Source organism: Joostella atrarenae (assembly GCF_021764745.1).
Lineage (GTDB): Bacteria > Bacteroidota > Bacteroidia > Flavobacteriales > Flavobacteriaceae > Galbibacter > Galbibacter atrarenae.
Genome location: NZ_JAETXX010000009.1, coordinates 1 through 57,671 on the forward strand (window position 1 = coordinate 1; position 57,671 = coordinate 57,671).

Sequence of the window (57,671 nt, forward strand, 5' to 3'; positions counted from 1 at the left end):
AAAGAAAATGTCAGAAATTAACTTCTTCCTTTTAGGCGTTTTTCTATTTTCTGCTTTTTAAGCGTGAGTCTTTTCATGAGGTCCATCAATTCTTCATCCTTGGTCTCTTTATAGACTTCATTTATCCTTAAAATCAAATCTTTAGCTTTCCTAGAGGCTTCTACTCTATCGCTAGTTGACATATTAGCCATCTTTTCATTCTCAAAAGACTCTGCTTCCTTTATTAAATCCATACTAATTATCCTTTCCCTTTATACTTACTTATATTCCGAATACAGTGTTTATAATTCGTTAAACCCTTCAGGTTTCCTATTTTAAATAAACGAATTTAACTCCTAAGAAAAAAATCAGTAGCAATAAATACTACGCTTCACAACTGGTACATTCTTTTCGCTGCTTGAATTTTTGAGCTGCATTCATACTATGCTGGTAGTATAAAGATTTTAATCCAAGTTTCCATGCAGTTATATGAATATTATTAATTTCTTTTACAGGCATTTCTGGGTGTATAATAATATTTAATGACTGCCCCTGATCGATAAATGGTTGTCTTGCTGCTGCTTGGTATATAATATCCATCTGATCAATTTCAGAATAGGTCTTAAAAACCGACTTTTCATGATCTGTTAAAAAATCTAAATGCTGAACAGAACCGTCCATATCTCTTATACTTCTCCAAGTTTCCAGTGTATTTTGTCCCTTTTCTTCCAGCAACTCCTCTAGATATGGATTCTTTATAGTAGTCTTTATCTTGGCAATATCTTTCACATAAATATTAGACCAAATTGGCTCAATCCCCTGTGATACTTGTCCTAAAATAAATGCTGATGAAGTGGTTGGTGCTATAGCATTTAATGTAGCGTTTCTTCTACCATACCCTTTTAATACTTTAGGTTCTCCAAATAGTTTAGCTAATTCTGCTGAAGCTTTATAAGATCTATCTTGTATTGTTTGAAAAATCTCGTGATTTAGATTGAAAGCATCTTGACTTTCAAAAGATAATCTCTTAGACTGTAATAATGAATGCCATCCCAAAACTCCTAATCCTAAAGCACGATTTTCTTTTGCAAAATTATAAGCACGCTCCATAAATAAGAAAGTCTGACGGTCATCTCTATTTTCTGAATCTCGATATGTTTCTAATTTTTCTAAAAACTCCGTTATCACCGCATCAAGAAAATATATCATCGTTTCTACTGCATCAGTATCTTTCCATTTGTCATAATGCAAAACATTTAAACTTGAAAGTACACATACAAAAGACCAATCTTCATTAGAAGGCAGCATGATTTCAGTACATAAATTACTTGCTAGAATACGATGCGATTTATCTTTATAAACATCTACACTCCCATCGTTAGCATTGTCTGTAAAGAACACATATGGATACCCCATTTCCCCACGACTCTGAAGAACTTTTGCCCAAATAGTTCTTTTATCTACATCGCCTTCTATCATTTCTTCCATCCATTTACTCGTAACAGTAACCCCGTGTGTTAACTGCTGAATAGGATTTCCTTCAGAACCAATTTCCAAAAACTCTTTTATATCTGGGTGCTCTACAGGTAAATAAGGAGAGAACCTACCACGACGTACAGAACCCTGACTAACCACATCGACCATGGATTCGAATAATTGCATTATATGCACAGCTCCAGATGCTTCACCGTTATTCTTAACAGTAGCACCTCTATGACGAAGGTTCCCAAAATACCCCGAGGTACCACCCCCTAGTTTGGACATCATTCCAACCTCTGATTGTGTATATAAAATGTTCCCCATATCATCATCCAAATGAGATCCGAAGCAACTAATTGGCAATCCACGTTCTTTTCCAAAGTTTGACCATACTGGAGACGCCAAAGAAAAGAAACCTTGAGACATATACTTGTAAAACTTATCGCTATAACCAGGAATTTCTAAAATAGCTTCTGCTCTATCCGCAATTTCACGGATACGCCCCTTTGGAGTAACATCTTTAGTAAGATATCCAGATGCTAAGAACTGCTGACTGTATTCATTTAACCATTGGAAATCATCAACTTCTTTTCCAGCTGCATTAGCTTCAAGAAATTGTTTACGAGCATTTATTAATTGTTGCGTATTGGTATCTTTTTGCTGTACCTCTTGTTCTTTTAATTCTCTATTTTCCATGGTTTAAAATAAGTCGTCACTGGTTATACTTTGTGTTCTTTTACTATAATTGATAGAGCGCTTAACGAAGAAATCTCCATGCTTTGTGCCTATAATTTCATCATCAAACCATTCGGTTTCATTTAATAAAGCCTCATCAATCTCAAATATTTTTTTAATCCCTATACTTTCTAGCGATTTATTAAATCGGTTTTTTATAAATTCATTTACAACTGCCTTCGGTAAAAAGTCTAATTCTCCATCTTCAAAAATCCAATCTACCACTTGCTTTTCTGCTTCGTATGCCTCTTCACATAATTGCTGAATCATTAAATCATGATCTTCATCAAACCAAGAAGGACGCTCTTCTTTAATGATATTTATAAGCTCAACTCCGAAATCTCCATGTATTTGTTCCTCTTTTGAAGTTGCTTCTACAACATTAGAAATCCCTTTTAATTTATTTTGGTGCTTATTAAAAGCCATTATGATCAAAAACTGAGAAAATAAGGATACATGTTCTATAAACAACGAGAACAATAATATCGATTCTGTATACTCTTTTTCATGTTCACTTTTTGAATTTTTAAGAGCCGTTTCAAGGTAATTTACACGTCTCATAATAGCAGGCTTCTTTTTAAGTTCTTCGAACTCTTTATTTAGCCCCAATATTTCTAGCAAATGTGAATATGCATCGTGGTGTCTTACCTCACTTTCTGCAAAAGTTGCACCTACAGACCCTATTTCTGGCTTAGGAAGCTTCATATATATATCTCCCCAAAATGTTTTAACAGCCACTTCAATTTGAGAAATTGCTAACATGGTATTCTTTACCGCATTCTTCTCAACATCACTCAGATTGAATTTAAAGTCCTGTATATCGCTCGTAAAATTAAACTCTGTATGGATCCAATAAGAATGACGAATTGCAGGTACATATTCGTATAATTCTGGATATTCATAAGGTTTAAGATTAAGACGCTTTTCAAAAATATTTTTCTTTCTACTTTGCGCCTGTTTATTTCTATAAAGAATATATGCTTTCGCTACATCGTAAAATCCACCATCCATCAATCTTTCTTCAACAACATCCTGTACCTCTTCTACCGTAGGAATGTAATCAATATGTTGTTCTTTACGCTTTAGTAATGCATCGTAAACGCTATTAGCTATATTTTGCGCATCATGAGTCTCCCCATGATTTACAGCGTTCATAGCTTTTAATATTGCGCTACTTATCTTACTGAGTTCAAAGGGCTTCTGTATGGAATTTCTTTTAGTTAAATGAGTTATGGCCATGAAAAAAATGTAATAAATTAATTAGAACAGTTCTAAATAAATAGAGAATATAAATTTCCGAAATAATTTAAAACTATATCCTCTATCACGGTTTTTGTTCTTAACATCTTATCAACATTTCAAGTTACTTGAAGTGAAAAATGAATATGAAATCTAGCATTTATCACATAGAATCGTCCTTTAGAGACATCAACTTATAAAGTAAGGATAAGATGAATTTATTTAGTTGTATTATAGCTCGGCACGCCATCTTTATATCTTGATATTAGAACACAAAAAAAGTGCTCAATTTCTTGAGCACTTTTGTAAGAATTAAGATTTATTTCAATCTATCCTTTACATATTCAATTTCTGTTTTATTATGTGGAAGTGGATTCTATTTAATTGTAACTTCAACTGATTTAGCTCTATAATTTCCATAAAACACTCCTCCAGCAGAAGTAGATTCCATTTCTCTTAAAACATCTTTCCTCTCTATATATAATCTTCCTGGTTGAGGATCTATTTCTCCCAATATCGTTGGATTTAATACTACCGTTTCAGCATTCTCATCTGCCTCAATAAACACTTTGGATTGCCCTAAATTATTTGGAACAACAGTTACAACTACTGAAGAATCATTACTCCCTACAGGACTTCCTCCCCAATTAATATCATAGGATTTGCTTCTATCAATAGTCATTGGAACACTTTCAGTAAAAGATATTGGATTAATAGTAAAACTGTTACTAAAAGTATTTCCTTCTAAATCTTTATAAGTAAAGCTTCCAGAGTCAACTAGTCCAGACATTTCTAATTCGTAGTTCCCTAATAAACTATTAAAAGGAATTTTTGTATTGTTAAAGGTAATAGATGCTCCTTCTGAAAGTTGAAGCCTTGTTCCTTCGCCATTACCAAAAGTGAATAAAGCTTTCGCTATTGTTTTATCTTCATCTTGGATGTATAAAATTTCGTAACTGGTATAAATTCTGTCCTGAGTTACATCTTCCGAATTTTCTGTCTCACAACTAGAGAAAAGCGACATTAATAATGTACAAATAATAAATAATTTTTTCATGGTTAAATTCGATTTTAGGGTTTTATATTATTTTTTATCAGCTACAAATTTAATATTAAAATGAAAAATCTTCATCACTTTTAATTGCTAAAATCAATAAGAACAAATTATTCAATGCAAAACAAAAAAGCGCTCAATTTCTTGAGGGCTTTTGTAAGAATTTAGGTTTATTTCAACCTATCCTTTACATATTCAATTTCTGTTTTATTATGTGGAAGTGGATTACCATCTTTATCTAGATTCACCATTATAATTTTATCGATCGTAATAATAGTTTGCCTTGTCATTTTATTACGAACCTCACAACTTAATGTTAAGGATGTTTTACCAAACTTGATAACTTCTATTCCTATTTCTATAATATCTCCTTTTTTTGCTGAAGAGATAAAATTTATTTCGGACATGTATTTAGTTACAACAAAATTATTTTCTAGCTGAATAATACTGTATAAAGCTGCTTCTTCATCTATCCATGCTAATAATTTTCCTCCAAAAAGAGTTTCGTTCGCATTTAAATCTTCGGGTTTTACCCATTTTCTTGTATGAAATCTCATGTTTTAAAAAATTACATTCTTTTTTATTTTGAAACTACTGCAGAAAACATCCAAACTAATTTTTCTTGTTCAGTAATGTAATCACTCATTAAAGATACGGTTCCCTCATCATTTATTTCTGATGCTACTCCTAAAATTTCACGTTCGATGATAAGTAATTGTCTTAATCCGTTTAAAACTGTGTTTAAAGCTTCTCCACTATCAAAAACATTTTCTGCTTCTTCAATTTTAGAAATCTTAGTGTAGGCCTTATAAGAATGTAAAGGCGTTACCCCTAACGTTAAGATACGCTCTGCTATTTCATCAATATTCTCTAGAGAACTGTTATATAATTCTTCAAACTTTTCATGCAATACAAAAAAATCTTTCCCTTTAATATTCCAATGCAAGCCTCTTACATTCATATAAAATATTTGATAATTCGCTAAAAGCTCATTTAACTTTTCTGCTGTATTTTCAGAACCCTCTTGGGTTAATCCTATTTTATTTAACTCTTGTAAATTCATCTTTAATTATCTTTATTTTTTCTAGGTGCAAGATACTTATAGCCATAGTCATAATTAAATACTATCGACATCTAAAAACTATATAACGATAACCTATAACTATGCGCTGTATAAATGATGATTAAAGTTCTAGAAGTCTTTGAAATAGATACAAAACCAGTAAAGCTAATTGACAAAATATTTAAGAGATAAATTAAATTACGTTTGATCATAAAATAAAAAAACCTGAAGATATACTTCAGGCTTTCTAGCATTATAAGTTATTTTCAATAAACTCTTTCAAAGCAATATCTGGATAATAGCCAGAATGGTGTCCTCCCCAACATGCAGTTAAAGTAAAGGTACCATCTTCAATTTTTAAAGACTTATTAGCTTCTGCATCTTCATTTGGAATACAATTAACTTCAATAGTGTTTATACTTTCTTGGATTGACTCTTTTCCTAGATCGTCCTCACATACATTTTTTATAGCATCTGTTAAACGCTGTAAACAAACACTTGGCACGAATTTAATATACTCCAATTCAAAAGTATCCCAATTAATTTTAATTGGTAATTCCTTTCCTACTGTAGTATTAATTTCATTTTGGTAGTCGCTTAAATATTGCTCTTCTACCATTCTTATCGCTTTCTTTTCTTGTAATCCCATAATATTATGTGTTTTTAGTTTTATAATCTCTTTACAAAACTACTATACCGTGCTTCCTAAAATAAGACCTGATTTGGGTAAAAAAAACACTCACTGAATTCCGTGATATAAAAAAAGAAACACGAATGTAATTTAGTGATATGGAAATAGGACTTAAACAAATCACGATTGGAATCGGAATTTTTATATTAATTGGAGGTATTGTTATAAACGTTGCGAAGTCAAAATTTATGGTATCTAAGAAGGTAGCCGCTAAGAATCTGCATTCCTTTCTAGAAAGAAACTATAACAATAAGTTAGATTACAGTGATTTAGATCGTTTTTTTAATTCGGGGAATATGAACCCCAATTGTTTTATTGCTCGAGTTTTTGAAAAAGAGAATCCGAAAGTAGAACTCATAATTACTTTTGATGCCAAAAAAATTAATGATCTGAAAGATATCCCTTCCGATTCACCTGGTGGGTTGTCTTTTAATGAGCGGTATTTAGAAAGAGTTCTAGCCGTGAGAAAGCAAAATGAGATTTCAGAATTAATGGAACCTCTTGGGGTAACTTTAGAATGGGGTTACAATGAAATTATTTTCTCATTTAAAAAAGAATATACAGAGGCTGAAATTCTAGATAAAGAAGAGTATTTTTTAACCCTTTTCAATAAAGAGAAGTCAGAAATTCTAGGGTATTATCATGAGATCCCGTTGCTATTAAATATTCCTCCAAATACTAATATTTCTCTTGAACATAATTTAGAACAAGTAGACTCAATTTGGGAATTAAAAAACTACCGGTTGCATAAAAAAGGGGAAGCTTTTAATGACATAAAAGAGACTGTTGATACTGAAATAAATAAGTACTTAAAAAAATCACATCCTAAACAAAAAACTTATGATTATTATGATAGTTACATTAATCCAAACAATTTTAACAATGTACTTTGGATAACTGCTACAGAAACGATAAAAACCAAAAAAGAAATAGAAGAACGAGAAAAGGGTGTTTGGGTTTCTCCTATTACAGGCTATATTAAGGTGTACTATAACAACGAAACAAAAGAAGTTCATTCTATTGACTTCGTTCCTATTTCTACCCATTTATCAATGGATGAAATGATAGCAAAAGAGGAAGAAGCATTTTTATCTACAAAGTGGTAATCACTCTTAATTGTTAATAGAGTACTTCAGAAATAAACGCTTAAACGTAAAGTTAATTAAAAGTATCCCTGTATTCAGTGATAAAAACCTCTTTTTCACCCTCTACTTTTGTATAAACAATCTTAGTTATGGAAGACAATAAATTAAATGGAGCATTTTTAGATTCGTTAAAACGCAATAATGAAAAGATTAGAGACGATCGTGCAAGAGCCATTGTTGAAGATGCACAATTGCTTTATAAGCGGGAGGCTGAAGATTTAAGCTTATTACTAAAACGCTTAAAAAGAGAACAGGAAAACATGCTCGATATGAGTCCTACAGACGCTAATAGCCTTGTGTTGGCAACAGATTTCGATGCAAAAAACTATGTCTCTAAAGATTTAGAAATGACAGTTAAGATTAGAAATTTAGAAATTAAACTAGAACTCGCTATTAAAAGGTATACATATCTATTTGGCGAAAAATTAAATATCATATAAAATGGGAGGAGGAAAATTTAGCTATGAAGCCTATACGCGCTTAAGGTTCTCAAAAGGTTATAATAACAAATCTAGAGAGCAAATATTTACTTCTCGAGAAATTGATCCAGAGATGAACCCCAGTAATGTAATTGCTAGAGAATCTAGAGATTCGGAGGAGCATCCAGAGTCATTATCTATAATTGTAGCGCTTGATGTTACAGGAAGTATGGGGTTTGTACCCGAAGTTATAGTGAAGGAAACTTTGCCAGATCTAATAAGTTCTCTAATGGAAGCTGGAATTGAACACCCGCAAGTTCTATTTATGGGGATTGGAGATTTTGTTTATGATAATGCTCCTTTACAAGTTGGTCAATTTGAATCTTCGGCAGAGTTATTAGATCGTTGGCTTACAAAGGTATATTTAGAAAGTGGCGGCGGTGGAAATAACCAAGAAGGTTATAATTTGGCTCATTTATTTGCTGCAAGACATACCAATATCGATTGTTGGGAAAAGAGAAAACAAAAGGGCTTCTTATTCACTATTGGAGACGAACCTGTTTTTGATAAAATCCCTGCTGAAGTAATCAAAAAATATACTTCTGAAGAAGAAGCTAAAACTATTAGTACAAAAGCTATTATTGAAGAAGCTCAAGAGAAATATAACGTGTTTCATTTACATTTAGAGCATTCAGAATATTCTAAACATTCGCTACGAAAAGGAAACTGGAAAGAACTCTTAGGAGAACATTTTATTGAAATACCGGACTATATGAAGGTTGCCAAACGTATTGCCGAAATTGTAATACAACACCATAAACCAGCTTCTGGAAGTCAAACAAATAATACGCTAGGTAATCCAGAAATTGAAAATATGCTTTAAATGGCAAAATGTAGTATAGTTATAGATTTAGGGTTTGGTGATGCTGGAAAAGGTTTAACAACAAGTTTTTTGGCATCCCATAAACCTAAAGAAACGTTGGTAATACGATTTTCTGGAGGCCATCAGATTGGGCATACAGTAAAAAACGAGGAGCTTTCTCATACCTTTAGTAATTTCGGTTCTGGGACTTTACAAGGTATTCCAACCTATTATTCTGAGCACACTACCCTATTTCCTCCTGCAATTTTAGAAGAAGGAAATTACTTAAATAAATACCAACCAAAACTTTATTTTAATCCGCTCGCAATGGTAACCACCATTTATGATATAGCATACAATCGTGCTATTGAGAAGCAACAACGTCATGGTTCTTGTGGGTTAGGTTTTGGAACTACCATTGCTCGAAATAAGGAAGATGTCTATTTCTATGCTAACGATTTGCAATTTGCCTCTATCATAAAGCAACGTCTAAATAGTATTAGAGTTTACTATACAAAATTGATTCTTAATCAACCTAAAAGTGTCCAAGATTACTTTGAAAAGGAATTAAAAAACTATGACGAGGCTTATTATATAGAAACGTGTTTGGCTATTCAAAAGTTTTATAGATTAGAAGGTTTGTCCACATTAGCTTCTTCTTATAGTGATTTTATTTTTGAAGGCAGCCAAGGAATATTGCTGGATACACAACATGGTTTCTATCCGCATACTACGTGGAGTAATACGACTTCTAAAAATGCCATTCAGCTTATTAAAAAGCACTTGGGAAATCATGTAGAAATTGCGATCTATTATGTTACTCGTTGTTATCAAACTCGACATGGAAATGGCCCAATGGCAAACACCGAATCGGTTACCCTAGAGAATAATGAACATGAAACTAATGTTACAAATGAATTTCAGGGTGAATTCCGAGTAAAAGCATTGGATAGTGAGTTATTAAATTATGCTCTTAGCTGTGATGCAATTTATCATGAGGAACTTAAAACAACTAAAAATCTAATCATTACATGTTTAGATCAACTCTCTGAATTTTCATCTTCTGATCTGCTACAAAAAATCAAAACTAACTTCAATACTGTATATGGTAGTTATAGCCCTATGTCACAATTTATCAAGAAAATATCGGAGTGATTTCAGTCATAATATCACAATCAATCTAATGGTAAACGCCTTTAGGAGTATTCAAAATAATTAGTTTCAGTGATGAGAATTTAAATGTTCAAAGGTAATTTAACCCTATCATAGAGTTAAGAAAATGAGTAATAATATACTATATTCAGAAGATTTTAAAGCTTTGAAATGGGATGATTTCAATTTCAATAAAATTCAAATAAATACCTTTCCAGTTCTTGAAAATCCAGATCATCATAAAAACTGTTTTATATTTAGAGATGTTCTTATTAAATCCATTGAAAGAGTTACCAATAAAAAAGTATTTAAACTCTTATTTATTACACCCGATTATAAGTCTATTACCAAATTCTACGGGATTTCCTATTCAGAGGAAAAAATAGTTTTCACATTTGAGATTGAAAATACCTCCCCATTTAAAGAATGGTTTTTGGCTATAAATAATAAAAAAGAAAAGGCTACTTCAACCATTTATGAGTTTAGTCATATTAGTTTTATTTCTCAGCCAGAGTCAAATTTTAAAGACATTCATATTTATAATGATACAGGTGCTTTTATCGAAAAGTTTATTCCTTATAGATTTATTGCTGAAGAATTAGCCAAAGAAAAAGCAGATTACCTAGTGCCTTTTATTCAGCTAAATGTAGAAGAAGATTTTGATATAATTAAAAAAGAATTTGAAAATTTATTAGCATCCAAAAATCTTAAAGTCCACCCTCCCATTACAAATGACAAGATATATCTAGAATTTGAGAGAGAAGCAGGTTATGCGTTCCCTAAACTTTTAAAAGATTTTTTTAAACTCCATAATGGAGTTGAAGGTTTTTATTTTTTGAATGCACAGCAAGTCCTAGAAATATGGAAAGAATGGAATATCGAATTCGAAGATTGGCGATTAAAAGAACTGCTAATTCCTGCACCAAATAAAAATAAAATAACAACAAAGATACCCTTTGAAGGACCACACCATGTTTCGTATTTAAATTTATCTTTTACGGAAGAGAATGACGGAAAAAAACTCCCAATGTTTATGACACCTTATTGGATTCCATTTTTAAAATTAGAAGATGGAAATTATGCAGCGATAGACTTTGCCCCAAATATATTAGGGAAAGCAGGACAAGTAATCTGCTTTAGCAAGCAAAAGTTAACCGTACAACAAAAAGCGGACTCCCTGAGTGCCTTTCTAAAAAACCTTATAGATAAATGAGGTTGAATAATCTAACAACTAAATACCAAATGTTAAACTTCATTCTTCAATAACGAAGAAGTTCAATCTATTAAAAAATAATTTGACTAAGTACCGATATATGTTTTCAATTTTTAAAAATAAAGTAATTCCAAAATTAAATATCACGCTTTTAGAACCTTCTGAAGGAAAAGCATTACTAGATATTTTAGGACTAATGGATTGCGAAAAGAGCATTCTTTATAAGAATCTAGAAAATAGTATTACCAATAAAAATTGCAATTCTATTTTTTCTGAATCACTTGCAAAACAAATTTACTATCATCCAGAGATTTATGCGAATGAGAAAGAAGGTTTAGAGTTTATTGCTTCGTGGCTACCGCTATTAGAGAATGGTTTTTATCCAGATAAAAAGAGTAGTTATAAATTGACTGATTTCCTCTATTTCAGTCTTAGCTTTTTACAATCGGAAGACATTTCAGAAAATCTAAGAGATCAAATTTTTACTGTCATCAAAAAGCTAGTACATAGCGAATCTGAAGCCTCACTCCCAATTACTCGTTTTCTGATACATCGCGCATTCGATATTAGAGATTATTTGAGTTCAGATTTTATCATTCAGCAGTGTTTAAAACACACAATTTTAAATGAAACTTATGCTGTAGTTAACTCCTCTAAAGAAGCCACAAAACATTCCTTTAAGATTAATAATGACTTTATTAAGCATTTTTTTAATGATGATTGGCATGAATTTATTACAGCTTTACACCAAATATTACCTGTAGGAAAAACATATCTTTTAGGTGCTTATAACTTAATCCAACCATGGCTTTCGGAAAATTTAGCTACTTTTTATAATGATAATTTAGAATATGCTTTCGCAGCGCACAAAGCCCTTCAAGAACGCTTAGTTTTTGTAGAAGAAGAAAGTATCGATTTACTAAATATAAAAACTGCAAATGGTATTTATCCATTAATCACTTCTTTAGGACTTAAAGAGTGGAATGCTGGAGATGTTTTACTTTTTAATAACCGAAATAAAGATATTCCGACCATACAATTAGAAAAGTGCTATCTAAAATTTTTAGATTGGTTAAATGCAGATGGCGGGAGTAATTTTTTCACGGAAGCTTTCCAGGATAATGGTAAACATATTTTAGAAGACATTAATACTTCTATAATCCCAATTGATTTCTTACCATTTTGGTTCGAGAAATGTAATCAAAAATCAGGGAACCCAGAACAAGTTAAACTTTACAACACTATATTTTCAGGATATTTAAAAGGTTTTCAAACTGGAAGTTTACCTATAGTTTTTCATGAAGGAAAAGAATTCCAAGTTACGGGAGTGTTTATAATTAGAGACTTATTTAAAATTAATAGCTCCTTAAAAAACTGGCTTGATCATTTTAAAGAGTTTGGCATTAACGATCCATTGAACCAATTCTTAGTGCTTTCGTTTTATGACGCACGCGCTTCACTACTCGAACTTTTTGATCAAGAGGATCAAGAAACTCTGTATAAATATTTAATAGAAATGGCTTATACAGCTAGAAATACTTCAGAAGATATTAAAGTAAATAGCCTTACTCTAATTGTAGAGACACTAGCGGGATTGTGTGAGCAAACAGAGAAGTTTAATATTGTTAATGAAGTTTGGGCTTTAAAAAATATTGATAGTTGTATTTCTACCGCTTGTAATGAATTTGCAAGAACCCATTATATCAACGAAAACCGTCCTCTTTCTCTAAACCATATTGAGAGTTGGTATAATTTTTTAAGCGATTATTATTACAGCGCCCGCAGAGAAGCAGTATGGGTTTCAGCTGTTTTAAAAACGCAAGGTACACGTACAGCCAATCATTTTAATGCTATTGAAGACGATATATCTTTCTTTTTAAATAAAACATTTAATCGCCTACTCGTTTTGCATCAAAAGAGTACAATTAAAGGGGAACACATAAAAGCACTAGCGACAGTTGGTACAGAAATTGAAAAATATCTTAAAGATTTACTTCAACAGTTAAACAAAGAAAAGCTCGCTAAACCTATTGTACAGTCTCTTTATGAATATAATAATGCATCTGAAGTAAACTTTTCTAATAACAAACAACTACAAGCTATTGTAAATGAATTTTATGATTATCATTTTCAGCAGGAAATAGAAAAAGAAACAATTGTAGTTGAGGAGAAAAAGGAAAAATTAGAAACTGATATATCTAGTTTCGAGATAAATCAAAAATACATTGAAATGCTCTTAAATAATCTTGAAAATTATAAGCAAACTAATGATTATGAGATTGAACTCCTTACTGCTTTTAACGAAAATACATCGCAATTAAAAATTTGGTTTGAAGAACACCCAGCTATAGAAATGCAACTTAACCAAGCGCTTTATATGACATTATTAGATGCAGATTTAGCTCCAGGGACAACGCTTGAAACATATGGAAACCTCTGTAGAAATCTATTTGTTTCAGTAGCAAAGAACACTAAAATGGCAAGTTCTTATGAGTTGGGCTTAAAGGCTATGGCAAACTCGGGAGCCTACTCAAAGGAGTTAACAACAGCTTTATTAGAAGTAGTTAACGATTTAAACACATAAATAATGACGCAAGATATTACACCGACAATACAAGATCAATTAAACCTATCTGCTTTGATTTTAAGAAACAATCATAAAAATGCAGAATTAACAAGTTGGTCTGGTTTTAATTTAGAAGATGAGATTCATGTAAAGCATGCAAAAAGATTATTAAAGCTTTACGGGATTAAATCTGGCTTACATCTTCGTAACAGTTTACAACGCTATGAAAATGGCAGCATGGTCTCTAATAGTTTTGAAAAATTAGCAGCAAAATTTAGAAGTTTAACAACGCAAGATTTTGAAGCCGAATATAATAAATTGGAGAATCCAAGTACTAAAAATATCTATAAACGGGCGTGGAAATACCGCTTTAGCTTGCAAAAAGAGAAACTCATTGGTTACGAACTTGCTTACTATATTTTCTTAATGCGTTTGGGTATTGTCTTAGATTTTATAACTCTTGATGAAGTTATATTAAGATTAGAGGATGTAAATACCCGCATAAAGTCTACTTTTTCTAGCTGGGGAGAATTTCACCAGAATGTATGTATTGGTGATGAGTTTGTTTCAGGAGCTAAAGAACAAGATAATAGTAGATTTCCTGGAATAGAGACGCTTTGGGAACACTACCAACGGTTATACATACAAAATGGAGAATGGTTTAAAGAATGGAAATTATGAGTTTATCAAGAGAAGAAGTAATTAAGCATATCGAAAGAGCAGAAATGCTTTATAATAAAAAGTATTATTCTAATTTAGAATCGCACTTACTGGCTATTCAAGAAAACTATAGTGCCTTAGGAAATGATTCCCTTGAATGGAATGCACGTTATATTAGAATTTTCACACGCTATTTAGGGGTTTTTAAAGATGTTAATGTAGGTTTAATGCAAACATATTTAGAAGCACTAGAAAATATTAAACAAGTTCAAGCCTCTGATTATGAGTTTATTTGTAGCTATTATAAGAAATGTTCGCAAGAGGTATATGAAAAAGCGTTAATAGCGTATCCATACAACGACACATTACACATTCATTACGCGTTAAAGCTGCAAGTAGAAAAGCGTTATACAGAAGCTATTGAAGTGCTAAAATATGTGCTTGAATGTTACCCCGCAACTACAGAAGCTCGAATTTTACTATGGGAAATTGAAACGTCCTTGCTAGAAGAATTGTGTAACTCCCCTGAAGAAGCGGACTGTTATAAATTGTTGGATTTGGCATCGTCTACTCACAATCTCAAAGTTTTAAAAGGTCTTCAAATTGATAATCGCTTGGATGCAATAAATAAAAGCCTAACCTATATACAAGTCGCTTTATGGGAAAATCGACCTGTAGAGGTTGTGGAACAATGGAATAGCGAATGGAAGAATTTAGAACTAACGGATAGAATACGTTACCTATTCGCAGATTATGCTAAGTCGTATATGAAATATGATTTGGTTATTCAAGTTTTAAAAGCTCCAAAGAGTCCAAATTTTCCTGATGAAAATTATATAGATTTTTCTGACTACAGAAATTATATGAATGCTCTTGTTTCCTCTGAATGGCAATTAGCTCAACATCATTATGTGCTATTAGGAAATGCTGCATATCACTATACAAAAAATAATAAAGATCTACGCTTCTGTGTTGAACATGGCTTAGCTATAAATCCTAAAAACCCATTGTTGTTGGTACTAAAAGCAGAGTTTTTCTATTCTGAACTAGATTATAATGAAACTGCAGCTGCTTACCATGAAGCCTATAGAAATGGACTTTCGATAAAGGAATATTTATTTTACCTACTAGAAGTAAACAATAGAACCCAAAGTTGGCAGACAATAATAGATATTGTTGAGCAATTTCATCTAAAAAATCTACCAACACTAAAAACACTATTCTTTAAAGCGCGTGCTTTAGTGATGTTAGAAGATTTTGATAAGGCTCACGAGGTTATAAATGAAGCCTTAGAAGGTTTTCCTTTACCACCACATTCATACGCTCCTTGGTTGTTTAATTTACGAATGATTATCCATAAAAAGAATCATAATTACAAGGCCTTTTTAAAAGATATGCAGGAAGAGGTAAATTATTACAACATTGGAGACAGTGAATATTGTAGTACTATAAACATGTGTGTAGAAACAATCTTCGAAATGGGAGACTATGAAGAATGCTATAAATTTGCTATCTATAACTATGAACAAGAACAGCTTTCTCCAGAATTATATCCTATATTCCATTGGTTATGTTATTATGACTTTTTAATTGAAAAGCCAGAAGGTTTAGCTGATCTTACTGAGGAAGATTTAATTTTAAATCCAGAGACATTTTCAGATTATAGAAACAACGGATTAATCTATTGGGTTTTAGAAAACCATCAGGCAGCAGCAGAAGCATTAGAACTTGCTGCCACAAAAGCTACAAACAAAGCTTACTATTTAAAATTAGCTTTTACTTGTGCTAACGAAGGCTTTCTGAAACAAAAAAGTATTGCTATTTGCGAAACTATTAAAGTAGAAACTCCAGCAGCAAGAGAATGGAAAACAGATTATTATTATGCTGGTTTATTAGTTGAAAAAGAACGATATAAAGAAGGACTCGAAGCCTATTTAAACCTAATTTTAAATTATCCAGATCGCTCATTCTATGATTGCCCTAAAGATGATACCAATTTCTTTGGTAATGCTATAAAGACCTGTGCTAAAAAATTAGAAGATGTAAACCAATTTACAAAGTACAACGCAATGTTTTTGAGCAAAGACAATCCCTCGGAAAAGGCATTAAAAGAACATCAAGAAATAGCTAGAACAGCTGGTAAAGACGACTTGTTTTTAAGACATAATTTACTAGAAGGAATAACTAGATTGGATATAGCATTGAGTGACGAAGAGCAAAAAGAATTAAAGCAACTGAAATCTATAATAAGAGAAACCTATTTTGCCTAAGTAGCTATTAATAGCTTAAAAATAAATTAAAAAACTTCTTTATGTTAAGTGTCATAAAGAAGTTTTTTTTTAGCTTTAAATATTCTTAAATCAGCTCATTTTTAAATTGTTAAGAAATACATCCTGCAAAACAGCCGTAAAGTAAGCATCATGCGCATAGGTGTTATTTTCAATGAAAGACTGGCTAAAATTACTTACTGAAGAACTTCCAAACGTAAGAGTAAGCTCTGGAGTATCATTATTTTTAAAAAATAATTTAATAGAACCAGACCAATCCCCTGGCTGATTTGAGATCCATTTTAAGAAAAGTTCTGTTATAGTAGCATTTATAGATCCCGATATGTAAACCTCTATTTGCCTATCAGAACTATCACTTGAACTATATCCTGATGAAAAATTATAATCAAATTGACTTAGCTCAAATTTTTGGTTTGTATTCTTATCTTCATTTAAAACAAATTCTATTCGGTCTATTACATTGTTTTGTTGCATAATAATGGGTTTAAATTATAAGGTTTTTTCTATTTCAGTTTGTAATTGGGTTACTGTTAAAGCGCTTTTTAGTCCTTTTGAAACATCTATAACTACAGAAAGTACATCGTCTTTTAAAGTATATTCATTTGTATTCTCTAGACTAAAATTAATTACTGATGCCACTTCTCTAAAAGCTTCTTTAGCCAATTTATCTTCAGCTATTTTAGAGAGTGTTTCTTTTAAAAGTAACAATACTTTTGAAGCATAAAATTTATCTAAATCTTCAGGCGTTTCTTCGTATTTATAAACAATAGAAATTTCTTTATCAAATGTTTTATTAAGATCTAATTCCAACTCTTTAATCTCTTTTTTTAACTGAAGAAGTGTCGGTATGTCACTAGTATCTGGAGTGAATGGAATTTTCCCATCAGATAGTAAATGGATGTATTTATTGAATTTCACTAGAGAAATCGAAGAAATAGCATGAGACTGCACATATTGCAATTCTGGATTATTATCATACCAATTTCCAAGAAGTATTATATTTTTACTAGTATCATAATTTATAAAGTAACCAGATACATTCCCCGCAGTCGTGCTTATTATAACTTTGGGCATATTAGGCTTCTCTTTAGTTCGCTCTTGGTCTGCAATCTCTTGAAGTATTTTTATAACCTGACTAATCTCTAAAACAGGTAACTGCAACATTGTATTAAAATCCATAATTATATTTTTTATATAACAAATATGGATTACTAAGAAAGAATTTTAGTAACTGTTTTCAGTGATATTTTAGAATAAGGAATAAGATATATGTACGTAGATTTTCATAGGTTTTCGTAACATTTAATATTCATCCAACTGTAACTCCTTTAGTTGAATATTACTATTTTCATTTATAAATTGAAATGTTCCTTTACCAGTTACTTGCTGTGAAAAAATAACAACATCCTCTCCGTGAGAAACACCAAAATCTAAGTCGAAGGAAAGCGTTGCGCTATTAAAAGTGAAGGTTTTATCAGTTAAGTTTACAGCTACATTTATTGGGTTTAATGCTATGTCATACATATTTGGAGCATAATTTCCTAAATCCATATCAACTAATAATTTAGACCACGAAGCATGGTTTTCTACTATGCTTTCTACTAGCTTATCTTGTATGCTTTTTATTGTCATCTTCTGATAATTTTTAAAGTATTATTTTACCAATACGTACCTACTAAAAATGTCATTCTTATAAATGCAATCACACTTTTTGAAGTTAATTCTAAAGGCTCTTTTAATTCAGTTACTTCATTATCATCTACAAATACAACAAAAAGCCCATCTTTAAAAGCTAACAATACATTGTCTATAGCTTGTTGCAAGTTAGCTTGATCTGTATTTGATATATCGCCAAAATCCACTTTCCCACTTTGCGCTTGTTCTTGAATTTCTGATGGACTCAAAAAGCCAACTACATTAACTTCTAATCGTTTTTTATTAAACGCATCAACTTGGTTTTTCACACAAGAGATTAATAGTTCTTCTAAATTATTGGGTGTTTTAGAAAGTGTAATTGGGACTTGTTTGATCTTTTTTTTGCCTAGTTTTTTTAGCTGAAGTGTTAATTCCATTTTTTATAGTTTTTTGCGTAAAAGCTGTCGTGAGAAAGTATAAAATTTTGCCACAAAAGCATACCCCACCGAAGTGGGGAAACACTCTTATAATTATATGATTAACTATTTATTTGTGCCAAAATAGTTGGATCTTGTATTTTATTATCTTCGGACAGTAATTTCATTTTAGATATGATCTCAGCAGATTTCGGATCATCGTCTACAAATGGTAAAAACATACGTCCTCGATGCTGACTATGAACAGGGATAATAGATAAAGATAGACCGTGTTTACTAACTTGTCCGCTTCCCAAATGGATGCTATATTCGCCAAGTTTCCCTTTTATAAAAATGTGTCGCTCTTTAACAGTTACATTTTTAAGCTTGAATAATCTTGCTGACTCTTCTGCTAGAACCGCACGCATCTGCATCGTACTATGACTCGCCTCAGGATCTACACCACCAACGTGAGCAACACTTACCACAAGATCTATATCTCGCATAATCTCACTAAATACCACGGAAGGAATTTCCGAAAGCGGGATAATTTGATAATCATCTATAGAATGAAAACAGATGTCTTCGAGTGTTGGAGCTTCTATATCTGAAGGAGAGTACCAATCAGCCATTGCATACATAGTGGCGATAAAACCTCGCTTATGAAATACCTTCTGCAATCCATCTTCCATACTCACCGTCCAACCGCGACCCCTTAAAAGCGCCACCGTTTTTTTAGGTTGAATTTGGTGACCTTGATAGCGTTCCGACCTATTACTATTTTCGCGCTCATCATCTGTAATTATATATAATTCTCTAAATACCTGTTTAAAGGGCTGTACAATACGCTCAGCAAAAAGGTACTTTTGATATACATCCCACTCCACTGCTTTGTATAAATGAGAAGCATGCATAATTTGCAATGTATCATTCTCTTCTAATAGATGTGTTTTCCCAGTAACAGCTACTAAACTTCCGTCTTTATAAAATCCTGAAAATTCTTTTTCTGGGGCGAATAAAACCAACTTACTAAGCATCTTTTTTACGATAGGATGCTGCATCATATTATGAATCTCAAGAGCGGTAAATTTGTCTTCGTTTACCATTGCATTCTCAAGAGATAAACGCGTTCTACTGTATTGTCGAGAAAGATAGTTTTTGCTCTCTTTTAACGCTAAAACTTGTTTATCTTTTCTATATTTTGCTGGAATTGACTTAAGAGATTTACCAGCTTTATTTACCTTAATTACAGTTTTGCCAAGGTCATTAATTGCTAATTCTATTTCTGTTTCATCAATAGTAATGACTGCATTTTTCATGATATCTTGGGTGGCTTTGGTTTCCATAGCCCAATTAAAGCGCACCCGATCTTGGTAACCTGCATTTCTGGATAAATTATCTAAAGCAATTTCTACTGCTGCAAGTTCACTTTCTTGACGTTGAGCACCAAACTGTTTACTTTCTCTCAAAAACTCTTGTAAAAGGTTGTATCGTTTAAGTAAATCTTTTTCTGGAACAGTTTTACTGAGTGGAATTAAACCTAAAGCACGAACATAATCTTTATCGCGTTTGTCTTTAATCTTCTTTAGCGTTTCAGTAATTTTTACCTCGCCTAGCATTACGCTAGAATAAAGTTTTACTTGTCTATGCCCATTTCCATCTGTAATATATTTGGCAGCATCATGAAGTATTTTCCAGTTCGCTTTACCTAAACTAGTGTATACTTTATTAAACCAATCTATATCTATTGCACCTAGGGCAAAATCAGATTTTGGGATATTAGAGTATCTTGAAATAATGGTTTCCTTTTCACTATTCATATAATCTGAAGCGTGTGCTTGAAACCACCATACGGCATTTTCTAATTTTTCTAATCCTAAATATTCTCCTACTATACCTGCCCATTGTGTGGCGTAGCAAGCAAGTTCTATTAAACGTTTTTTTGGTAGATTAGCTTCATCTGCTAATGTGGCAAAATCTAAATAACTTTCAGCATCACTAAAGGTGCTCTTTTTAAGCATAGCACTAAACTTAGACTTTTTACTGTCTCCATAGTAACTATAACCACGCTCAAAATTTTCTTTTCCTAAACGCTCTAAAATTCTAAAAACATATGCTACACCTTCTACCTTGTTAATAGCATTAATATACTCCGAGGCTGGAGTTGCCAAATCTCCTCGCTCTAATTCTGTATCTAATAAATTAGCTTTTAAACTTGCAAATACTTGCTTAGGGACACTTCCTCTTTCTATCCTTTTATAATTCATCCTATAATTGAAGCCGCCATCAATGATTGTCATTAATTCATTAGAATATAATGCCTGTAACAATAGATCGTCTTCGTTAATTAAACCTTGTTTATAGAGTTTTAAAGTGACAAAAAGGTTTGGAAGTATAAGTTTGTTAGATCTATTTTTCTCGTTGGTAATAATTTTTACATCTGAAATACTATCAGGGTAACCAACATATTGTGCCATTAAATACACATATATTCCCCAATACCTTTCGAGCTGTTCGTGAGAAAGTAACTCTAAATCTGGCTCATTTATATATCCTGAATACGAAACTATTACAGTTGACCAATACTTGACTTCAGTATAATAGCTCCCATTAGATTCGAACTTATATAGCTTATATTTTTCAGGAAAATTAGCAACCATATCTTCAAACATATCTAATTTAAAGGATACAATTGTTTTTCTGTCTACATAAACATCAAATAAACGATTTAAAATAGTGAGGTATAATCTAGACTTCGAAGAATACTTATCCTTGTCATCAAGATTTAACGCTTCTAAACCAGGAATATATTGTTTTATAAAAGGCTCTAAATCTTTATAAAATCCATAAGGAGCATCTTTACTGTTGATGTAATTTATAGCAGCATATAATTCAAAATCATTTAATTTACTCTCCTCATACCATGAGATCCATAAATTTGCTAAAGGAATATTGTTCAGATATTCTAAGGCTGTTGCATCACGATCTAAGTCTTTTATATCACGAATTCCTTTTTCTAAATATATCGTTTGTATTTCCCCTTGATATCCCGCTACCTGATATTCGAAGTTTCTATTTTCATGAACGATATCAATTAATCTATTAACGGTGGTAACTATTTTTTTTACGTCAATAAAGTCTTTAAAAATAAAACTTGAAGATTGCGATGTAGAAATTCCCAATTTATCAAGAAAACTATTCTTCCGTTCAAAACGAGATTGTGGATGGTATAGCGGACTTAAATTATCATAATCTACTGCTCCAAAACCATTACTAAAGTTATATTCTTCGGTATTATTAGAAAGTTTATCTAAATATACTTGCTCATTTTTAGTGATTTTAGGTCGTTTTCTATAAATATCTACTTGTTGCTCAATAAAATCTGGTTGTCTATTATTATCGTGTAAAAGGGTTAATATTTCTAACCCTGCTAAACGTTGCTCTACACTTTTTGAGGTCACCAAGTTTGTAGTACTTCCCTTTAAACGATCTACCGGTAATTCTATTAATAATTGAATCAATGAGGTGCGTAAACCCTTGTTCTTACGTCTTAATAAATCTTCGGCGATATGTAAATCTTCATCATAAAGATGCATTTTACTAAACAAGTTAAGTCCAGTAGTCATTAGCAGTTCATTCCTATTGTAAATTGCCTTTCTTGCTAATGTTCTCTTCCATGAATTTTGATCGAAATTTAAACGTTCCTTTTTTGCTGACTTTTGATTGTAATTATAAAATGAATAACTATAATGTTTAGGAAAAACTTTACGGATATAACTTTCTCTAAATTCTGTTGGCAGCTCTTCTAAATCATCAGCCATAGATTCTAGCTGCTGCTCTGTAGCTCCATTAATAAGAAACTGATAAAAATAATATGGACTAGGAGTAAAACTCCACCAAGAGAATATTTTAGTTTCGAACTTTTTCCCGCTTTCTGAAACGTTTTTAGCTACGGTTAATAATCGTTCAAAAGTATCATTCTCTAAAGTAGTTGGAGGTAAATTTACAAGCATCCAGTGATCTAAAGCTGGATCTTTCCCCAATTCATTCACAAAATAATTTACCAAAGAATCGTTTGTGCGTTCTGTTGTACTCATAAAGTACAAAGCAAGAATCTTTTTGTCTCTACTCTCAGAATTATAAACAATCTCTAATGCTTGTTCATTGGCACGATCTACATCCAATATTCCTATTGACCATAAACCAACAAAAATTTCTAAATTATCTTTACTTTTTAATAAAAGACCTACGTCTTTTATATTTAAAATATGAGATTCAGCGAGTTCTAAAATACGATTTATTGATGCTTTTTTTGGAGTTTCCCAATGCAAGCCAAACCACATAGAAACAGCTCTAATCACACTACTAAAACGTGTAAGGTCATTTTTTAAAACAACACCAATCATGTACTTAAGCGCACTAAGACCTGTTTCGTCTAAGGTTTCTAAAATTGTTTGCCTTAATCCTTCCTGACGTTGCGCTGCTAGTAATAAATTAGCGACCAACTCCCAATGTTTTTCTTCTTCTGAAAGTAATAACGCATGAATAATATCCTTGCTTACTCCTCCTATTTCATCTTCCCCTTGAAGAATATCATTCAATAACTCATCAAATAAACCTCCTGAATTATGAAGAACAGCAGCAAAAAAATAGCTATTACTTTGAGGAAAGTAAGTGCTGTATTGAAAATGTTCCTGCAATGAAAGTCCTCCAAATCCTAAACGACTATTTTTTAAAAATCTAATAAAATAGTTTATTTTATTTACTAAAACCTCTTTTGTAGGTTTTGATCTAAACGCTTTTCTATCATACCCCTTTTGGTAAGGTAACGTATTGATAAAATCCCACATCGAAGCTAGGTAAGGCGCTTGTATTACACCATATAACTGAATCCCCAATCTCATGCCTTCTTCGGTTGCCCAAGGATTTACAGTTAGGTAATCGTCAAATTCTTCTATAAAATCCTTTACATAATACCTTGAATCCTCATCTTTTTCAATACACCCTAAAATTTTACCTAGAATATTATAAGGTCTTGAAAACCGACCGAATTCAAATCTATCAACATCAGGTTTTTGATGTTTTCTTACGTATTTATTAGCTTCTTCTTCTGGAATCATAATTTTTGTTCCTTTTAATATATTGTAACTGCTCTTTGTTTATTATTTCAATAGAGATAACTCTAAAACTTATTTATAACCATTCAGTATCAATTCCCATTTCTATAAACTCATCGTAAATAGCATCTTTTGCATAACATAATGTTGCCTTTTTAAGATTGGGGAAATGCACCATATCATCACTACTTATAATATCCCATTCATCTTCCCACCCGCCAGAAAAACGAATCAAATTTATATAAATATCATTTCCTCCATCCTGATAGATTTCTGTAACCTCCGAAGCAAACCGTTTTGGAATTTGCAAGTCTTTAAAATATTGGGTAACCTCAGCAATTTGGTCGTACCCCTCCTCTTCAATATCTATTTCTCTGTGAGGATACCATTTTACAAATTCATACAAATCAAATTTCGGTTGTAACAATCCTTTTTCATACATCAGTACTTGAATAATCGCTACTTTAAATCCAAAATCAACAAAAGGAATAATCTCTTCATTTAATTCTTTAATAGTGTATAAATCTTTAGGAATTCCATCACTCCGATTGTAAGGCTTATATTCACTAATTTCTATAGCATCAATAGCGTTTTCCCCCACATAAAACCAAGCACTAATATTATTTAATACCAAAGCACCACTATCATCACCTTCAAATAGTTTTACATGCTCTTCCTTATAAGTTTCATAGTAATTGGTAATTTCCCTATTGTTGAAGTAAAATATGCCTGTAAATGTTTCTTTAGGACTAAATTTAAAGGTTTCTGAAGTTAATTCTATTGCTATAGACTCCACCAATTCTCCATTCTTAGAATGTGCTATCACCCCCAATTCGTCCCACGTAAAAATTGTATTATACTTTGCTTTATGCCTAATACAAGTGCTCTTTAAAATGTCTTTCAATTGATTTATTCCAATAGGAAACTCTACGGAAACCGAATTAATTTGAAAATCATTTGAAGTTAGCTGTAATACCATTTTTAGCAATATTTTAATTTTTAATTATAAAGACTCCCGTGTCTTATAGCAATTAGCATAGGTTTCAAAATTAACTTCACCATAATTTTATCTTGAAAAATAAGATTATATTCTATATCCAAATATAAGTGATCTTCATTTTATATGCCAAGCACGATTACAAAGATGGATACTTATGTTTAAAATTTACTAACTGTTTTCAGTGATATTATAATTCCATAAACCCAAATGTTGAAAATCATAAATCGAAGAAGAGTTCATAGCAAATAAAAAATCGGATTACTTCAATAGCTTTTAAATAACTAGTAGAAGAAATCCGACTCCCGAAAAATACTTTCTTTTATTTTAACTTACTATGTATCGAATAATCCGCTTTCAATTCCATATTTCACAGCTCCTGTAGTAGTTTTAGAACCTGTTTTTAGTAATATATTCTTACGGTGTGTTTCCACAGTATTTACAGATATAAAAAGCTTTTCGGAAATCTCTTTAGAAGTAAGCTCTTGAGATAGTAATTCCAACACTTCTTTTTCTCTTTTAGAAAGCTCTATATCTTTATACTTTTTTCTTTCAAATACACTTTCCATATATTTTTGCTTAATACTTTCTGAAAAATATTGTTGCCCATCAATTACAGTTTTCACTGCTTTCTGAAGTTCCTCTTTACTAGTAAATTTAGGTACAAATCCATCCGCCTTTTTCTGAATAATTTTATAAATTGTACGATGATTATCTAACATACTTAAGATTATCACTTTTGGAGGATTGCTCTTTTTCTTCAGTTCCGTTAACAGTTCCAATCCATCCATTTTCGGCATATTTATATCACTAATTACTATATCTATGGTAAACTGATCTAAAAGACGTAATACTTGTTTTCCTTCAGTAGCAATATGGATTTCGTTTACTCCTTCTATTTCAGCTAAAATGGTATTTAGACCTTCTAAAAACATTAAATGGTCGTCGGCTATTATTAGGTTTATCTGTTTCATTATCAATATTATTAAAAAGGAAAATTAATAGTTATAGAAGTACCGTGTTGAGGAGAGCTATCTATACTAATATCTCCATCTCTCTTTTGTACACGCTCCTTGATATTTCGGAGTCCTATACCTTGTTTATTGTTTGTCTTAAATCCTGAACCATTATCACTCACTACCAAATTTAAATACGCATCGTGCTTTGTTAATTGTACTTCTACATCTGTAGCATTGGCATGCTTTAGAATATTATTAACCAACTCCTGAATAATGCGATATGTATCTGCTAATAAAGAATCTGATAGGTCGTCTATTTCTTCTTCTGGATATAAAAAGGTTGTAATAGAAAGTGAGCTATTGCTTTTAATTTGCGTTAAGGTTTCTTTTAAAAAACTACTAAATCCAATTTTAGAAAACGGTAAAGGATGTAATTGGTGCGAAAGTGAACGGATATCTTTACATGAATTCCCTATAGCCTCTAATAAACGTTTAGCTTTAGGTTCCGATTTATGGTCTTCCAAATAATGTTCAAAACCAATTTTAATACTTGCTAAATCACTCCCAATTCCATCATGAATTTCTCTTGCTAAACGCGATCTTTCCTCTTGCTGTCCTTCTTGATATTTTTCAATTACAGAAAGCTTATGATCTTTAACCAATTCTGTAATCTCTTTCTTGGCATTTTCTTCTTTTTGATATGTTAACTGTTGCTGAACCTTCATCCTTTTTAAATAAGAATAACGCAGTAGAATTAATACCCCAATTAATAGTATACATCCAATAATAAAAATATTACGCACCATACGTTGCTTATCTAAATCTAAAGCTGTTTTTTCTAAACTCAATGCTGTTTTCTCTAGCTCTGTTTCATTAAGTTTTTTCTCTTTCTCTAATAACTTAATTCGAGTTTCTTTTAATTCCGTTTCATAACGCTCTTGGAGGTTCGCAACATATTTTTCTTTATCAACAGAATTAATGTCATCAGAAACAATTATCCCTTTTTTGTAATAAAATAATGCTTGCCTGTAATTACCAACATCACTATATAAGTCAGAAAGATTTTTGTAGAATTGAGAATTATAAGAAGCCAGAGATTTATCTTTTCCTATTTTTAAAGACCTCTCAAAATAGGATATAGCTTCTTTGGTATTTCCTAATTTACTATGACACAATCCTAAATCATTTAAAACAATGGCTTTATCCGATATAAAATTTAATTCTTCTAATAAATCTAATGTTTCATTAAGTTTAGGAATAGCCTCCGCATATTTTTCTTGCTCCACCAATAATTGAGCAACATTTATCTTAACATAAGCAATTGCGGCCTTATTCCCTTCTTTTTCTCTATAATCTAAAACGGTTTTATAGTGTTTCAACGCTTCATCGTAGCGTTCTTGCTCCTTTAAAATATTAGCATAATTAAAAAGTGTAACTAATACTCCATCATCATCTCCTAATTCTCTGTATAGGTTTGCAGCTCTATCCAAATTATTAGCTGCTTTAGTGTAGTCTTTTTGTAGGATGTATAGCGTTGCTATATTTTGATAAGCATTGGCTTGTTGCTGTTTATCATTCGTTTTTTCAGCATAATCTAAACATAGTAAAAAGTTATCCATTGCTTCAGGATACCGCCCTAAATTCTTATACCCCAATCCTAAAATATTATAACATGCAGCTAAGCCATTAATCATATTCTTAGCTTTTAACAATGCAATAGCCTTTGGCGCCTCTGTTACTACTTGTTTATAATTACCAGTAATATTACCGAGATTTGATAAAGAATAATAAGCTTGAGCCTGTTTTATAGAATCCTTTGACTTAATACTTAAAGCTAGCCACTCGTGCACAGCTTTTTCAGCTTTTATGGGAGTGGTATTTAACTCTGACCTATAAACAGAAATAAGAGAATCGATTGAACTATTTTCTTGAGCTACGCTATATTTAATACATAGCAAGCAATAGGTGGCTAAAAGTAGGTGTTTTATACGCATATTCTATACAAAAATAGCGCTTTTCCATGTCTTGTATGACATAGTATTTATTAATTTCTCTGATTCCAAGCAGAACCAAAAACAATATAGTAACCAAAATCATTATTAGACCAAGCAACATCAAGTCCCATTCGTATTTTAAATTTCCTAGCTATTAGATATCGTATCCCTGTACCATAACTATAAATAAGGGAAGCATCTTTAAAATTTGTATTCTCTTCTATAGCTTTTGCCAATCCTCCAAACGCAACTCCACTCCATCTTTTTGTAAAATCATAACGCTGTTCACTTTCAAATACAAAAGTATTTTCTCCTTGATATCTAGCCATAGGCACACCCCGTAATTGCACTCCTGGTTTGGCGTAGAAAGGAGAGTCACCAAATTGCATATCTGCATGAACTCTAAAACCACTAATCCATCTACTAGTTACAGAAATATATTTTAGGGCTATAATTTCTAAATTCTGAAAATTATAATCACTCCCAGTCCATGTTCCATTTAAATGAAAATTTGTATTCATATAAAACCCTCTGTCTGGGGTAAAAACATTATCACGGTGATCATACTCAACAATTACACCTGGACTACTTATGATGCTTGAAAAATCTTTATCTTTAACAAAGGAAGGAAGTTTATCAAATTCAAAAGTGGGATCTATATTATTTTTCACAAATAGATATTCAAACCCGACATAAAAATTAGAATGTTTTACTTGTTTTAAAATAGAGCCCCCAAATGCATATGAGCTAAAATTAAAACCAAACTTCTTTTCTCCAACGATAGGAAGCGTTCTATAAAAATCTAGATTAACAGAACCATAACCTAATGCTGCTGTGTATTTAAACTTGTATTTAGGTACATATCCCATACGAAAACCACCTACAAGAAAAGAATTATTAGCCGTGTAAGCAGCTAATAAAGTAGTTACATTTGGAGGTGTATACCGATCTTTCTCTGGATGCTTATTTGGTTTTATAAAAACAGGTGTTATTGCGGCTCCAATTCCCCCTAAAGCAGGTTCTGTTATCGGTTGAATTAAAGGAATAAAACCTGATGGATTTGATAAGAAATCGCTGAAGTCGACTTTATTATCTAGCGAATCTCGAAAAACTCGCTTTTTCTGCTTGTCTTGAGAATAACTAGAGAGCACTGCTATCTGAAAAATACAAAGTAAACATGCTCGTATATAACCCTTTATGCACAAAGCTTTTTTATTTATGAAAATAATACTTTTTTTAATATTAAGACGAAAAATAGTCTATAAAAGATAATCTGAATTATTGATATTCTTATCATTATGTGTATCAAGGCTGCAAGCTTTATTAGATGAAAGAACACTGCTTTTTAGATAAAACAAGGTAAATTTCTCTTGAATGTTTTTATATTAGGGGTAAAATTTACTTTTAACCAGCCACCACAAATGAAAAAAACTAATTACACTACTAACAGGAAAACCACAAAAGACTCAAGAAGGGATTTTATAAAAAAGAGTGCACTTACATTAGGTGCTTTTACTATTATCCCAAGACACGTAATGGGTAATGGCTTTCTTGCTCCAAGTGATAAAATTAACTTAGGAATAATTGGACTTGGAAAACAAGGGAATATTTTAGCTAATAAATTTATTCACAATACAGACACACAAATAGTTGCTGGTAGCGATGTTTGGAATGGAAAAAGAAATTCCTTTCAGCAAAACATACAGCAATTATATGCCGAAAAAAGAAATATTGCCAGCTATAATGGCGTAAAAACATATCTTGATTATCAAGAGTTATTGGAAAGAAATGATATTGACGGAATCATTGTTGCAACTCCAGACCATTGGCATAAAATCCAAGCTGTAGACGCTATGAATTCAGGAAAAGATGTGTATTGTGAAAAACCGCTAACCAATACTATTCATGATGGAATTGAAATGGTTAAAACAGCAAATAAAAATAATACTGTCTTCCAAACAGGAAGCATGCAACGTTCTTGGGATATCTTTAAAAAGGCTAAAGAGATTGTCGATTCTGGGAAACTAGGAACAATTAAAAAAATATTAGTTGATGTTGGAGACCCTGCTATAAGTTACAACCTACCTGCAGAACCACTTCCAAGTGGCGTTGACTGGAATAAATGGTGTGGCCCTGCTCCATTACTTGACTACAACAGTAAAATTGCACCAGAGATTGTAAGCTCTTATCCAGACTGGCGAGATTATACAGAAACTGGTGGCGGACTTCTATCCGATTGGGGAGCTCATATGTTCGATATTGCACAATGGTGCTTAAATATGGATAATTCAGGTCCAGTAAAATATATTCCGCCAACAGACCCAACAGCTCTAAGGGGATTAAAAATGTATTATGATAATGGAATAGAAATGGTTCATGAAGACTTTGGAAGAGGTCGAGCTGTTAGATTTATTGGATCAGAAGGAAGTATGGATGTTAGTAGAAGCTTTATAAATACAAATCCAACTACCATATTGTTCCCAACTCCTGTTGAAGATCCTAGCGGTTTATTCAAAAATCAAGGTAATCATTATCTAGATTGGATTTCTTGTATGAAAACTAGAGAGAAAACTATTTGTCCAATTGAAGTTGGTCATCGTACCGCTACAGTCTGTAACGCTGCTAATATTGCTTACGATTTAGGAAGAACGCTACATTGGGATCCTAAAAAAGAACGTTTTAAAAATGATTCTGAAGCTAATAAAATGACTAAAAGAAAAGATCGCAGATATTAGACCATTTTAGTTAACAGCTATATCTAAAAATATAAACCCCATTAAAATGGGGTTTATATTTATTATAAAACGAAATAAGTTTTAAAGTCTACACGTCAAGAGATTTCATGTACTTAGCATCATATTTTAAACTCTCTAATGAAGAATTTGGATATTCTTCTTGCTCCACAATAAAGTACTTAATATTGCTTTTTAATGCAGCAGTAAGCGTTTTCTCAATATCAACATTTCCTTTTCCTAAATCATTTTGATGGGGTTTACCATTTACTATTTTATAATCCTTTATATGACAAAGCTCGTAGCGATCTCCATACTTTTCAAGATGATCTATAGTATTCACACCAGCAACATCTATCCAACATAAATCAAGCTCAAACATCACATTAGTGGGATCTGTATTTTCTAATAAATAATCTTGAGGTAGTTTACCTTCCAAAGGTTTAAAAGTATAATCATGATTATGATATCCAAATTTTAATCCTGATTTATTCACCTCTTCCCCTACTTTATTTAACTGATCTGCTATTTTTTTCCAGTCGTCCCAACTTTCTTGTGCTCCGATATACGGAGATAAAATATATTTTAATCCAGCATCTGCAGCCATATCAATATTCTTCTTCAGCTCATCAGGATTTTTAACAGCACCCATATAATCAAAATGTGTACTCACCATATCTACACCTATATCACCTAAAAATGTTTTCATCTCTTTTGGAGACAATCCCCATAAAAAACCTTCAGAACCACTATAACTTTCAAATTGCTTATAGCCCATATTAGCCAGTTTAGTCATTACACCTCGAGGATCTTTTGGTAATACATCTCTAACGCTATAAAGCTGAACTCCAAAAGGATCTATAGTCTTACTGCTTAAAACGTTAGCCATTAAATTAGTTTGACTTAGTGTATAAACTCCTGCAGTAACTAAACCAGTTTGTCTAATAAATTTTCTTCTATTCATAATTGAAATATTATTGGTAAGGTTATTAACTTAAAATTCATCGTAAGATACTCAATCTTATAAAGTATTAAAAAAATCATGTATTTTATTTAACGAAATATAGTAGTTCTTTACTCAAAAAAAGCTCAAACTAAATGGGTTGCAATAAAATAAAATTTAAAAACATTAATTTTATAACCAATAAAAGCGAATGCACTTTTAATGATAGCTATTGATAAAACCGACATCCCAAATACTCCAGGTGTTTACTTTTTTTATGATGAAAGAGATACTCTTATTTATATTGGAAAAAGTATTAATATTCGAAAAAGGATCCAACAGCATTTTTCTGGAAAGGATAGAAAATCAATTAAAATTCAGCTCTTCACAAAGAGAGTCTCTTTTGAAGTTATGGGTTCTGAACTCATTGCTTTACTCTATGAATCCGATCTTATAAAAAAACATCAGCCCCTATACAACCGTTCACAACGGAGAACGATTTATCAATATGGTCTTTATTTAAGTGAAGATAAAAATGGCTATAAAACTTTACAAATAGATAAGATTAAACTTAAAAACGAAGAAATAACATCCTTTTCTACCCTAAAAGAGGCTAAAGATTATTTATTTCGGATTACAGAAAAATATAAACTTTGTCAGAAATTAAACGGACTCTACAAAACTTCTTCTTACTGTTTTCAGTATCATATTAAAGAATGTAATGGAGCATGCATGGAAAGAGAATCCCCAAAGTACTATAACCAACGTGTGGAAGAATTTTTAAATCGTACTAAACTAAAAAAATTCACAAAACTCTTTAATGTAGAAGGAAGAAACAAAAACGAAATAGGATTGGTTTACATAGAAAATGGAATATACAAAGGCTTTGGATATTGCTCCTTAGATACTCCAAAAAAAGATTGGAAACATCATATTTCTCCACGCCAAGATAACAAAGATGTTAGGCGGATTTTAATGAGGTATGTAACTCAAATATGATCTGAGAAAAACTAATCTTATTGCTGATTCCAAAGTCTGTAAGGATCATTATATACTTGCATTTGTGCTAATAGTAATTCCTCCATTTCTTCTAATTTATCAGCATATTTTGGATCATTAGCTAAATTAGTTTCCATTTCCCCTGTTTTGCGGTGCTCTGCTATATATTCATGTGGATTAGCTGCAAGATTAAATAACTGTGTCTCTCGAACTTCGCCATTCATTACATCGTATTTAATTAATTTCCAATCTCCAGATTTTACTGTTCTCATTCCTGGTTTTGTTCCACCGGCATAGACTCCATACATAGTGTCTCTGATATTTTCCTGATTTCCTTTTAGTACTGGAACAAAGCTTTTGCCTTGAACGGTTTCAGGTATTTCAATAGCTGCTAATTCTAGAACTGTAGGTAAAACATCTAAAAGATAAATATTCCCGTTTCTAACCTTATTAACTTCTAATCCTGGTCCTTTTACAATAAATGGTACACGCCATGTATGTTCATATAAATTTTGCTTCCCAACTAAACCATGACGCCCAATTGAAATACCATGATCTGATGTATATATAATATAGGTATTATCCAGCTCTCCTGTTTCTTCTAACTTTTTAAGTACTTTCCCTAATTGTATGTCTATATTTTCTGAACACGCGAATTCACGTCCGATTTCATTTCTAATCGTATTTTCATCTCTATTTTTCCAGACACCACTTACACGTTCTTCATCTCTTAATTTAGGATGTCCATGGAAAAAAGGATGCCCCTCCAAATAATTTTCTGGAAGTAAAGGTTGCTTATCATTTAAAGCTGGCAGGCTATTTTCATCTGTATGATTAACAGCACCGTACTTATCAAGTAATTCTGGAGTCCCATTTCTAGTATCGTGAGGATGAGAAAAACCTAAATAAATAAAAAAAGGATCCTCTTCTTTATTTTGCTCCCTAATACCTAAATAATCTAAAACTTGTTTGGCATGCCACGCACTTCCAGTTTCTTCTGTTCCTCCCCGTTTTGTAGCATCTTTAACCACAGTAAATTGCCTATTTGCACCAGGATAAGAATTACCTTCCTTACAAGTACGCATGGTCTTATATCCCGCTCTATTAAATATAGCTCCGATGGTTTCTTTATCTAAAGGATGTGGTTCTGTATCCTCCCTAGAAACAGCACTTGGAGGCAAATCCCATAATGTTCGGCCTGTCATAATCATATGCCTGGATGGAGTACATACAGCGCCCTTCATCGATCCCATATGCCTAGCACTCTCAAAAACAACCCCTTCTGCTGCTAACTTAGCTATGTTAGGGGTTTCCAATAGGGAATTATGATTATATACACTCAAATCGAATGGCGATTGATCATCTGCTAATACAAACAAGAAGTTAGGTCGCTTTGTTTGCTTAGCTTCCTTATCAATTTCCTTACAGCTTAAAGATAACAGTACACTTACTAAAAGTAATATTCTAACAGTTTTCATTAAAATTTTGCTATTTACATATAAATATTTCAAATTTAATGTAAATTTTCTACACTATAACTATTCAGAATAAATTAGAGAAGATTATAATTATTAGTAATGAAGTAATAAAAACTAATCTATTTGCCTCCCTACTAACGGCATTTTAAAAGTAAAAGTGGTCTTATCATCATTAGATTTTACACTTACTTCACCATTGTGTGCTTTAGAAATCTCAGAAACGATATAAAGTCCTAAACCTAGTCCTGTTTCATTCTTAGGATTCTGTTCCTTATAGTAAGGTTTAAAAAGATTGTTTATTTTCAGATTAGATATTTTTTCGCCTCCGTTACTTACAGCTATTTCAAAGTTTCTATCCACAATCCCTACCGAAACATTAATTGGCTCTTCTCTACATCCGTGTTTTAATGCGTTTCCTAAAAGATTGGATAATAATTGAGCTAATCTATGTGGGTCGCACAACACACTTTCATCTAGTTTGAAGCTACTTATTATTTCCCTAGAAGGATCTAATCCCCTAGCCTCAGCAATTACTTGCTTTAATTCAGTTGTCAATTTTTTACGATTGCGATCAAGCTTTAATTTAATACCGTCACCTAAATGACCTTTAGCAAAATCTAATAAATTAGTTATCAGCTCTTGCATTCTATAAGAAGATGCTTTTATTATTTCTACTTGTCTTAATATCGGTTTTGGAAGATCTTGCTTTAAAATAATATCTGCAGATAATCTGGTTGTACCTACCGGATTTCTTAAATCGTGACCTAAAACAGCTATAAAAGTTTCTCTGAGCTCTGCTATTTTTTGTTCCTCTCTAAGCGCAAGCTTAACAGACCTAAGCTCATCTGCCATCTCTAAATGCAAAGAAAGTAAATCAGCATACATCTTAAACATTTCTAAAACCTCAGGACTCTTTAGCTTTGTAGGTTTAGCATCTAAAGCTAATAATGTACCAAAAAAGTCTTTATTCTTACGATAAATAGGAACTGCTATGTAACTTTTATATCCATAAAGTGATGGACTTGGGTGTGAAGAATAATATAAATCTTCATTAGCATCTTCTATTATTACTTTTTCACCATGCTCTCTTATTTCATTACAAATCGTGTTGTTCAATTCTAATTGATCGCCAGATTTTAACTTGAAATTTATTTTGTCTATCGAACTACAAGCAACCCAATTCTTATCTGTAACTCTAGAAATTGCAGCAAATCCCATTCCTGTAGTCTTACAGATAACATTTAGAATAGAAGGAACAATTTTTATTTCCTGAATGGAATCCACATCCATTTGGATATCAATATCTAATTCTTGATACATATATTCTTTTGATGGTTAGTTTAGTGCTTAATAGGTCAAGCAAGCTAAAATAGTATTTAAATTTGATATACTTAATATGGTTTTATAATAGATTTTAAAAAACTATTAATCAATACGTATCAACTATTTAAATCAATTCCCAAAAGAGCTTAAACTCCTACTTACAGCAAAAAGCATCCATTATCTCCATGACTAACATTCCTTCATCAACAGAACACGGATTTTTATGGCCATTTAAAAAATAGTTTACCGTCTTGGAAATCATCGGTTGCTGTATATGTGTCGGATTCTTATACGTAAATTTCTCATGTTTTCCATTATTCAACTCTAAACGGACAACTTCACCATAAAATGAAAATGAAATAGTTCCTTCCTCTCCATAAATATTACCAATACTTCTGTTCTATTCGAGATAAAAGCGTTCTATGTGTTTTTTATACTCGGATGTAACATCATGGATCGATATGCAATTTATATAAGCATACATCTAGATTCTAATTTTGCCTTTTATACTATATGATTATGGTAAGAGAATTTTGTAATAATTTTATAGAAACACTAGACTCTAACAAAGGCTTATACTCACCATCAATTTGAGAATCAAAAAAATTTCCTTTTACACTTATTAAATCTAATTTTTTAGTTTGGTAATGCATTACATCCTTTAAATATATATGCTTTTTAAAAAGCATTAAAACTCCAAACAATAACAACTTAACTTTATGCATTTTAGGGACTATTAGCACATCTAACAAACCATCTTGTAAACATGCTTTTGGTGTTAAACTAAAGTTGTAACCTAACTCATTAGAATTCGATATAAATATAAGAAGTGGTTCTTTATAGTACTTAATATCGTCAATAATAACCTCCATAGAAGCTTCATTGTTATTATTACATTTTATAAATGTTCTGAAGCATGCCTTTAAATAACTCTTTAGATTACGTTTTTTAGATTCCTCGTAACTCCTAACTACTTTAGCATCAAATCCAAAACCAGTATTGCTAAAAAAGTACATTCCATTACAACATCCAACATCTATCTTTGTTGTTATTTGGTTTTTGATCACAGTCAAGGCTTTTTCAATATCTCGAGGGATTTTTATATTTGAAGCCAATCCATTCCCTGATCCTATTGGAATGATTCCTAGGATGACATCTGTATTTACCAAGATAGAAGCTACCTCATTAACAGTTCCATCTCCACCACACGCAACAATAATTGTTGCTCTCTCTTCTACAGATGCCTTAGTCAGTTCTATTGCTTCTTTCTTAAAGCTTGTATATTTAATCTTTATGTCATACATATCCATAGGGAAATAAGCTCTTAAAAGATTCTCGCTAATACAATTATTTCCTTTACCAGCAATCGGGTTTATTATAAAGTGAATACTTTTCATTCCGCCAAACTTTTTAAAGTTAGCTTCCCGCTAATATATAATTCGTCTGCCGTTTGGTAATAGGAAATTGTTTTATCTAAAAAAGAATTTGACAGTTTTTGCTTTGAAAGTTCATTGGTATTATTATCCCATTTATAGAAGTTAGCTGTCTTTTGATCTCCAAGTATCATTACATCATCTCCATTTAAAAGTCCTAGCTTTCTATAGTTACCTATAAATGCTCTTCCGTCTTCTAAAGAATCTTTAATTATATCTTTACCAAAAAAATTCGAAGTATACTCCCAATCTAGATATCCGAATAGAGTTGGAAAAAGATCGATTTGGGAACATAACCTTGATATTTCTTGTGGTTTTATATTCGGAAGATTGTATATCATTGCTGGTATATGATAATTATTTATATCCAACTCCCATCTGCCTGCACTACTCGCGCAATGATCACTCATAATAACAAATACTGTATTTTTAAACCAAGGTTTTGATTGTGCCTTTTTTATGAATTCTCCGATAGCATAATCAGTATATTTTACAGCACCGCTTCTACTACTTCCAGAAGGAATATCAATTCGCCCGTCTGGATACGAATATGGTTTATGATTAGAAGTGGTCATTATAAAATCAAAGAAAGGCTCCCTTTTTTCATAGTATTGATCTGCAACTTTCAATACTTTATTATAAATATCTTCATCGCAAACTCCCCAAGCATTTTCAAAAGTTACTTCATCATCCTCAATATTTGTTCTTGTAGTTTTTATATCATCTCCAATAAGAAATCCACGTCCTCTATCCACTATATTAAATCCATTTCCACTAAAAAAAGTGTTCATATTATCAAAATAACCATCGCCCCCATAAAAAAAGTTACGTTGATATCCCTTTTCTTTAAATACTTCACCAATTGTAAACATCCCAGTATTGTTCTCTCTTTTCACGATACTTCTACCAGGTGTTGGCGGTATTGATAGGGTAATAGCTTCCATTCCTCTTACCGTTCTAGTCCCTGTAGCATATAAATTAGAAAATAAGATGCTCTTTTTAGAAAGCGCATCTAAATTGGGCGTAATAGGTTCTTCATGTCCAAAAATCCCTAAGTATTTAGCACTTAAGCTTTCTATACAAATAAAAATCACGTTCGGTTTTAATATTTTTTCGATTGTATCGTTAACTTCAATAGTTCTATAAAGAGGATTCTTTTGTTTATTTATTACTTTTCCTGACCTAGCATATTCTTCCGTAATAAGACCATATGTTTGTTCTTGAGATAAGGTTTTATAGAATTCTGTAAACGATAATTCATTATTTCTAAAAGCAGCAAAAAAAGAATAGATTCCAGATTTTGAAAGCTCGTTATTATAGCGATTAACTGACCAATTCGCGTCTTCATTAGAGATGAAAATTGTAAAAAACAAAGCAATTACTACCCATGGAATTGCGATCAGTAATTTATTTTTCAGAAGAATTTCAGAAGAAAACACATCGTTAAAGACTCCTAACTTATGAACTAAATAAAGAGTTGCTACAACTAATAATAACATCGCAGTTATTAATAATGGCAACGGATAGGATTCATTGATATTTTGTACCACCTCATAAGTGTATATAAGGTAGTCTACCGCAATAAAGTTAAATCTTCTATGGAACTCATCCCAAAAGGTGAATTCAGCAAAAAAAGAAAAATATAAAGTTAATATGCCAATCGAAAAGCCCACGTAGGTAGCTATACGATCAAGAAGGCTTCCTATCCAATTATTTGGGATTATAAGTAAGTATAACGAATATGGAATTACAAAAAATGAAATCGTTCCGATATCAAAGAAAAGTCCATTAACAAATACTTTTAAGAGGTCTAAAAGACTTTTATCTGTTTCTGAAAAATTCCAAATGAGAAAACTTGCTCTCACCAAGAATGAGAGAATTAAAAATATTAACACGAAAGTTTTTAATAACTGAAAGCGTTTGGGGAAAATTTTATACTTCATAATTTATTGTTTCTTCTAAATTTATGAGGTAAAAATATGTGCAGAATCTAAAGGAAATTTAAAGACGTATTTACTATCATAGCATTACTAAAATGTAGAATCTTATTCTCAGAAAATAATATCGAGCTGAATATTGTTTAATGACAACGTAAAAAAGTATTTGCTATAAAAATTGAGAAGGAATAATCTGTTATAAAGGAAACTAATTGAAGAAATTAACAGAAAAAACATGTAATCCGCTTCTAAAATGGTAGCTAACTTTAAAATTGTATAGATCACATATTTTCTTAACGATAGCTAAACCTAAACCTGTAGATTTAATACTTTCATTTTCCCTATAAAAACGATTAAATATCTGATCCGCATTTAATATCGAATTTGTTCCTTGGTTGCTTATAAATAAACTATTAGATTTAGTTTCTATAATAATTTCTCCAACACCCGAATTGTGTTTTATTGCATTAGATATTAAATTATTACATAAAATTTGTGCTAAATATAAATCCATAGTGACTAATAATTCATCCTCCTTATTATACTGAATCACTTGGGGAGAAATCTCTTTGAAATTTTTCAAATTTTCATCTATCAGAAAAGGGATAGAAACCTCTGTAGCATTTAAAAACTGATTATTCTCAATCTTAGTTAATAATGTTAGTCCCCTATTCATTTGAGTAACTCTTTTTATATCCCTCTGAATCGAGGTCAATTGAGCGTATTGTTCATCGCTTAATGGATCTCCATTTATTATATTATCAACTTTTACTTGCATAATTGATAATGGAGTCTGCAGTTCATGAGATACATCTTCGGTAAATTGCTTTAAATTGTTGTAATCGGCACGTACTTTACCCGTTAACTCTTCTATTTGATAGTTTAGTTCGCTAAACTCTTTTATGTCTGTCGATTCTAACATTATTACTTCTCTATTAGTAATAGAAAACTTTTTAATTTCTTGCAGTGTACTAAAAAATGGCTTCCATAGGTATGAATTTCCTACTCTATTGAAGTAGAAAAGTATAATAAAAACTAGTAAAATAATAACTATATAAGAAACGATGATAGCTATTAATATGCCTTCAGATTCTACCACTAAATCTCTGACAACTATCTTATAATTTATTCCTTTAATTTCTTTAAAGCTTGTGAGCTCCCTAAAAACCTCGTCTTCATTCTGAGATGGATCAAATATTAGTGTATCCTTAATCGTTTCTTTAGAAAGTATAGGCGTAGAGTTTACTTCAACTACTGGGGGTAAAGAAAACGGTGCAGCTCCTTGTGCTAACAAATGTTCAATTCTGGCTGTAGTAGAATACAACTCCTCTTCAATTTCTTCCCGTAAGATACTACGAACATAAAAATAAAGCAAGACTGCACTAAGACTCATCAGTACAATACTAGATATAATAAATATACGTGAAGTCTTTTGTATGAGTCCTATTTTATTTTCTTTACTCATTCATCTATAAATTTATAACCACTTCCATAGGCAGTTTTAATATATTTTGCTCCTTCTTGAGTAAGTTTCTTTCGTAAATTATTGACATGCACATAAATAAAATCAAAATTATCTATTAAATCGCTATTATCCCCCCATAAATGCTCTGCAATAATTTCCTTAGACAAGACCTTATTTTTATTAATTATAAAAAATAATAATAAATCGTATTCCTTCTTCGTCAACACAACCTCTTCTTTATCTACGGTGACTACATGGCTATCAGTATCTATTTTAATTTCATTAAACATAACAACATTGCCACCCCCAAACTTCTGCCGTCTTAAAATTGCTTTTACACGAGAATTTAGTTCTGCTAAATGGAAGGGTTTTGTAAGATAATCATCCGCTCCAAGGTCTAAACCTTCTAGTTTGTCATCTAATGAATTATTAGCTGAAATGATAATTACCGAAGTAATAACACCTTGTTTTTTCTTTAATTCCTTTAAAATATCAATTCCGCTCCCCGTTAATAAGTTAATATCGAGAATCACAATATCATATTCATATATAGCTATTTTATAAGAAGCTTCATTAAAATCCGAAGCAACTTCGCAAACATTACCTTCCTTTTCAAGATATGTGGCGATAGATTGTTGTAAAGAAAACTCATCTTCTGCTACTAATATTTTCATAATACTAAATTTAGCATTTCATTTAAAAAAAGACCTCTTATATAAATTTTATATTTCACCCTATACTAATAATATAAATTTAACTATCATAAACAAAGAATCTTATATCACCCCAAATATATTCCTGAATTCTAAAGCTAATTTAAAGAATACTATATTTTTAATATATATAACTTAATTATCCAACCTATAACTTAGAATCTAAACCCTCAATCCGTTAAAAATTATACAAATAAACTACATCAAAGTATTTTTTTATACTTTTGCAGTAATATGAAGAGTTTTTCACATAAAATATTAGCAATTTCCTTGGCGCTTTTAGTGTTTCTCACTACAACGTCATTCCAAATGGATATGCATTATTGTGGAGATACTCTAGTAGATTTTTCTTTATTTCATGGTACTAGTTCATGTGGAATGGAAAAGAACCAACAATCGAAAACCGATTGTGATATTGAAATTTCTAAAAAATCTTGTTGTTCGGATCAACAAATAGTGAACAAAGGGCAAGATAATTTTAAAGCTTCCTTTGATAATCTAACTTTCGAGCAGCAGACTTTTATTGCTTCTTTTTTCTATTCTTACCTTAATTTATATAATAGTTTAGAAGAAAAAATTATTCCTTTTAAGGATTATACTCCTCCCCTTATTATAAAGGATGTACAAAAACTACACGAAACATATTTAATCTGATTTTTTAAACAGTATCCCATAATTTATGGGGTGATTTTACCTTAATGGCTCTTATCATTAGGGAAACTATATTGTATCTGAATTTTTGACACTTCATAAATTCATTCTTTTATAACTGTTTAATTATCAACTTATATGCTAAATAAAAGCATTAAATTTCTTATAGAAAACAAACTAGTAGCCGTATTATTATTGGTTCTCTTTGTTGGTTGGGGGATTGTAAACGCCCCTTTTAACTGGAATACTGGTATCCTCCCTTCAGATCCTGTAGCTGTTGATGCTATTCCTGATATTGGTGAAAACCAACAGATTGTATTTACAAAATGGGAAGGACGGTCTCCTCAGGATATCGAGGATCAGATAAGTTATCCGCTTACTTCTACTTTATTGGGTATTCCTGGTGTAAAAACAATAAGAAGCTCTTCCATGTTTGGGTTTTCTAGTATCTATATCATTTTTGATGAAGATATAGAGTTCTATTGGAGTAGAAGTCGAATTCTCGAAAAACTAAATTCACTTCCTAGTGGATTACTTCCTACAGATGTAAATCCAACACTTGGCCCAGATGCTACAGGGTTAGGTCAAGTGTATTGGTATACTTTAGAGGGGCGAGATAAAGACGGTAACGTTACTGGAGGATGGGACTTACATGAATTAAGGAGTGTTCAAGATTATTTCGTTAAATATGCCCTTTCCTCTGCTAGTGGTGTTTCCGAAGTTGCTTCAATAGGCGGTTATGTACAAGAATATCAGATTGATGTAGATCCAGAATTAATGCGTCAATATAATGTTCAATTAAATGAAATTGTAAACGCTGTTAAGAATAGTAATAAAGACATAGGAGCGCAAACTTTAGAAATTAATAAGGCGGAATATTTAGTACGCGGATTGGGATACGTGAAGTCGATTTCAGATATTGAAAATGCCGTTGTTACTTCTGAAGACTATGTATCTATAAAAATTAAAGACATTGCTAAGGTAAATTTAGGTCCTGCTCCTCGTCGTGGGATTTTAGATAAAGAGGGTGCAGAAGTTGTTGGCGGTGTTGTGGTAGCAAGACATGGTGCCAATCCTATGGAGGTAATCAATAATGTAAAAGATAAATTACAAGAAATTAAGGCTGGCTTACCTTCTAAAACGCTGCAAGATGGGCGTACTTCGCAACTTACGGTTGTTCCTTTTTATGATCGATCTGAACTTATTCAAGAAACATTAGGAACTCTCAATGAAGCGCTCACTTTAGAAATATTAATTACCATTTTAGTAATTCTAGTGATGGTTTTTAATTTACGTGCTTCCATACTTATTTCTGGATTACTCCCTGTTGCAGTACTAATGGTTTTTATTTCCATGAAACTTTTTAATGTAGATGCCAATATTGTGGCACTTTCTGGAATTGCCATTGCTATCGGTACTATGGTAGATGTTGGAGTGATTCTCGCTGAAAATATGATTCGTCATTTTGAGGAAGATAAACTGTGCTTTGATGATAATGGAAGGAGATATACAACTAACGAAGTGGTTTACAATGCAACTTCAGAAGTATCTGGAGCCATCTTAACTGCAGTACTAACTACCATTATCAGTTTTATTCCTGTTTTTACAATGATTGGTGCAGAAGGAAAACTGTTTCGTCCCCTTGCGTTCACCAAAACAATGGCGTTAACAGCATCATTAGTAATTGCATTGTTTCTAATTCCTCCCTTTGCAGCCTTTTTATTTAAGAAAAGAGAAGTGAGGAAATTTACAAGATATGTAATCGGGAGTATCTTAATTCTTTTAGGACTTACCGCTATTTTCTACGGATATTGGCTAGGACTTATATTAATAGCCTTTGCAGGGATCGACATATATTTTATAAAAAGCACTAAAAAAGAATATGATTTACAGTTCTTTAAATACAATTTAAAACTAAATCAGAATATTTTTAATATTATAATATCTGTTCTTGCTATTGTTTTTCTTCTTGCTGAATATTGGAGACCGCTAGGATTCGATAGAAGTATTGTTATGAATCTCATTTTTGTTTCTATAATATGCTTCGGACTTTTAGGTGTGTTCTCCATTTTTAGAAAGTACTACGTAAGCATTCTACAATGGGCGCTAAATAATAGAATCTTGTTTTTAATAGTTCCAACAACAGTATTGATTCTAGGAGCTATTATCATGAGAAATACAGGAAAAGAGTTTATGCCAGCTCTTAATGAAGGTTCCTTTTTATTAATGCCAACCTCATTACCTCATGCTGGTATTGAGGAAAATAAGCGCGTTTTACAGAATCTCGATATGGCGGTTGCTGGTATTCCTGAAGTAGAAACAGTGGTTGGTAAATCTGGTCGTACAGAATCTGCCCTCGACCCTGCTCCTCTTTCCATGTACGAAAACATGATTCAATATAAATCTGAATACATGCGCAATCAGGAAGGGGAACTTCAGCGCTATAAGGTGAATGAAGATGGGCTTTTTATATTGAAAAATGGGAAACTTGTTCTCAATCCAAATAATAAAGAAAATACTGAAACCACATATAAAGCTTCAGAAATTGAAAATCCTAAATATATAGACAATACAGACCTTATTCCTGATGATAATGGCGAGTATTATAGAAATTGGAGACCTCATATCAATAATCCTGATGATATTTGGAACGAAATTATCAAAGTCACAAAAATCCCTGGGGTTACTTCCGCTCCAAAACTTCAGCCAATAGAAACCCGATTGGTAATGCTCCAAACTGGAATGCGTTCTCCAATGGGTATAAAAGTTAAAGGTCAAGATCTAAATGAAATCGAAGCTTTTGGAAAGAAACTAGAAACTATTATTAAGCAAGCTGAAGGAGTAAAAAAAGAAGCTGTTTTTGCTGATAGAATTGTTGGAAAACCCTATTTATTAATTGATATAGATAGAGCACGATTATCTCGATACGGAATTACCGTTGAAGATGTTCAGCAAGTATTGCAAGTTGCTGTTGGTGGAATGCCCTTAACACAAACCGTAGAAGGCCGAGAACGTTATGGCATCCGAGTAAGATATCCAAGAGAACTCCGCGGAAACGCTGATGACATAAAGGATATCTATGTTCCTGTGGAAAAAGGGAGTCCAGTGCCGCTGGGAGAGCTCGTTAATATTAAATATGAGCAAGGGCCACAAGTAATTAAAAGTGAAGACACCTTTTTAATTGGTTATGTTCTGTTTGATAAAATAGATGGTTTTGCTGAAGTCAATGTCGTTGAGAATGCTCAAAAATTGATAACTAGTAAAATTGAAACTGGAGAACTTAGTGTTCCAAAAGGAATTACATATCAATTTACAGGAACTTATGAAAACCAAATACGAGCGGAAAAGACATTGTCTATTGTTGTTCCTTTAGCACTACTAATCATTTTTATGATTCTATACTTTCAGTTTAAATCTGTTTCCACATCACTTATGGTTTTTACGGGAATTGCTGTTGCATTTGCTGGAGGTTTTATTATGATTTGGCTCTATGGGCAAGATTGGTTCTTAAACTTTAGCTTTTTTGGAGAAAATCTACGGGACCTCTTCAATATGAAAACTATAAATCTTAGTGTTGCCGTTTGGGTAGGTTTTATAGCGCTATTTGGAATTGCAACTGATGATGGCGTTGTAATGGCGACTTATTTAACACAAACATTTGAGCGTAAAAATCCTGTGGATAAAAAAGAAATCCGTTTGGCTGCATTGGAAGCTGCAAATAAGCGTATTCGCCCGTGTTTGATGACTACCGTTACCACAATATTAGCGCTCTTACCAGTTTTAACTTCCACAGGAAAAGGAAGTGATATTATGATTCCAATGGCTATTCCAATATTTGGTGGAATGGTTATCGATGTTACCTCCTACTTTATAGTCCCTGTATTGTATAGCTGGAAAAAAGAGTTTCAATTAAAAAGACAAAACGCATGAGATATACATTCATAATAGGAGTCTCTTTGTTGATTATAACCAAGGTCTCTGGGCAAGATTTAAACGCTTATATCGAAGAAGCAATCGATAATAATCCTGAGATACAGAGTTTTGATTTACGTTATCAGATTGCTGAAGAAAAAATAAATGAAGTAAATAATGTTCAAAATACAGAATTTAGTGCTGGTTATTTTGTTAGTGAACCAGAAACTAGAACTGGACCACAACGTGCAAAATTATCAGTAAAACAAATGCTTCCGTGGTTTGGAACCGTAGGTAAGAGAGAAGATTATGCTGCTACAATGGCAGATTCTGAATATGTAGAAATGGTTATCGCAAAGCGAAAATTAGCTCTTTCTGTCTCTAATTTATATTATACATTATATGGAATTAGAGCTAAACAAAATGTTTTAGATGATAATTATAATTTACTAAAAACCTACGAACAGCTGGCTTTAACTGCTACGGAAGTAGGAAAAGCAAGTGCCGTAGATGTTTTACGACTACAGATAAGACAAAATGAAGTTCAACAAGAGAAAGAAGTGCTTATGCAAAAATCTAAGGGAATTCAAGCTGCTTTAAATAACTTGCTGAATAGAAACTATGATGAAGAAATCCTTGCTGTTTCTGATTTAGAAATTCCTGATGAAGATCCCATTCTTGGCTATGATGCTCTTTCTTTAAATCCAGAATTACTAAAATACGATAAGCTTTATGAATCGGTTACGCAATCGGAGAAATTAAACCAAAAGGAAAGTGCTCCAAATATTGGTTTCGGACTCGATTATATTGCTGTTTCTGAGCGTACCGATGTAGATCTTTCTGATAACGGTAAAGATGTTGTTATGCCGATGGTTTCACTATCTATTCCTATTTTTAATAAAAAATATAAATCCATCAGTAAGCAAAACGAACTCCGTCAGCAGGAAATTAAATCTCAAAAGGATAGCAAGTTAAATGTATTACAGTCTACATTCTCTAAAGCTATATCGCAGAGAAATGAAGCTAGAATTAAATTCAATCTTCAGAAGAAAAATCTCAAACAAGCGAAATATGCGGAAGATATATTAATTAAAAATTATGAAAATGGTACGATCGATTTCAATGATGTTCTCGACATTCAAGAGTTACAATTAAAATTCGGAATCAATCAGATTGAAGCGATTCAGGAATATTATACCCAGTCTGCGCTCATTAATTATTTAATAGACTAAAAAATAAATCACAAGAAATAATCATAAATCAATAAAATCATGACACATTTTAAAAAACAAATCGTAGTATTATTAGCATTAGGTGTTTTTACTATTTCCTGTAAAGAAGCAACCGATAAAAAGCGTGAAGATGCAGAAATAGCTTCCATTGCTTTTAAAAATGATATTGCTGATAAAGTATTTCAGCATTACAATCATATTAAAACTGCACTTACTAAAGGTGATGTTCAAGAGGCAAAAAGCGGAGGTAAAATGCTTTCGGAAACCATCAGCAATAACTATTTAGATATTTCTAATTTAAGTAAAGAAATTGCTACTAGTGAAAATATTGAAGCTCAACAAAAAGCCTTTTCTAAGCTTACAGCAGCAATACAACCATTTTTAGAGTCTAATATTTCAGAAGGAGAGATATACAAACAATTCTGTCCGATGGCATTTAATAACGAAGGAGCATATTGGTTTTCAAAAGAAGAAAATATAGCAAATCCATATTTTGAAGGAAAAATGCTAACATGTGGTTCAGTAAAAGAAGTAATTAAATAAATCTAAATACCATCATTAATAACATTTAACAGGATAAAAAGAGTAACTAATACAAATAGTTTTCTCTTTTTATCTTGAAATTAATAGCTATTTAAAAAGTAAATCTGAATAATATGGAGGTTACCTTACACATAGAAAACATGGTTTGCAATCGGTGTATCAAGGTCTTAAAACAAGAATTTGAGCAACACCAACTTGCACTTAAAAACATTGAGTTAGGTAAAATAACTTTAGATATTAATGAAGATACTGATTTAGAAAAAGCTAAAGATATTGTCGATAGAAATGGTTTTTCGATAATAAATACTCAGAAGCAAAAAATTATTGAGAATGTAAAAATTTCGCTTATTAAGTTATTGGAAAATCTTCCTTTAAAATTAGATAAAAAACTCTCTGCTTATTTAGAAGAATCTATAAATATAGAATACTCAAAAATCAGCAAAACATTCTCTACCGTTGAAACAATAACCATAGAAAAGTATTTTATACGACTTAAAATAGAGAAAGCTAAAGAACTCATACAGAGCGACAAATACAACTTTACTGAAATAAGTCAGTTATTAGATTATAACAACATAAATCATTTTAGCAGGCAGTTTAAAAATGAAACTGGAATGAGTCTAACCGATTATAAAAAAGATCAAAGAAATACAAGAAAGTCACTAGACCAAATTATATAACTAATAACCATAATTATGACACTGTAAAGGACTTATATATTATAATTTTATAGTACTTAATAATTTACAATAAAGGCATCATAAAATGAAGCATATATATCACATAAATGGAATGAGTTGCAATGGCTGTCGTGGTCACGTGGAAAAAACCCTAAATCAAATTGAAGGGGTTACCAATGCTTCCGTAGATTTAGAAAAAGCGGAAGCAACCATTGAAATGGAAAACCATATTCCTCTTGAGGCGTTACAAGCTGCCATGAAAAAGGACGGTGGTTCATACAGTATTCATAATCTTGAAGATAAATCGGAAGTTACAGCCACTGCTAAGAAAAATAAAGCCGCTAAAAAGTCAAAAACTGGTAATGAAACAGGAACATATTATTGTCCCATGCATTGTGAGGGTGATAAAACTTACGATAAACCTGGTGATTGTCCTGTTTGTGGGATGGATTTGGTGGCAGAACAAAGTCTTACAACTTCTAATTCGGAGCAATGGACATGCCCTATGCATCCTGAGGTTATAGAAGATGAGCCAGGGGATTGTCCTATTTGTGGAATGGATTTAGTCCCTATGCAACCTGAGATTTCTTCAGAAGAAAAGACTTATAAGAAATTACTCAAAAAATTCTGGATTGCACTCGCATTTACAGTACCGATCTTTCTGATTGCTATGAGTGAAATGATTCCAAACAATCCATTATATAAAATAATGGATCAAAAGTGGTGGAACTGGGTACAATTTGCTCTTTCTATTCCTGTAGTATTCTATGCCACTTGGATGTTTTTTCAACGTGCATATAAATCGATCATAACTTGGAATTTAAACATGTTCACTCTTATTGGAATTGGGGCAAGTGTAGCGTGGTTATTTAGCTTCTTCGGAATGCTATTTCCAGATTTCTTTCCTGCACAATTTAAAACAGATTCTGGAGCTGTACATGTCTATTTTGAAGCTGCTACGGTTATACTAACCTTAGTATTAATGGGGCAAGTATTAGAGGCAAGAGCACATAACAAAACAAATAGCGCTGTAAAAGAATTATTAAAATTAGCTCCTAATAAAGCAATCCGTGTTATTGATGGAAATGAAGAAGAAGTTGCTATCGATAAAATTAAAAAGGGAGATATTTTACGAGTTAAACCAGGAGATAAGATTCCAGTTGATGGTGTAATAACAGAAGGAAATTCTACGGTTGATGAATCTATGATTTCTGGAGAGCCTATTCCTGTTAATAAAGAAGTAGAAGATAAAGTGAGTAGCGGTACTATTAATGGAAATCAATCTTTCTTAATGAAAGCAGAAAAAGTAGGAAGCGATACCCTCCTATCTCAGATAATCCATATGGTAAATGATGCTAGTCGCAGTAGAGCTCCTATCCAAAAGTTAGCAGATACTATTTCTAGATATTTTGTTCCCGTAGTAGTTCTTATCTCCATTATAACTTTTATTGTTTGGGCAATTTGGGGGCCAGACCCAGCCTATGTTTATGCGCTAGTAAACTCCATTGCTGTATTGATTATTGCGTGTCCGTGTGCGCTAGGCCTTGCCACTCCAATGTCGGTTATGGTTGGTGTTGGTAAAGGAGCTCAAAACGGTGTTCTTATTAAGAATGCAGAGGCATTAGAACAGATGAATAAAGTAAATGTTCTGATCGTTGATAAAACGGGGACTATTACAGAAGGGAAGCCTACAGTTGATAAAGTAGGAACTTTTGGTTCTAATTATGAAGAAGATGAAATACTACATTTCATTGCTTCTTTAAATAGTTCTAGTGAGCATCCGCTAGCAGAAGCTACTGTGAAATTTGCCAAAGAGCAACATGTAAAAATTTCAAAAACAGACAAATTTAATGCGGTTACAGGAAAAGGTGTAGAAGGAATTGTTGATGGAAAGAAAATTGCCCTTGGAAATGCTAAAATGATGGCATATGCAAATGCTGATTTATCGTCAGAAATAAAAGAGGAAGCACGTTCATATCAGCAAAAAGGAAAAACAGTTTCCTACCTCGCTATTGATGGAAATATAGAAGGTTATGTTGTAATTGGTGATAAAATCAAGAAAACGAGTGCAAAAGCTATTAAAAATCTTCAGGGAAAAGGAATTTCTGTGATTATGCTTACTGGAGATAATCAAGATACAGCAAAAGCAGTTGCAGAAGAACTTAACTTAACGGACTTTAAAGCTGGAATGCTCCCAGAAAACAAATTAGAAGAAGTTAAGAAGTTACAAGACGAAGGAAATATAGTAGCCATGGCCGGTGATGGAATTAATGATGCCCCAGCATTAGCAAAAAGTGACGTTGGAATTGCAATGGGAACAGGAACAGATGTAGCTATTGAAAGTGCGATGATTACTTTAGTTAAAGGCGATTTACATGGAATTGTAAAAGCAAGAAACCTTAGTGATGCTGTTATGAAAAACATCAAACAAAATCTATTTTTTGCTTTGATATACAACACATTAGGAATACCAATTGCCGCAGGTGTGTTATTTCCTTTCTTCGGAATATTACTCTCACCGATGATTGCAGCATTGGCTATGAGTTTTAGCTCAGTTTCTGTAATTGCAAATGCTTTAAGATTGAAGAATGCTTCTATTGATTAATTATTAGTTTGAAATAAAACTTTGCCTATTCTGATTATAAAAAGGAATTATGAAAAAAAATGTATTGTTTATTGGCCTTGCTGTCGCTATTGGCGTTTTATTGGGTTGGTTAATTTTTAGCAACCCAACCAAGGAAACCAATACTTCTGCACATGATCATGAAAATGAATCTGTAGAGCAGCTATGGACGTGTTCTATGCATCCGCAAATTATGCAGCATGAACCTGGCGATTGTCCTATTTGTGGAATGGATCTTATCCCTGCGGAATCTGGTGCAGATGGCCTTTCCCCCAATGAGATTTCTATGACTGAAAATGCAATGGCATTAGCAAACATTCAGACCAGCATCGTAGGAAGTAAACAGTCTGAAAATTCGGTTTTAAAACTGTCAGGAACAATTAAAGCTGATGAAGACAAAACCCATACGCAATCTGCTCATTTTAATGGTCGAATTGAAAAGTTATACGTAAAATCTCTTGGAGAAACAGTAAATAAAGGCCAAGCTTTAGCTGTTGTTTATGCTCCTGAATTAGTTAGTGCTCAGCAAGAATTAATTACAGCATATAAAATCAAAGATGTGCAACCTGGGCTGTATAATGCCGTAAGAAATAAGTTGAAAAACTGGATGATCTCAGATAAATATATCGATGATATTATAAGCTCTGGAACTGCTAAAAGTAGATTTACATTACATTCCCATGTTTCTGGAGTTGTTACCAGTTTAAATGTATCTGAAGGTGGACATATGATGGATGGAATGGCAATATTGCAAACTGCAAACCTCAATACTGTTTGGGGAGTTTTTGATGCTTATGAAAAGGATATTCAATCTCTTGAGAAAAATCAGAATATAATAATCACATCTAATGCATTTCCTGATAAAACTATCGAAGGAACAATTTCTTATATCGATCCTATTTTAGATAATGATACCCGTACTGTCGAAGTTCGTACCGTTATTAACAACAAAGACAACAAGTTAAAGCCAGGAATGTTTATCGAAGCTTCGGTGAAAATAGATCCTAAACTATCTGAAAATTCAGAAATAAAAGTTCCTTCTTCTGCGGTTATGTGGACAGGGAAACGGTCTTTAGTATATGTAAAAACAAGTCCTGATAAACCCATTTTCGAAATGAGAGAAGTGTCCTTGGGAAAAAAATTCGGAACTGATTACGCTATAACAAGCGGTCTTAAAAATGGGGAAGAAATTGTTACCAATGGTACTTTCACTGTAGATGCTGCTGCACAATTGCAAGGCAAAAAGTCTATGATGAATAAAGAAGGTGGCAAAACAACAACTGGTCATGAAGGTCACTTAGGAATAGAAACTGATAACAGTAAAACTAAAAACATAGAAACACCTTCATTTCAGAAGTTTCAAAATCAGCTTTTAATAGTTTTAAATTCTTATATAGTGTTAAAAGATGCTTTAGTAAATGATGACTACAATAATGCAAAAGATGCAGCAAATAGCATTGAAAATAACTTAAGTGAAATAGATTTAGATCTTTTAGAAAATAAAGATGCTCGAAATACATGGACACCTATCCAAAAAGAGCTGCAATCTTCAGTAAAAGCTATTGCTAATGCTTCAGAAATCAAAGAGCAAAGAAAGTATTTTAAAGATCTCTCTGATGATATGATTAAAAGTTTAACGCTCTATGGAGTTCATAAAAAAGCCTATACTCAATTCTGTCCAATGGTAGATAATAATAACGGCGCTTCTTGGCTTAGTTTCAATCAAGAAATAAGCAATCCCTACTATGGAAAAGAAATGTCCAACTGCGGCGAAGTTATCCAAACATTTGAATAATACATTATATTTCCACAAACAAAGGCTCAAAAAAATAAGTGTTTTTTGAGCCTTTGTTTTAATTAAAAACGACTACAACATAGTTTCTTTCTTCCGTAATTTAATTTTATACACCTGATTTTTCTTAAAATTGAGTCCAAACTATATTTAGAAAATAGTCGAAAATAAACGTAAGGTATCGGTATGTAAACCGACTAATATTGTATGTAATAATCATTTATAAAACAACTTCTTATAAGTGATTTCTATATCGGGAATTTCCCCGAAAACAATTAATATTTTAATAAAATGAGTCCATTCAATTTAATCATTGGCCTTTTCGTTATGCTTATGATTTGTTCTGATTATACAAGTGAAATTTCAGAAATGCCATTACAACATACGGAAAAAGTCAAGCAAAACAAGGAAGGTAAAATTATGAACATCACACAGAATACTATGATGAATCACTTTTTGAATTTGGTGATTTCCAAAGATAAAAAGGTATTAGAAAATGCAATTACTGCCATTGATGAAAACTGGCAAGAAGGATATGAAATCATGCTTATCGAGTCTATCTACTTCTCAAGAAATTCTGACCTTATATTAAAGTTAATAAGCTTGCTAGAAGAAAAGACAGATCAAAAATTTGGTTACGATTTCGATAAGTGGTTCCATTGGCTTTGGAATAAAGATGCTAATTATCAAGATGAATATTTCGAATACAAAGCAAAAGTACATTCGCTAATAGATCTAAAATTTAGAGGCTATTTTGAAGATAGAGCTTCAGAAAGTATAATCCGATTGGATGAGGTACGTTGGGGAGGTGTAAAACAAGATGGTATTCCTCCACTACGCCAACCAAAAATGATTACTAAAAATGACGCTAACTATTTAAATGATAGTGATATTGTATTCGGAATTGAGGTAAATGGAGATGCTCGTGCCTACCCAAAACGAATCTTAGCATGGCACGAAATGTTTGTAGATAATGTAGGTGGTATTGATGTTGCTGGAGTCTACTGTACTCTCTGCGGAACTGTTATTTTATACGAAACAGAAGTAAATGGCGTAAATCATGAAATTGGAACAAGCGGCTTTCTATATCGATCTAACAAACTAATGTACGATAAAGCAACCCAATCTTTATGGAGTACCTTAGAAGGAGAACCCGTAATTGGCCCATTGGTTGGTAAAGGCATTAAATTACCCTATAGAAGTGTTGTTACAACCACATGGGGTGAATGGAAAAAGCGACATCCAGCTACGCAAGTTCTATCATTAGATACAGGGTTTGAAAGAGATTATGGAGAAGGAAAAGCATATAATGATTATTTCTCTACTGATAAATTAATGTTTACCGTTCCTAATGAAGATACTAGTGAACTTAAAAATAAAGACGAGATTTTATCTATTAGACATGCTAGTTTCCCAAAAGAAAACATAGCCATTTCTAGCAAGTTCTTAAAGAAAAACAGCATTTATGAAACTAGCATCGGGAATATTAAATTAGTAGTGCTAACAGACAAATCTGGAGCACATCGTGTATACCAAACAAATGGTTTAAAGCTGGTAAACTTCCAGGATGAAATGAGTGTAATTGATGTTACAGGGAAAATTTGGAATATTACTGAAAATAAATTAATTGCTGAAGATGGTAGCATTTTAACACGTTTTGCTACACATAATGCTTTTTGGTTTGGATACAAAGCTGCTTTTCCAAACGTGAAATTAATTAAATAAGTCAACAGGTAATAGTAGATAATACTATGTAAAAGCCCTTTAAAGCTACATGCCTTAAAGGGCTTTCTTTTTGTATTAATTTTCAAATTGTATCTTGCTTACTAATTAAATTTAAGGATGAAAACAACATTAGTATACCTTTGCATTATGATGTCACTATTTGGAAAAGCTCAAGAGCCTGTAACACCTACAGAATCGATTTACGATATTTCGATTAACAGTATTGATGGCAACAAAATTGATCTAGGTGTTTATAAAGGAAAGAAAATACTATTTGTTAATGTAGCATCAGAATGTGGCTTTACTGGTCAGTACAAAGGGCTAGAAGAATTATATGAAACCTATGAAGACAACCTAATGATTATAGGAATTCCTTGTAACCAATTTGGTGGTCAAGAGCCTGGTAATGCTGAAGAAATCCAAAGCTTTTGTCAAAAAAACTATGGCGTACAATTTCTAATTACTGAGAAAGTGGATGTAAAAGGTAGTAATCAACATCCACTTTATAGATGGCTTACAGAAAAATCTGTAAATGGATTGAAAAATTCTTCTGTAAAATGGAATTTCCAAAAATACCTTGTTGATGAACAAGGACGATTAATAGATTACTATATGTCGACTACCAAACCGTTAAGTACTAAAATCACTAAAAACTTAACGCTCTAGAGTAACGTCACTTTCTATTACACCATTTTTATCAAAAATTTCATCTTTATGGCATTTCATAAAATGATCACAGTATAAACAGATGTTTTTGAGTTCTTGGTTTTTGGCCTCGGCTTCCGATTTAGAAACTCCCAATTCGATTCCCATTTCCAAAGGTTCTCCTGCATTTAAAGCTTTAAAAACTGCATTATTAGAAGCCCTTTTAAGAACCTCAGATACTTTTTCTTTGCGGGCATCTCCCATTGGAAAATGAGTTCCTGGGCAACATGGATTTATTCTCCAGAGTTGAATACTTATCTCTTGAGGAATATCATCATATCCACCTAGAAAATTTCGTGCACCAGAAAGTATAGAACAGAAGTTATGATTGGGATCTTTAAGGTAAATATCATTTTTCATGGCCTTTCCTCTAGCCCAATTTCCTCCTAGCCACATATCTTCACTAGCGCCCCAATATCCCCAACTCAATGGATTTTCGGTTAAATAGTGACCTCCTTCTATTAAAGGGTCTTTTTCTGTTCCAATAACTCCATGTCTTTCAAAAATGTCTGAAAGCTCCATCAAACGACTTCCAGCCTTTTTATGATATCTATCAATACTTGCAATATCAAAGCGTTTTACTCCCTTTTTTATAAGTGTAGCTAACTTTTCATCCGTCATTAAATCTCCATTGGTCTGCAACATTATCTGAGTCTCTTCCCCATATTTTAAAGCAAGTTTATCAAGTACTGCATACAACAATTTAATATCAGCCATAGGCTCTCCCCCACTTAAAATCAGTCGATCTATTTTGGCAGGCATATTATCGATTATCTTCATGCAATCTTCCTCACTAATTCTGCTTCCAAAAGGGCTAGAATCATTATAGCAATGATCACAATCGTCGTTACATAGTTGAGTAAACACCCAATAAACAGATTGCATATGATTAAAATCTTGTAACATATAATAGTTTATTTTATACTAAATTGACCTCATTAGGTACAACTTTAGCTTCTTTAAATTATAATTTTCAGCGAAACAATCAGATAATAATTAATTAAATTGTTTCCAAAAGTCAACTTCTTTTTTTACTCCAGAATCATCATCATTATAAAAATCTTCTTTCGTTGCATATTGTTTTAATTTACCTTTCTTAATTCTCGCTATTTCATCGCCCATTACAATAGCCTCTTTGAGATCATGCGTTACAAATAAAGCAGAAACATTCATTTTTTTTGCTAATGATTTGAAAAGCACTTGCATTTTACTTCTAGTAACTCCATCTAAAGCTCCAAAAGGCTCATCTAACAATAATAGCTGTGGCTCTATTACCATTGCCCTACCAAAAGAGATCCGTTGTTTTTGACCACCAGATAATTCTGTACTCATCTTTTTGGCGTGTGCTTTCATTTCAAGTTTATCAAGCATGTCCCAAACTTTCTCTTCGATAATAGCTTTATCAATATTTCTTAAACGCAACCCAAAAGCTATATTTTCAAATACATTTAAATGCGGAAATAAAAGCGCATCTTGATATAGGTAAACAATATTTCTATCTTGAACTTTTGTATCGCTAATATCTTCGTCGTTAAGAATAATAATTCCTTTATCTTTTTTTTCAAGACCAGCAATTATTTTTAATAAAGTTGTTTTTCCACCTCCAGAATACCCCAATAAACTAAGGACTTCTCCTTTATTCAAATTTAGGTTTACATCTTTCAGAATCGATTCATTCTTAAAAGATTTATTAAGATTTTCAACTTTTAAAATACTATTCATTCTACTGCGGATTCAGAAAACATTAAAAGCTTCTTATTTATATAAATAAGAAACATAGGAGGTAAAACTAGTAAACAACACGCTACTGATGCATAAAACAAATTAGCTTCATTTATATAGGTAAATACCTGTACTGTTAAGGTTTTTATTTTTCCTGTGCCTATTAAATTCGTTAGCCCATATTCAAACCAAGAGATTAAAAAGACTTGAAAAAAACATAATAGAATAGCGCTTTTTGATAGCGGAAAAAGGACTCTCTTAAATGTCTTAAAATTACTTCCTCCTAAAGTTTTACTTAACTCTTCTAAATGTTTTAAATTAGGATTCCAAAAATTACTATATATAATAACTCCAAAAGGAAAAGCTATTAAAAACTGCGCTATTATTACTCCTAGTAACGTGCCTGTTAATTCTGTGATTACAAAATAATATTGAAAAATAACAGCCATTATAACAGGAGAGAGTAAATATGGAATATAAGCTAGCAGCAAGAAAACATTTTTGTACTTACTATTACAGATATATTTTGATACTATAAAAGCAATAATAGTAACCATAATTGCTACAGAAAGTGAAATTGCTAACGAAGTAAAAAATGTTATAAATAATTCTGCATCTGTTTGTAGCAATGACTCCCAGTTAGTTGTTGTAATCTCTTCTGGAAAAATACTAGGATACTGCCACTTTCTTCCGAAGGATAATATTAATAAAAACACAAGCGGAAAGCCTATAGATATAAAGAATATGTATTGAAGCACCCTTTTAAACATCACTTTTTTGAGTTTTAAAAAGGGTTATATTCTTTAGATAAATAAAAACTAATGCAACTGTGATTATAAGTACATATAAAACGCTCATTGCATAACCTGTTGGAATATCATAAAGATTAAATCGTTGTATTTTTTGGAGAATAGCCACAGAAATCATTTGTGGGTCTTGGCGTCCCAGAAGCAAGGGCACTTCATAGCTTCCCATTACAAAAATGATAAATAAATATATGGTGCCTGAAGCTTTTTTTAATAAAATCGGCAGGGTAACCTTTAGAAAGGTCTGTTGTTTTGAAGCTCCAAAACTCTTAGACAATGTAATAAAAGAACGCAAATTCTCCGTTTGGTATAAATTAGAAAATAGAATGATAAAAAAAGGTGTTATTAGCAATACTGAAGTAAAGATAATTCCTATTCCATAACCATCATTTATCCACTCTGGAAATGAGTTTAAACTGTCTATAAAGTCAAAATTAAAGGCAACTCTAGATAAGAACCCTGAACGAGATAAAAGTTGAAAACTAAAAAAAGCCATCACTGTAGCTGGAAAACATAGCGGAAGATAAATAGCATAAGATAGGAAACCCTTTTGTAAGCTCTTTCTCCAACTTATAGCAATGGTAAGTGCTAATA

46 protein-coding genes (1 of these 46 running past the window's edge) are annotated in these 57,671 nt (G+C 32.0%); 19 read left to right on the forward strand and 27 right to left on the reverse strand.

What is annotated here, in order from left to right; translation table 11 throughout:
* Positions 1–17 precede the first annotated feature (17 nt).
* The 7 genes from JM658_RS12640 to JM658_RS12670 all read right to left on the reverse strand — a co-directional run bounded on the left by JM658_RS12640 (position 18) and on the right by JM658_RS12670 (position 6,198).
* The gene (locus JM658_RS12640; RefSeq protein WP_236959638.1) at positions 18–233 is read right to left on the reverse strand and encodes a hypothetical protein; all 216 of its coding nucleotides are present in this window, start codon (positions 231–233) and stop codon (positions 18–20) included.
* Between the two features lie 130 nt (positions 234–363).
* Positions 364–2,154, reverse strand: coding sequence for a ribonucleoside-diphosphate reductase subunit alpha (locus JM658_RS12645; protein WP_236959639.1), 1,791 nt, complete (start codon positions 2,152–2,154; stop codon positions 364–366).
* Positions 2,155–2,157: 3 nt separating this feature from the next.
* On the reverse strand, positions 2,158–3,432 hold the full coding sequence (locus JM658_RS12650) for a ribonucleotide-diphosphate reductase subunit beta (RefSeq protein ID WP_236959640.1): 1,275 nt from the start codon (positions 3,430–3,432) through the stop codon (positions 2,158–2,160).
* Positions 3,433–3,808: 376 nt separating this feature from the next.
* Positions 3,809–4,489, reverse strand: a complete 681-nt coding sequence (locus tag JM658_RS12655) for a hypothetical protein (protein ID WP_236959641.1) — start codon at positions 4,487–4,489, stop codon at positions 3,809–3,811.
* 167 nt (positions 4,490–4,656) lie between these two features.
* Positions 4,657–5,043: an acyl-CoA thioesterase gene (locus tag JM658_RS12660; RefSeq protein WP_236959642.1), complete on the reverse strand. Its 387-nt coding sequence runs from the start codon at positions 5,041–5,043 to the stop codon at positions 4,657–4,659.
* A gap of 23 nt (positions 5,044–5,066) precedes the next feature.
* Positions 5,067–5,549: a Dps family protein gene (locus tag JM658_RS12665; RefSeq protein ID WP_236959643.1), complete on the reverse strand. Its 483-nt coding sequence runs from the start codon at positions 5,547–5,549 to the stop codon at positions 5,067–5,069.
* A gap of 253 nt (positions 5,550–5,802) precedes the next feature.
* A complete protein-coding gene (locus JM658_RS12670) occupies positions 5,803–6,198 on the reverse strand; it encodes a hypothetical protein (protein ID WP_236959644.1) in 396 nt (131 codons plus the stop codon).
* A 140-nt stretch (positions 6,199–6,338) separates the two neighbouring features.
* On the opposite strand from JM658_RS12670, the gene JM658_RS12675 reads away from it, so the two are divergent.
* From JM658_RS12675 to JM658_RS12710, 8 genes are all read left to right on the forward strand, one after another.
* On the forward strand, positions 6,339–7,346 hold the full coding sequence (locus JM658_RS12675; RefSeq protein ID WP_236959645.1) for a hypothetical protein: 1,008 nt from the start codon (positions 6,339–6,341) through the stop codon (positions 7,344–7,346).
* A gap of 128 nt (positions 7,347–7,474) precedes the next feature.
* On the forward strand, positions 7,475–7,825 hold the full coding sequence (locus JM658_RS12680; protein ID WP_236959646.1) for a hypothetical protein: 351 nt from the start codon (positions 7,475–7,477) through the stop codon (positions 7,823–7,825).
* A gap of 1 nt (position 7,826) precedes the next feature.
* On the forward strand, positions 7,827–8,687 hold the full coding sequence (locus JM658_RS12685) for a vWA domain-containing protein (RefSeq protein ID WP_236959647.1): 861 nt from the start codon (positions 7,827–7,829) through the stop codon (positions 8,685–8,687).
* Positions 8,688–9,821: an adenylosuccinate synthetase gene (locus JM658_RS12690; protein ID WP_236959648.1), complete on the forward strand. Its 1,134-nt coding sequence runs from the start codon at positions 8,688–8,690 to the stop codon at positions 9,819–9,821.
* A 124-nt stretch (positions 9,822–9,945) separates the two neighbouring features.
* Entirely contained in the window at positions 9,946–11,031 is a 1,086-nt protein-coding gene (locus tag JM658_RS12695) for an SMI1/KNR4 family protein (protein ID WP_236959649.1), read from the forward strand.
* A gap of 100 nt (positions 11,032–11,131) precedes the next feature.
* Entirely contained in the window at positions 11,132–13,615 is a 2,484-nt protein-coding gene (locus JM658_RS12700) for a hypothetical protein (RefSeq protein ID WP_236959650.1), read from the forward strand.
* A 3-nt stretch (positions 13,616–13,618) separates the two neighbouring features.
* A complete protein-coding gene (locus JM658_RS12705) occupies positions 13,619–14,278 on the forward strand; it encodes a DUF1266 domain-containing protein (RefSeq protein WP_236959651.1) in 660 nt (219 codons plus the stop codon).
* Entirely contained in the window at positions 14,275–16,527 is a 2,253-nt protein-coding gene (locus JM658_RS12710; RefSeq protein ID WP_236959652.1) for a tetratricopeptide repeat protein, read from the forward strand. The genes JM658_RS12705 and JM658_RS12710 overlap by 4 nt, the downstream gene beginning before the upstream one ends.
* 90 nt (positions 16,528–16,617) lie before the next feature.
* Here the strand turns inward: JM658_RS12710 and JM658_RS12715 are convergent, their stop codons facing one another.
* The 9 genes from JM658_RS12715 to JM658_RS12755 all read right to left on the reverse strand — a co-directional run bounded on the left by JM658_RS12715 (position 16,618) and on the right by JM658_RS12755 (position 28,814).
* Positions 16,618–17,019, reverse strand: a complete 402-nt coding sequence (locus tag JM658_RS12715; protein WP_236959653.1) for a hypothetical protein — start codon at positions 17,017–17,019, stop codon at positions 16,618–16,620.
* A 15-nt stretch (positions 17,020–17,034) separates the two neighbouring features.
* Positions 17,035–17,724, reverse strand: coding sequence for a hypothetical protein (locus JM658_RS12720; protein ID WP_236959654.1), 690 nt, complete (start codon positions 17,722–17,724; stop codon positions 17,035–17,037).
* Between the two features lie 123 nt (positions 17,725–17,847).
* Positions 17,848–18,177, reverse strand: coding sequence for a hypothetical protein (locus JM658_RS12725; protein WP_236959655.1), 330 nt, complete (start codon positions 18,175–18,177; stop codon positions 17,848–17,850).
* A 26-nt stretch (positions 18,178–18,203) separates the two neighbouring features.
* Positions 18,204–18,617: a hypothetical protein gene (locus JM658_RS12730; protein ID WP_236959656.1), complete on the reverse strand. Its 414-nt coding sequence runs from the start codon at positions 18,615–18,617 to the stop codon at positions 18,204–18,206.
* A gap of 101 nt (positions 18,618–18,718) precedes the next feature.
* The gene (locus JM658_RS12735; protein ID WP_236959657.1) at positions 18,719–23,716 is read right to left on the reverse strand and encodes a DUF4132 domain-containing protein; all 4,998 of its coding nucleotides are present in this window, start codon (positions 23,714–23,716) and stop codon (positions 18,719–18,721) included.
* A gap of 73 nt (positions 23,717–23,789) precedes the next feature.
* Positions 23,790–24,692, reverse strand: a complete 903-nt coding sequence (locus tag JM658_RS12740; RefSeq protein ID WP_236959658.1) for a DUF6892 domain-containing protein — start codon at positions 24,690–24,692, stop codon at positions 23,790–23,792.
* A 353-nt stretch (positions 24,693–25,045) separates the two neighbouring features.
* On the reverse strand, positions 25,046–25,684 hold the full coding sequence (locus tag JM658_RS12745) for a response regulator transcription factor (RefSeq protein ID WP_236959659.1): 639 nt from the start codon (positions 25,682–25,684) through the stop codon (positions 25,046–25,048).
* 11 nt (positions 25,685–25,695) lie between these two features.
* On the reverse strand, positions 25,696–27,663 hold the full coding sequence (locus tag JM658_RS12750) for an ATP-binding protein (protein WP_236959660.1): 1,968 nt from the start codon (positions 27,661–27,663) through the stop codon (positions 25,696–25,698).
* A 50-nt stretch (positions 27,664–27,713) separates the two neighbouring features.
* Positions 27,714–28,814 (reverse strand): BamA/TamA family outer membrane protein, encoded by a 1,101-nt coding sequence (locus tag JM658_RS12755; RefSeq protein WP_236959661.1) that lies wholly within the window; start codon positions 28,812–28,814, stop codon positions 27,714–27,716.
* 270 nt (positions 28,815–29,084) lie between these two features.
* Here JM658_RS12755 and JM658_RS12760 point away from each other — a divergent pair, with 270 nt between their 5' ends.
* On the forward strand, positions 29,085–30,398 hold the full coding sequence (locus JM658_RS12760) for a Gfo/Idh/MocA family protein (RefSeq protein ID WP_236959662.1): 1,314 nt from the start codon (positions 29,085–29,087) through the stop codon (positions 30,396–30,398).
* Positions 30,399–30,486: 88 nt separating this feature from the next.
* On the opposite strand, the gene JM658_RS12765 is transcribed toward JM658_RS12760, so the two are convergent.
* Positions 30,487–31,359 (reverse strand): sugar phosphate isomerase/epimerase family protein, encoded by an 873-nt coding sequence (locus JM658_RS12765; RefSeq protein WP_236959663.1) that lies wholly within the window; start codon positions 31,357–31,359, stop codon positions 30,487–30,489.
* A 201-nt stretch (positions 31,360–31,560) separates the two neighbouring features.
* Here JM658_RS12765 and JM658_RS12770 point away from each other — a divergent pair, with 201 nt between their 5' ends.
* Positions 31,561–32,337: a GIY-YIG nuclease family protein gene (locus JM658_RS12770; RefSeq protein WP_236959664.1), complete on the forward strand. Its 777-nt coding sequence runs from the start codon at positions 31,561–31,563 to the stop codon at positions 32,335–32,337.
* Positions 32,338–32,354: 17 nt separating this feature from the next.
* On the opposite strand, the gene JM658_RS12775 is transcribed toward JM658_RS12770, so the two are convergent.
* The 6 genes from JM658_RS12775 to JM658_RS12800 form a co-directional block, all read right to left on the reverse strand.
* Positions 32,355–33,815 (reverse strand): sulfatase-like hydrolase/transferase, encoded by a 1,461-nt coding sequence (locus JM658_RS12775; protein ID WP_236959665.1) that lies wholly within the window; start codon positions 33,813–33,815, stop codon positions 32,355–32,357.
* Positions 33,816–33,929: 114 nt separating this feature from the next.
* Positions 33,930–35,135, reverse strand: coding sequence for a GAF domain-containing sensor histidine kinase (locus tag JM658_RS12780; protein WP_236959666.1), 1,206 nt, complete (start codon positions 35,133–35,135; stop codon positions 33,930–33,932).
* Between the two features lie 512 nt (positions 35,136–35,647).
* Positions 35,648–36,535, reverse strand: coding sequence for a diacylglycerol/lipid kinase family protein (locus JM658_RS12785; protein WP_236959667.1), 888 nt, complete (start codon positions 36,533–36,535; stop codon positions 35,648–35,650).
* Positions 36,532–38,514 carry an LTA synthase family protein gene (locus JM658_RS12790; protein ID WP_236959668.1) on the reverse strand — a complete coding sequence of 661 codons (1,983 nt, stop codon included), beginning with the start codon at positions 38,512–38,514 and terminating at the stop codon, positions 36,532–36,534. The genes JM658_RS12785 and JM658_RS12790 overlap by 4 nt, the downstream gene beginning before the upstream one ends.
* 202 nt (positions 38,515–38,716) lie before the next feature.
* Positions 38,717–39,973, reverse strand: coding sequence for a sensor histidine kinase (locus JM658_RS12795; RefSeq protein WP_236959669.1), 1,257 nt, complete (start codon positions 39,971–39,973; stop codon positions 38,717–38,719).
* The gene (locus JM658_RS12800; RefSeq protein ID WP_236959670.1) at positions 39,970–40,647 is read right to left on the reverse strand and encodes a response regulator transcription factor; all 678 of its coding nucleotides are present in this window, start codon (positions 40,645–40,647) and stop codon (positions 39,970–39,972) included. The genes JM658_RS12795 and JM658_RS12800 overlap by 4 nt, the downstream gene beginning before the upstream one ends.
* Before the next feature lie 273 nt (positions 40,648–40,920).
* Between JM658_RS12800 and JM658_RS12805 the strand changes: the two genes are divergently transcribed.
* The 9 genes from JM658_RS12805 (at position 40,921) to JM658_RS12845 (ending at position 54,510) form a co-directional block, all read left to right on the forward strand.
* The gene (locus JM658_RS12805) at positions 40,921–41,340 is read left to right on the forward strand and encodes an HYC_CC_PP family protein (protein ID WP_236959671.1); all 420 of its coding nucleotides are present in this window, start codon (positions 40,921–40,923) and stop codon (positions 41,338–41,340) included.
* A 135-nt stretch (positions 41,341–41,475) separates the two neighbouring features.
* On the forward strand, positions 41,476–45,267 hold the full coding sequence (locus JM658_RS12810) for an efflux RND transporter permease subunit (protein WP_236959672.1): 3,792 nt from the start codon (positions 41,476–41,478) through the stop codon (positions 45,265–45,267).
* Positions 45,264–46,481, forward strand: a complete 1,218-nt coding sequence (locus JM658_RS12815) for a TolC family protein (RefSeq protein WP_236959673.1) — start codon at positions 45,264–45,266, stop codon at positions 46,479–46,481. The genes JM658_RS12810 and JM658_RS12815 overlap by 4 nt, the downstream gene beginning before the upstream one ends.
* Before the next feature lie 39 nt (positions 46,482–46,520).
* On the forward strand, positions 46,521–47,024 hold the full coding sequence (locus JM658_RS12820; protein ID WP_236959674.1) for a DUF3347 domain-containing protein: 504 nt from the start codon (positions 46,521–46,523) through the stop codon (positions 47,022–47,024).
* A 113-nt stretch (positions 47,025–47,137) separates the two neighbouring features.
* Positions 47,138–47,704: a helix-turn-helix domain-containing protein gene (locus tag JM658_RS12825; protein WP_236959675.1), complete on the forward strand. Its 567-nt coding sequence runs from the start codon at positions 47,138–47,140 to the stop codon at positions 47,702–47,704.
* A gap of 85 nt (positions 47,705–47,789) precedes the next feature.
* Positions 47,790–50,309 carry a heavy metal translocating P-type ATPase gene (locus JM658_RS12830; protein WP_236959676.1) on the forward strand — a complete coding sequence of 840 codons (2,520 nt, stop codon included), beginning with the start codon at positions 47,790–47,792 and terminating at the stop codon, positions 50,307–50,309.
* Between the two features lie 49 nt (positions 50,310–50,358).
* Positions 50,359–52,122, forward strand: coding sequence for an efflux RND transporter periplasmic adaptor subunit (locus JM658_RS12835; RefSeq protein WP_236959677.1), 1,764 nt, complete (start codon positions 50,359–50,361; stop codon positions 52,120–52,122).
* A 288-nt stretch (positions 52,123–52,410) separates the two neighbouring features.
* Positions 52,411–53,844, forward strand: a complete 1,434-nt coding sequence (locus JM658_RS12840) for a DUF3179 domain-containing protein (RefSeq protein ID WP_236959678.1) — start codon at positions 52,411–52,413, stop codon at positions 53,842–53,844.
* 147 nt (positions 53,845–53,991) lie between these two features.
* A complete protein-coding gene (locus JM658_RS12845) occupies positions 53,992–54,510 on the forward strand; it encodes a glutathione peroxidase (protein ID WP_236959679.1) in 519 nt (172 codons plus the stop codon).
* Here JM658_RS12845 and JM658_RS12850 read toward each other — a convergent pair.
* The 4 genes from JM658_RS12850 to JM658_RS12865 form a co-directional block, all read right to left on the reverse strand.
* Positions 54,499–55,455: a radical SAM protein gene (locus JM658_RS12850; RefSeq protein WP_236959680.1), complete on the reverse strand. Its 957-nt coding sequence runs from the start codon at positions 55,453–55,455 to the stop codon at positions 54,499–54,501. The genes JM658_RS12845 and JM658_RS12850 overlap by 12 nt on opposite strands.
* A 90-nt stretch (positions 55,456–55,545) precedes the next feature.
* Positions 55,546–56,271, reverse strand: a complete 726-nt coding sequence (locus JM658_RS12855) for an ABC transporter ATP-binding protein (RefSeq protein ID WP_236959681.1) — start codon at positions 56,269–56,271, stop codon at positions 55,546–55,548.
* On the reverse strand, positions 56,268–57,041 hold the full coding sequence (locus JM658_RS12860; protein WP_236959752.1) for an ABC transporter permease: 774 nt from the start codon (positions 57,039–57,041) through the stop codon (positions 56,268–56,270). Before JM658_RS12860 ends, JM658_RS12855 begins: the two co-directional genes overlap by 4 nt.
* Positions 57,034–57,671 carry the 3' portion of an ABC transporter permease gene (locus tag JM658_RS12865; protein ID WP_236959682.1) on the reverse strand. The gene runs 229 nt beyond the window's last position, so 638 of the gene's 867 nt are visible here — the last part of the coding sequence; its start codon lies off the right edge, out of view; it ends in the stop codon at positions 57,034–57,036. The genes JM658_RS12860 and JM658_RS12865 overlap by 8 nt, the downstream gene beginning before the upstream one ends.

Coding starts and splice junctions, on each gene's coding strand:
- JM658_RS12640 (WP_236959638.1), bottom strand. CDS start 233: ATGGATTTAATAAAGGAAGCAGAGTCTTTTGAGAATGAAAAGATGGCT.
- JM658_RS12645 (WP_236959639.1), bottom strand. CDS start 2,154: ATGGAAAATAGAGAATTAAAAGAACAAGAGGTACAGCAAAAAGATACC.
- JM658_RS12650 (WP_236959640.1), bottom strand. CDS start 3,432: ATGGCCATAACTCATTTAACTAAAAGAAATTCCATACAGAAGCCCTTT.
- JM658_RS12655 (WP_236959641.1), bottom strand. CDS start 4,489: ATGAAAAAATTATTTATTATTTGTACATTATTAATGTCGCTTTTCTCT.
- JM658_RS12660 (WP_236959642.1), bottom strand. CDS start 5,043: ATGAGATTTCATACAAGAAAATGGGTAAAACCCGAAGATTTAAATGCG.
- JM658_RS12665 (WP_236959643.1), bottom strand. CDS start 5,549: ATGAATTTACAAGAGTTAAATAAAATAGGATTAACCCAAGAGGGTTCT.
- JM658_RS12670 (WP_236959644.1), bottom strand. CDS start 6,198: ATGGGATTACAAGAAAAGAAAGCGATAAGAATGGTAGAAGAGCAATAT.
- JM658_RS12675 (WP_236959645.1), top strand. CDS start 6,339: ATGGAAATAGGACTTAAACAAATCACGATTGGAATCGGAATTTTTATA.
- JM658_RS12680 (WP_236959646.1), top strand. CDS start 7,475: ATGGAAGACAATAAATTAAATGGAGCATTTTTAGATTCGTTAAAACGC.
- JM658_RS12685 (WP_236959647.1), top strand. CDS start 7,827: ATGGGAGGAGGAAAATTTAGCTATGAAGCCTATACGCGCTTAAGGTTC.
- JM658_RS12690 (WP_236959648.1), top strand. CDS start 8,688: ATGGCAAAATGTAGTATAGTTATAGATTTAGGGTTTGGTGATGCTGGA.
- JM658_RS12695 (WP_236959649.1), top strand. CDS start 9,946: ATGAGTAATAATATACTATATTCAGAAGATTTTAAAGCTTTGAAATGG.
- JM658_RS12700 (WP_236959650.1), top strand. CDS start 11,132: ATGTTTTCAATTTTTAAAAATAAAGTAATTCCAAAATTAAATATCACG.
- JM658_RS12705 (WP_236959651.1), top strand. CDS start 13,619: ATGACGCAAGATATTACACCGACAATACAAGATCAATTAAACCTATCT.
- JM658_RS12710 (WP_236959652.1), top strand. CDS start 14,275: ATGAGTTTATCAAGAGAAGAAGTAATTAAGCATATCGAAAGAGCAGAA.
- JM658_RS12715 (WP_236959653.1), bottom strand. CDS start 17,019: ATGCAACAAAACAATGTAATAGACCGAATAGAATTTGTTTTAAATGAA.
- JM658_RS12720 (WP_236959654.1), bottom strand. CDS start 17,724: ATGGATTTTAATACAATGTTGCAGTTACCTGTTTTAGAGATTAGTCAG.
- JM658_RS12725 (WP_236959655.1), bottom strand. CDS start 18,177: ATGACAATAAAAAGCATACAAGATAAGCTAGTAGAAAGCATAGTAGAA.
- JM658_RS12730 (WP_236959656.1), bottom strand. CDS start 18,617: ATGGAATTAACACTTCAGCTAAAAAAACTAGGCAAAAAAAAGATCAAA.
- JM658_RS12735 (WP_236959657.1), bottom strand. CDS start 23,716: ATGATTCCAGAAGAAGAAGCTAATAAATACGTAAGAAAACATCAAAAA.
- JM658_RS12740 (WP_236959658.1), bottom strand. CDS start 24,692: ATGGTATTACAGCTAACTTCAAATGATTTTCAAATTAATTCGGTTTCC.
- JM658_RS12745 (WP_236959659.1), bottom strand. CDS start 25,684: ATGAAACAGATAAACCTAATAATAGCCGACGACCATTTAATGTTTTTA.
- JM658_RS12750 (WP_236959660.1), bottom strand. CDS start 27,663: ATGCGTATAAAACACCTACTTTTAGCCACCTATTGCTTGCTATGTATT.
- JM658_RS12760 (WP_236959662.1), top strand. CDS start 29,085: ATGAAAAAAACTAATTACACTACTAACAGGAAAACCACAAAAGACTCA.
- JM658_RS12765 (WP_236959663.1), bottom strand. CDS start 31,359: ATGAATAGAAGAAAATTTATTAGACAAACTGGTTTAGTTACTGCAGGA.
- JM658_RS12770 (WP_236959664.1), top strand. CDS start 31,561: ATGATAGCTATTGATAAAACCGACATCCCAAATACTCCAGGTGTTTAC.
- JM658_RS12775 (WP_236959665.1), bottom strand. CDS start 33,815: ATGAAAACTGTTAGAATATTACTTTTAGTAAGTGTACTGTTATCTTTA.
- JM658_RS12780 (WP_236959666.1), bottom strand. CDS start 35,135: ATGTATCAAGAATTAGATATTGATATCCAAATGGATGTGGATTCCATT.
- JM658_RS12785 (WP_236959667.1), bottom strand. CDS start 36,535: ATGAAAAGTATTCACTTTATAATAAACCCGATTGCTGGTAAAGGAAAT.
- JM658_RS12790 (WP_236959668.1), bottom strand. CDS start 38,514: ATGAAGTATAAAATTTTCCCCAAACGCTTTCAGTTATTAAAAACTTTC.
- JM658_RS12795 (WP_236959669.1), bottom strand. CDS start 39,973: ATGAGTAAAGAAAATAAAATAGGACTCATACAAAAGACTTCACGTATA.
- JM658_RS12800 (WP_236959670.1), bottom strand. CDS start 40,647: ATGAAAATATTAGTAGCAGAAGATGAGTTTTCTTTACAACAATCTATC.
- JM658_RS12805 (WP_236959671.1), top strand. CDS start 40,921: ATGAAGAGTTTTTCACATAAAATATTAGCAATTTCCTTGGCGCTTTTA.
- JM658_RS12810 (WP_236959672.1), top strand. CDS start 41,476: ATGCTAAATAAAAGCATTAAATTTCTTATAGAAAACAAACTAGTAGCC.
- JM658_RS12815 (WP_236959673.1), top strand. CDS start 45,264: ATGAGATATACATTCATAATAGGAGTCTCTTTGTTGATTATAACCAAG.
- JM658_RS12820 (WP_236959674.1), top strand. CDS start 46,521: ATGACACATTTTAAAAAACAAATCGTAGTATTATTAGCATTAGGTGTT.
- JM658_RS12825 (WP_236959675.1), top strand. CDS start 47,138: ATGGAGGTTACCTTACACATAGAAAACATGGTTTGCAATCGGTGTATC.
- JM658_RS12830 (WP_236959676.1), top strand. CDS start 47,790: ATGAAGCATATATATCACATAAATGGAATGAGTTGCAATGGCTGTCGT.
- JM658_RS12835 (WP_236959677.1), top strand. CDS start 50,359: ATGAAAAAAAATGTATTGTTTATTGGCCTTGCTGTCGCTATTGGCGTT.
- JM658_RS12840 (WP_236959678.1), top strand. CDS start 52,411: ATGAGTCCATTCAATTTAATCATTGGCCTTTTCGTTATGCTTATGATT.
- JM658_RS12845 (WP_236959679.1), top strand. CDS start 53,992: ATGATGTCACTATTTGGAAAAGCTCAAGAGCCTGTAACACCTACAGAA.
- JM658_RS12850 (WP_236959680.1), bottom strand. CDS start 55,455: ATGTTACAAGATTTTAATCATATGCAATCTGTTTATTGGGTGTTTACT.
- JM658_RS12855 (WP_236959681.1), bottom strand. CDS start 56,271: ATGAATAGTATTTTAAAAGTTGAAAATCTTAATAAATCTTTTAAGAAT.
- JM658_RS12860 (WP_236959752.1), bottom strand. CDS start 57,041: ATGTTTAAAAGGGTGCTTCAATACATATTCTTTATATCTATAGGCTTT.